Source organism: Sagittula sp. SSi028 (assembly GCF_048553715.1).
Taxonomy (GTDB): Bacteria; Pseudomonadota; Alphaproteobacteria; order Rhodobacterales; family Rhodobacteraceae; genus Sagittula.
Map to the genome: position 1 here is coordinate 165947 of NZ_JBLZNC010000007.1, position 56968 is coordinate 222914.

A 56968-nucleotide genomic window follows, 5' to 3' on the forward strand; every position below is an offset into this window, starting at 1 on the left:
GCCGCGATCATCGAAGCCTACGAAAAGGACGCCGAGGCCTGAGGTTCCGGCCTGATCGCCAGGGGGCGGATCAGGCCGGAACCACCGCCTATGGGAGCAGACGTGTTAACCGATACCATCATCGAAGATGACCGCTGGGAGGCCGTGGGCCTTGCGGCGCTTGCAGAACGTGCCGCGACGGCCACCCTGTCCCATCTGGGGCTGACGGACCCCTTTGAAATCGCGGTGATGGGCTGCGACGACAACCGCATCGCCACGCTGAATGCGGATTTCCGGGGCAAACCCCAACCGACGAACGTGCTGTCATGGCCGTCAGAGGATCTTGCCGCCGAGGATGCCGGCGGCCAACCTTTTGCCCCTGAACCCGATTTCGAGGGGGAACCGCATCATCTGGGCGATCTGGCGCTGGCCTTCGAGACCTTTGAGCGGGAAGCCGCCGAACAAGGCAAGCCCATGGCCGATCATATCACCCATTTGATCGTTCACGGGGTGTTACATCTTCTGGGCTATGACCATATCCGTGATGCGGATGCCACGCTTATGGAGGGGTTAGAGGTCGAGATACTTGGCAATCTCGGTCTAAGTGACCCATATAGGGAGATTGAAGGGCCAAATGGCTCGTGACTGGTATGGATTGATGGGCGACAACGACGATTCGTCTAATGCGGCGCAGAGCGCGCTGACAGAGGTTAACGGCCACGATGATGGTCTTGTAAACGGGCAGGGGGGATTCCTGCGGCGTCTGTTCGGGCGGGCCACGGCCACCGAGGACGTCGAAGTGGATATGCCACCCACGTGGGAAACGCGGACAACGACGCCTTCTTTGGGGCTGTTGAACCTGCGGCGCATGCGGGTCGAGGACGTGTCGACCCCCAAGGCGGATATCATCGCCGTGCCCGACACGATTTCCAAGGATGATCTTGTACAGGTGTTCCGCCGCAGCGGTCTGACCCGTCTGCCGGTGTATGAAAACACGCTCGACACACCGGTCGGCATGGCCCACCTGAAGGATTTCGCACTGGCCTACGGGTTCAATTGCGACAATGACGTCTTTGATCTGCGCAGCATGCTGCGGCCTTTGTTGTATGTGCCGCCCTCCATGCCGATCGGGATCTTGTTGACCAAGATGCAGACAGAGCGGCGGCATATGGCGCTGGTGATCGACGAATACGGCGGCACCGACGGGCTGGTCACCATCGAAGATCTGATTGAACAGGTCATCGGCGAGATCGAGGACGAGCACGACACCGAAGACGCGGACACCTGGGTCAAGGAACGTGCCGGATGCTGGCTGGCCTTGGCCAAGACGCAGCTGGACGAATTCGAAGGCGAGCTTGGCATTGATCTGACCCAGCACGACGAGATCGACGAGGAAGAGATCGACACATTGGGCGGGCTGGTCTTTATGCTGGCCGGCCGCGTGCCTGCGCGCGGCGAAGTGGTGCGCCATCCTGCGGGCATCGACCTAGAGGTGGTGGATGCCGATCCCCGGCGGATCAAGCGGCTGCGCGTTCGCGTGCCGGGCACGGCTTTGGCCGCCGCACGTGTGCAGGCGGCGTCGTCGACGGAGCCCGCCCGTGACACAGCCAGCGACGCAAGCTGAGCCCATGACACAGTCGGGCGTCTTCGCCCTGTCGTCTTGGGCGCGTTTGCCGCTGGCTTTGCTGGCCGGTCTGGCCATGGGTGCCGCTGCGGCCCCGTGGGAGGTCTGGTATCTGGGCTTTGCCGGTCTGGTGGCCAGCGTCTGGCTGTTTCGCATCTCACCTTCGGGTCTGCGCAGCGTCGGCACCGGCTGGATGGTGGGGCTTGGCTATTTCGGCCTGTCCATGGGCTGGATCGTCGAGCCGTTTTTCGTAGATGCCGCCGCAACCGGCTGGATGGCCCCCTTTGGTTTGCTGGGGCTGGCCGGTGGGCTGGCGTTGTTCTGGGCGCTTGCCTTTTGGGGGGCTGCGCAGATGCCGCGCCGACGGGTTGGTGCCTTGGTCCTTACATGGACCGCGGCAGAACTTGCACGTGGCTACATCCTGACCGGCTTTCCATGGGGGCTGATCGGGTATCTTTGGGCGCCCGTGTCCGCGATCCAATGGGTGTCCGTGGTGGGGCCTTACGGGCTGACGTTCCTGACACTTGCGGCGGCGGCCTTTCTGGCCATGAGCCTGCCCGCCCGGCGGGGGGGAGGTGCCTTTGGCCTGCCCGCCGTGTTGGGGGCCACGGTCGTTCTGGTCTTGCTGGGGGGCGGGCAGGCACTGGTGCCTGCGCTGCAGGACACATCCGGGCGACCGGTGGTGCGGCTGGTCCAGCCCAATGCGCCGCAGCATCTGAAGTGGCAGCGCGACATGGTGCCGGTCTACTACCGCCGCCAGATGGACTATACCTCCGCGCGGTCCGAGGGCGCCCCCGCGCCCGATCTGGTGGTCTGGCCGGAAACGGCGCTGCCGATGCTGTTGCATCAGGCGGGCGACGCCTTGGGCGAGTTGAGCCAACGGGCAGGCGATGCGCAGGTCGTCGTCGGGCTGCAGCGCGAGGACATGGGCGATTGGTACAACACTCTGGCCGTCATGGGGCCGGGCGGGCGGCTGCAGCAGATCTACGACAAGCACCATCTTGTGCCGTTTGGCGAATACATGCCTGCGCGGGCCCTGTTCACGCGGTTCAACATTGCAGGTTTGGCCGCACGCGCCGAAGGGGGCTACACCCCCGGCACAGGGCCGGAGCTGCTGGATCTGGGGGCCTTGGGCAAGGCGCTGCCGCTGATCTGCTACGAGGCGGTCTTTCCACAGGATGTGCACGCGGCGCCTGCGCGTCCCGACATGCTGCTGCAGATCACAAATGATGCGTGGTTTGGCGACTATTCCGGCCCCTACCAGCATCTGTCACAGGCGCGTATTCGGGCGATCGAACAGGGGCTGCCGATGCTGCGCGCCGCCAACACCGGCGTCTCTGCGATGATTGACGGGGCAGGGCGCGTTCTGGCTCAGATCCCGCTGAACGAGGCGGGCTTTGTCGATGCGCGGCTGCCCCCGCCACTGCGGGTGACGCTTTACAGCCGCACCGGCGATCTGCCTGTTCTTGTGCTGCTTTTCTTCCTCGGGGGGCTATTGTTGCGCCAAGTGCGCATAGAGCGTTTCGCAAAAGAAGATTGACCGCCAAGGCCGCTTGGCGTAACGCCATTCAATGCCCGAAAACGGGCGACACCTCCGTCACAACGGCTTCCTGGCGTGACGGCAAACCCCAATGGAGCACCCCCATGTCCCGACAGAACTACGTTTTTACCTCTGAATCCGTTTCAGAAGGTCACCCCGACAAGGTTTGCGACCGCATTTCCGATGCGGTGCTGGATGCCTTGCTGGCAGAGGACCCGCTGGCGCGCGTCGCCTGCGAAACCTTTGCGACGACAAACCGCGTGGTTATCGGCGGCGAAGTGGGCCTGACCGATCAGGCCAAATTGTCCGAATACATGGGCAAGATCGACCAGATTGCCCGCGACTGCATCAAGGACATCGGCTACGAGCAGGACAAGTTCCACCACGCGACCTGCGAAGTCACAAACCTGCTGCACGAGCAGTCCGCGCATATCGCGCAGGGTGTGACCGGCGCACGCGGCGATGAGGGCGCAGGCGATCAGGGTATCATGTTCGGCTATGCCACCAATGAAACCGACGCGATGATGCCCGCGCCGATCCAGTTCTCCCACGCCATCCTGAAGCGTTTGGCCGAGGTGCGCAAAGACGGCACCGAACCCACGCTGCGTCCCGATGCGAAATCGCAGCTGTCGGTGCGCTATGAGGGCGGCAAACCCGTTGGCGTCACCTCCATCGTTTTGTCGACCCAGCACGAAAGCGAGAGCCAGAGCTCTGCCGATATTCGTGACATTGTGGAGCCCTACATCCGCGAAGTGCTGCCCGAGGGCTGGATCACCGACGAGACAGAGTGGTGGGTGAACCCCACGGGCGTCTTTGTCATCGGCGGCCCCGATGGCGACGCGGGCCTGACGGGTCGCAAGATCATCGTCGACACCTATGGTGGTGCTGCGCCGCATGGCGGCGGTGCGTTCTCCGGCAAAGACCCGACCAAGGTGGACCGCTCGGCGGCCTATGTGTCGCGCTATCTGGCCAAGAACATTGTCGCAGCCGGCATGGCAGAACGCGCCACGGTCCAGTTGTCCTACGCGATCGGCGTGGCGAAGCCGCTGTCGATCTACGTTGACACGCATGGCACAGGCGAGGTCGACGCCGCCGCAATCGAGCGCGCGATCCCCAAGGTGATCGATCTGACGCCGCGCGGCATTCGGACCCATCTGGATCTGAACAAGCCGATCTACGCCCGCACCGCCGCCTACGGCCACTTTGGTCGCGCGCCGGAGGCGGATGGCGGCTTTAGCTGGGAGCGCACCGATCTGGCCGAGGCGCTGAAAGGCGCGGTCTGAGCCTTTAGGTATTTGATCCAAGGAAAAACCAGGGCGCGCCGCATCATGGCGCGCCTTTCGTTTTTTGCCTGTGTGCTGCGAGATATGTTGAGCCGCGCCGCGCATCGCGGTAAAGCGCGGGCATGACCACGTCGAACAAACACCCCGATGCGCCATGGCGCAATTTCTATGGCCGCGTGAAGGGGAAGACCCTGAAGGCCTCGCAAGAGACATATCTGCAGGAAGATCTGGATGCGCTGTCGCCCGGCGCGGTGGATTGGGATGTAAACCCCGAGCGGGTCGATCTGGATCTGGATGAATTGTTCGGCGGCAAGCCGGTCTGGCTGGAAATCGGTTTCGGCGGGGGCGAGCATTTGGTGCATCAGGCATCGTGCTACCCGGACGTGGGCATCATCGGATGTGAGCCATTCATGAATGGCGTGGCCATGTTGCTAGGCAAGATCCGCAAGGCGGGTGTAACAAACCTCCGGGTGCATCCGGGGGATGTGCGTAACCTTTTCGATGTGCTGCCGGCGCAAAGTCTGGACAAGGCATTTTTGCTGTACCCAGACCCTTGGCCGAAAAAACGGCATCACCGTCGGCGGTTTGTGACACAGGAACATTTGCTTCCTTTGGCGCGGGCGTTGAAGTCTGGCGCCGAATTCCGCGTCGCGACGGACATCCCCGACTATGTGCGGCAGACATTGCTTGAGGTGCCGAAGGCGGGCTTTGAATGGCTTGCCGAAGGGCCGGATGATTGGCGCATCCCTTGGGAGGACTGGACCAGCACACGCTATGAGCAAAAAGCCTTGCGCGAAGGGCGGGTGCCGCACTATCTGACGTTCCGACGGACGTAAGACCGGCGCTCGGGTCGGCTTCGTGGGCGTGGCAAGGGGATGATATTGTCCCGGTGTGCTTTGTGCCGTGGCCTGCGGCGTGAATGCATGCGCAGGGCCAGCGCCGCGCCGCTGATCGACAAGTAGAAGGTCTGCAACACAGCCGTGGCCAGATTGAACTGCGCTGCGAGGGACGTCAGTACGCAAGCGGCTGCGAGTGTGTTCAGGGCGTAAAATCGCGCGGTTTCCGAGGTATGAATCTGGAGCGCGAGCATGGTGTAATTCGTTATATAGGCGCATGCACCCAAGACACCGATGCCGGCGAGCACATCGGTTGGAAACGGGATGTCGAACATGACGATCTCCGAGCTTTGAAATGGTTTGACCCGATGAACGGCGGAAAAATTGCCGAGGGCGCGCGATCTGTAATGCCCCTTGGTTTGCCACCGCTGTACGAACGGCTCAAGTCAGGTATTCCGTAGCCCATCGCGCCCGCGCCGTGCAGTTGCGGTGGACGCGCGGTGATGTGCGCGCTATCAGGCAGCGACGTTTTGACAGGAGTGCCCCGATGTCCGCCCATGGTGACCCGATTCCGATGACTGCCCACCGCTCCGGTCCGCTGACTGGTGAGGCGCACGTGCCCGGCGATAAGTCGATTTCGCACCGGTCCTTGATCCTTGGCGCGATGACTGTGGGCGAGACCAAAGTGACCGGCCTGTTGGAGGGTCAGGATGTTCTGGACACAGCCAAGGCGATGCAGGCCTTTGGCGCGCAGATCGAAAAGCGTGACGACACATGGCATGTGCATGGCGTGGGGGTTGGCGGCTTTCTGGAGCCGGAAAATGTCATCGACTGCGGGAACTCCGGCACGGGTGTGCGCCTGATCATGGGGGCCATGGCGACCTCTGCGATCACTGCGACATTTACGGGCGATGCGTCACTGAACAAACGTCCCATGGCGCGGGTCACAGATCCTTTGGCGCTGTTTGGGGCAAAGGCCTATGGCCGCACTGGGGGGCGTTTGCCGATGACCATCGTGGGGGCACGTGACCCGATGCCGGTGCGCTACACCACCCCTGTGCCGTCGGCACAGGTGAAATCCGCCGTACTGCTGGCGGGGCTGAACGCGCCGGGCGAGACCGTCGTGATTGAGCGCGAGGCAACCCGCGACCATTCCGAACGGATGCTCGCGGGCTTCGGTGCCAATATCCGGACAGAGGACAGCCCCGAAGGACGTGTTATCACGCTGCAGGGCCGCCCCGAGTTCAAACCGCAAACCATTGTCGTGCCGCGTGATCCGTCATCAGCGGCTTTCCCGGTCTGCGCGGCTTTGATCACCGAAGGATCGGATGTTCTGGTCCCCAATATCGGACTAAACCCGACCCGCGCGGGGCTGTTCTTCACGCTGCAGGACATGGGGGCCGATCTGGTTTTCGAAAACATGCGCGAAGAAGGCGGCGAGCCTGTGGCCGATCTGCGCGCGCGGTTCTCGCCCGACCTCAAAGGGATCGAAGTGCCCGCAGAGCGTGCCGCCTCGATGATTGACGAATACCCCATCCTGTCGGTTGTTGCGGCCTTTGGCGAGGGCAAGACCCATATGCCGGGCGTCAAGGAATTGCGCGTCAAGGAATCGGACCGGATCGACGCCATGGCGCGGGGCCTGCGTGGTGCAGGTTTGCTGGTTGACGAGGGCGAGGACTGGTGGACAGTGCACGGCTTGGGTCATGGCAATGTGCCCGGCGGCTTCACCGCACAGACGTTTCTGGATCACCGCATTGCCATGTCCTTCCTGATCCTTGGCATGGCCTCGACCAAGCCGATGTCCGTGGATGATGGCCAACCGATTGCCACGTCCTTCCCGATATTCGAATCGCTCATGGGCGCGTTGGGCGCGCGGATCGAACGGACGTGAACCCGCGCCGCGATCCTGTCCGGTGGATTGCCGGTTTAGGTGCGGCGTGCGTGTTTGCGGTGATGGCGGGGCTTATGTTGTGGCGGATCGAACCGCTGGCCGGGTTTCTGCCACAGGCCAGCTGGCACTACACGACGGCCGATCTTGCGCGCTTTGCCTCTGCCTTGCACGACAGCGGGCAAGGCGCGTTTTACCGCAATGTGCTGCGTCTGGATCTGGTGTTCATGGCGCTTTGGGCCGTTTGGGTCATGCGGGCCTTTGGTGACAGACCAAGGCTGGGCCTTGCGATTGCCGCCTTGCCGCTGGGCTGTGATCTGGCCGAGAACATCATTCTGGAACAGCAACTCGCTTGGGCCTTGGGGCGCAGCGTCCCGACCGACTGGACAGCCTATGCGCCATTGTTTGATCGCGACACCGCCGTGCCCTTCACGCGCGCCAAAACGCTTCTGTTTTCTGCCGTGACCCTGTGGCTGCTTGCGCGGGATTTTCGCCGAAGGACAGGCTGACACTTTTCCTGCGCGCAAAGCGTTGATAAGCATCAGCCCCGAGCACGGAGAACCGCCATGAGCTTTGCAGTTGCGATCGATGGACCCGCCGCCAGCGGCAAAGGGACAATTTCACGCGCGGTCGCGGAACATTTCGACTTTCTGCATCTGGACACGGGCCTGCTCTACCGCGCGGTCGGTCGCCAGATGCTCGACGGTACGCCGGCAATTGACGCGGCAAGGTCCCTGCGCCCGGAGTGGCTGGATGATCCCGCTTTGCGCACGGCCGACGTAGCGCAGGCGGCGTCCAAAGCCGCTGCAATTCCCGACGTGCGGGCGGCCTTGGTTGATTTCCAGCGCGCCTTCGCCCGCCGTGATGGCGGCGCGGTTCTGGACGGGCGCGACATTGGCACGGTGATTTGCCCCGATGCAGAGGCGAAGCTATTTGTCATCGCGGCGCCAGAAGTACGGGCCCGCCGCCGCTGCGCCGAGCTGCGCAGCAAAGGGTTCGACGTAGACGAAGAGCAGGTGCTCGAAGATCTGCGCATCCGCGATGAACGCGATATGAACCGGCCCGACGCGCCGCTACGCCCGGCGGAGGACGCTGTCATGCTTGACACGACGGATATGTCTATCGCGGACGCCGTGGCGCGCGCAATCGCTTTGATCAACGATCTGCGCGCCCGCACCTGACGCCCACATCAAGCCACAGCTTTTGCTTTTTCTTGGTTCAAATACCTAATGTGCAAGGGGCATATCACGCGATCACTGCCATGATACGTTCCGGATCTGGCGATTTAACAGCAAGTCCTGCCTAAAATCTGAACAAATTTTACGTGCCGCCCGCATTCATTGTCATAAATCTTTGACAGATCGCGCGAGGCCGTACACGATCAACCCAACATATTCGGCATTCACGCCCCGTGTCTCGACCTGTCCTTAGCGGACGGGCCCGGACGCGGGGCGTTTTCGTTTCTGGAGCATTGCGTGACCCGCCTTATCGACCTCGGCCTGCTGTTTTCCACCACCGGACCCTACCAGCTGATGGGGCAGGCCAGCCTTGCCGGTGCGATGAAGGCGATCTCGCAGGTGAACGCCGACAACAGTCTGGCGATCCGGTTCAATCCGGTGGCCCGTGATCCGGGTGGCGATGTCGATGCCTATGCCCCCATGTGCGAGGATATCCTGCGCTCCAGCACCGCGCGCCACGTGATCGGATGCACCACCTCATGGAGCCGCAAGGAAGTCATTCCCAGCCTCGAACGCATGGGCGGCGTGCTGTGGTATCCCACCCCTTACGAGGGGTTCGAGGCATCAGATCGCGTGGTCTATGCCCATTCCTGCCCCAACCAGCATCTGCTCCCGCTGCTGGACTACTGTTTTTCCACATTCGGCAAGCGGCTCTACCTCACCGGATCGAATTACATCTGGGGCTGGGAGATGAACCGCATCGCGCGCGAGATCAGCGGGCGCAACGGGGCAGAGGTGTTGGGCGAACGCTATTTGCCCATCGGCTCTACCGATATCGCCCGCATCGTGGACGAGATCACCGTGCTGAAGCCCGATTTTGTCCTCAACCAACTGATCGGCCCGTCGCAATATGCGATGCTGGATGCCATCGCCGCGCTGCGGGCCAATGATGCCCATTTCACAGAGGGCCGCTGCCCCGTTTTGTCGTGCAACATGACAGAGGCAGAGCTGCCGATGTTGGGTGCGTCGGCCGAGGGTGTGATTGCCGCGGGCCCGTGGTTCAAGGACCAGTCCCCCGCACTGCCCGGCAATGAGGGGCGCGAGGATTTCGGGTCCTCCTTCGAGGCGGCGGCCCATGCGTCGGTGATGATGTTGGCGCGGCTTTTGTCACTTGCCCCCGGGGCGGATGATCTGTCCTTGCCCGATCTGCTCGCCCTGCCGGGGGCCGAGGCGGTGGGCATCAGCCCGCGCACCCACCATGTGTCGTTGCCCGTCTCCATTGCGCGGGTCGAAGGGGGCGCGTTCCGTCCCCTGCGGGTCACAGGCCCGATTGAGGGCGACCCCTATCTGACGGCAGCGCGTCAATCCGGCCAGCCGGTCTTGCGGGTGGTGACATGAGACGCAGGCTGTCCATTCCCGAACTGGGCGGGGCGCGCGCGGTGATCCTGCACCGTCCCCATGCCACGGTTGCCGCGCTCACACGCCAGTTGCATGCGGTTGGTCTGCAGGTCGACTGCTGCTGGCCGGATCTTCCGGCATCGGTGCATGGGGCGGATTTTCTGTTTCTCGATGTCGACACGGCCTATGACGACCAGTTCCCGTGGACTGCCGGAGAGGCCCCGCTGCCCACCATCGCCCTGATCGGGTCCGAGGCACCGGGCCGTATCGAATGGCTGATGAACTTCGGCGCCGATGCGCAGATCCTGAAACCTGTGGGGGACAATGGCGTCTATTCGGCGCTGCTGATCGCGCGTGCGACCTTTGACGCGCGGATCGGGCAGGCGGGCGAGATCGACAGCCTGCGCCGCCGCCTTGGGCAGCGCCAGACCGTTGTGCAGGCGGTCACGCTGCTGGCTGCACGCGGCAAGACCGAAGACGAGGCCTATGAACAGCTGCGCGCCATGGCGATGGCCTGGCGCATCAGCTTCGAGGAAGCCGCCGCCCGCATCGTTGCCAAACCGGATGCCTCTGCCACAAAGGAGCGCGACAATGGTTGATGTCAGCCACGGGCCACAGCCAGTCTCGGCCCCCTCGGGCGTGCTGCGCCGCCTGCTGCGTCGCAAGCTCGCGCTGTTCGGCTTGGCCATCATTGCGATAGTGGTGGGCGGGGCCGTCTTTGCGCCATGGATCGCGCCCTTTGCCCCTGATGAGCAACTGTTCGAGGGGCTGACCCTGTTCGGCGAGCCGCTGGCCCCCAATGCGACCTTCTGGATGGGCACCGATCTGCTGGGCCGCGATCTGTTTTCCCGCATGCTCTATGGCGCGCGGACCTCGCTGATCATTGGCGTGGTGGCCAATGGGGTCGCGCTGGTCATCGGCACGCTTGTGGGCGTGCTGGCGGGGTTCCTGCGCGGCTGGTTCGGGGCCGTGCTGATGCGGTTCACCGATCTGATGATGGCCTTTCCGGCGCTGTTGCTGGCGATCTGTCTCGCGGCGATCTTTCAGCCGTCGCTTTGGATCGTCGCCATGGTGATTGCGCTGGTGAACTGGGTCCAGACCGCGCGCGTGGTCTACACCGAAACCACATCTCTGGCGGAGCGGGAATTCATCGCCGCCGAGCGGACGCTGGGTGCCTCGCGCGGGCGCATCCTGTTTCGGCATATCCTGCCGCATCTGGTGCCGACGCTGATCGTCTGGGGCACGCTGGGGATTTCGGTGACCGTGCTGCTAGAGGCAACGCTGTCTTTCCTTGGTGTGGGGGTTCAGCCGCCAACGCCAAGCTGGGGCAACATCATCTTCGAGAACCAGACCTACTTTCAGGCCGCGCCTTGGCTGGTCTTTATCCCGGGGGCTGCGATCTTGTTGCTGGCGCTGGCATTTAATCTGGTCGGCGACGCGCTGCGCGACGTTCTGGACCCGACCCAAAGGGGGAACGACTGATGGCGGGGTATCTGACCAGACGGCTGATCCAATCCGCACTGATCCTGCTGGGGGTGAGCTTTATCACCTTTGTGTTGCTGTTTGTCCTGCCCGCCGATCCGGTGCGCCAGATTGCAGGCCGGTCGGCCACCGCGCAAACCGTGGAAAACATCCGCACGCAGCTGGGATTGGATCAACCCATGCTGGTGCAATACTGGCGCTATCTGACCGGTCTGGTCCAAGGCGACATGGGCCGCAGCTATCTGCAAAAGACCGAAGTCTCGACCCTGATCGCGGCGCGACTGCCTGCGTCGCTGCTGCTGATGGCGGGCGGGATCGCCTGCGAGCTGGTAATTGGTCTGACCCTCGGCGTGGTGGCTGCGGTCTTTCGCGGCAGACCGTTGGATCAGGGGCTGATGGTAACGTCCTTCGTTGCGGTCAGCGCGCCGCAATTCGTGGTGGGGCTGTTGCTGCTTTATGTCTTTGCAGTGCAACTGGGCTGGTTCCCTATCGGTGGATACGGGACAGCGGCGCATCTGGTGCTGCCTGCGGTGACCTTGGGCATTATGGGGTCGGGGTGGTACTCGCGCATGATGCGGTCAAGCATGGTCGATGTGCTGCGGCAGGATTACATCCGCACCGCCCGCGCCAAGGGGCTCACCCGCGCCCGCATCCTGATGCGCCACGCGCTGCCCAACGCCATCCTGCCCATTATCGCCATGATCGGCATCGATATCGGCATTTTCATGGGCGGGATCGTCGTCGTCGAAAGCGTCTTTGGCTGGCCGGGCATCGGACAGCTCGCATGGCAGGCGATCCAGCGCGTCGACATCCCCATCATCATGGGCGTCACCATGGTCTCGGCCACGGCCATCGTGCTGGGCAATCTACTGGCCGACCTTGCGACCCCGCTGATCGATCCGCGCATCAAGCTGCGCTGACCCCGAGATACCAACCGGTGTCGCGGCATCACGGGCCGCGCTGCCTCATAACACACCAAACCGACAGGGAATAATGATATGAAAAAGTTACTTCTTTCCACAGCATTGCTGGCGGCCGGTGCATTTGCCGCACAGGCGCAGGACTACACCCCCGATCCCGACGCGACGCCGGGCGGGATGATCACCGTAACCTACAAGGACGATGTGGCCACGCTGGACCCGGCCATCGGCTATGACTGGCAGAACTGGTCGATGATCAAATCGCTGTTCGACGGCTTGATGGATTATGTCCCCGGCACCACCGAACTGCGCCCCGGTCTGGCCTCTGCCTACGAGATCTCCGAGGACGGGACGGTCTTTACCTTTACCCTGCGCGAGGGGGTGACCTTTCACAACGGGCGCGAGATGACCGCCGAGGATGTGAAATACTCGCTTGACCGCGTCACCACGCCGGAAACGCAATCGCCGGGCGCGGGCTTCTTTGCCTCAATCGCGGGCTTTGACGAAATCTCCAGCGGCGAGGCTGACAGCCTGTCCGGTGTCGAGGTCGTCGATCCCATGACGGTCAAGATCACCCTGTCGCGGCCAGATGCCACCTTCCTGCATGTGATGGCGCTGAACTTTGCCTCGATCGTGCCCAAGGAAGCAGTGGACGAACATGGCACCGATTTCGGCAAGCATCCTGTCGGCACCGGCGCTTTCAAGCTGGATGAATGGTCCATTGGCCAGCGTCTGGTCTTTGCCAAGAACGAAGATTACTGGCGCGACGGTGTGCCGTATCTGGACGGTGTGACCTTCGAGGTCGGTCAAGAGCCCATTGTCGCGCTGCTGCGTCTGCAACAGGGCGAGGTCGATGTGCCCGGTGACGGCATCCCCCCCGCAAAGTTCCAAGAGGTGATGGGTGATCCCGAACAGGCCGCGCGCGTCGTCGAAGGCGGCCAGCTGCACACGGGCTACATCACGCTGAACGTGGGCATCGCGCCGCTCGACAAGCTGCCCGTGCGCGAAGCCATCAACATGGCCATCAACAAGGACCGCATCACCCAGATCATCAACGGGCGCGCGGTGCCTGCAACCCAACCGCTGCCCCCCACCATGCCCGGCTACACCGACGGCTATGACGGCTTTGCCTTTGATGTGGAGGCCGCAAAGGGCAAGCTTGAAGAGGCAGGTGTGGGCAACGGTTTCTCGACCGAGCTTTACGTGATGAACACCGACCCCAACCCGCGCATTGCGCAGGCCATCCAGCAGGATCTCAAGGCGATCGGTGTGGACGTGGACATCCGCAGCCTCGCACAGGCCAATGTGATCGAGGCCGGCGGCGCGGGCGAGGCACCGATGATCTGGTCCGGTGGCATGGCGTGGATTGCAGACTTTCCCGATCCGTCGAACTTTTACGGCCCGATCCTTGGCTGTGCCGGCGTGGGCGAGGGTGGATGGAACTGGTCCAAGTTCTGCGATGAAAGCATCGATGCCATGGCGACAGCGGCCGACAGCATGACCGATCCCTCCGCCCCTGAACGGTTGGAGATGTGGTCCGATGTCTACATGAAGGTGATGGAGCAGGCCCCGTGGGTGCCGGTGTTCAACGAGCAGCGCTACACCATGAAATCCGCGCGGATGGGCGGCGATGATGCGCTCTATGTCGATCCGGTCTCGATCCCGGTGAACTACGACTACGTGTTCGTGACAGAGTGATCCCATGTGCAAGGCCTGTGATTACACGATCCACGGCGCACAGCACCATTTCGGCTGGGACAACTCCGTTGCCCCGGTCGCGACGGTCGCGCCGGGAAGCACGATCTGCTTCAACTGTATGGATTCATCGGCGGGCCAGCTTGGCCCGTCGAGCACCGTCGCCGATGTTGCCGCGCTGGATTTCGGCAAGATCAACCCCGTCAACGGTCCGATCTACATCGACGGGGCCGAGCCGGGCGACGCACTAAAGATCACGCTCGACGGGTTCGCGCCGCGCGAACAAGAGGGCTCTGCCTGGGGCTGGACGGCGAATATTCCCGGCTTTGGTCTGTTGGCGGATCAGTTCACCGATGCCGCGCTGACGATCTGGAAGTATGACGCCGCCACGATGGAACCTGCGCTTTGGGGCGATATGGGCCGCGTGCCTTTGAAACCCTTCACCGGGACCATCGGTGTGGCACAGGCGGAGCCGGGGCTGCATTCCATCGTGCCGCCGCGGCGCACGGGTGGCAATCTGGACATCCGCGATCTGTCCACCGGTACGGAAATCTACCTGCCGGTCGAGGTCGCAGGCGCGCTGTTTTCCGTGGGCGACACCCATGCCGCCCAAGGCGACGGCGAAGTCTGCGGCACCGCCATCGAAAGCCCGATGGACGTGACGCTGACGCTGGATCTGGTCAAGGGGGCAGACCTGAAGATGCCGCGCTTTACCACGCCCGGTCCGGTGACCCGTCATCTTGATGCCAAGGGGTATGAGGTCACTACCGGCATCGGCCCCGATCTGATGAGCGGCGCGCGCGATGCCGTGGCGGGCATGGTGGATCTGTTGTCGGCGCGCTACGGCATGTCGGCGGTGGACGCCTATATGCTGGTGTCCACCTGCGGGGATCTGCGCATTTCCGAAATCGTCGACATGCCCAACTGGGTGGTGTCCTTCTACTTTCCACGGATGGTTCTGGAATGACGCAGGCCCGTAATGCGACCGCCCCCACGGGGGCGCTTGCGCCGCTTTTGTCGGTGCGTGATCTGACCGTGTCGGTCAGGGATCGCGGCGTGGTGCGCCCGCTGGTGGCGGGTCTGTCCTTTGACGTGCAGGCGGGCGAGACTCTGGCCATCGCGGGCGAAAGCGGGTCGGGCAAGTCGATCACCTCGCTCGCGCTGATGGGGCTGTTGCCCAACAACGTGACGGTCAGTTCCGGCACGGCAAAGCTGGGCGGTGTCGATCTGCCACAGCTGCCAGAGGCAGAGATGCGACGCTGGCGCGGCTCACGTGTGGCGATGATCTTTCAAGAGCCGATGACATCGCTTAACCCGGTGCACCGCATCGGCACGCAGATGATCGAGGCCTTGCAGGCCCATGACAGCCTGTCGCGTCCCGCCGCGCGTCAGGCAGCAATCGATGCGCTGACGCGGGTGCGCATATCAGAGCCCGAGCGGCGCATGTCGCAATACCCGCACGAGTTGTCCGGCGGGATGCGGCAGCGCGTTATGATCGCCATGGCGCTCGCGCTGCGCCCCGAATTGTTGATCGCGGACGAGCCGACAACTGCGCTGGATGTCACCGTGCAGCGCGAGGTGCTGGAACTGCTGCGCGACCTGCAGGCGGAGATCGGCACGGCGATCATCCTGATCACCCATGATATGGGTGTGGTCGCGGAATATGCGGACCGCGCGGTGATCATGCGTCAGGGGCGCATGGTCGAATCCGGCACCGTGGCAGAGATCTTTACCGCGCCCGAACACCCCTATACCCGCGATCTGCTGGCCGCTGTGCCGCGCTTGGGCGATGGCGGCAGGCGTGGCAAACCGCAGCCACCGGCCGCGCCCGTTCCCGTGGCGCGTCTTGTCAGCGCCGAGGTCGGTTTCGACATCGGGGCCAATTTCTTTGGTCGCCCGACCCACCGAGTTCACGCTGTGGAAAATATCAGTTTTGACATCCGCCCCGGCGAGACCTTTGGCCTTGTGGGGGAAAGCGGCTGTGGCAAATCCACGGTCGCAAAGGCGCTGACCGGACTGGTGCCGCACAAAGGTCATATAGAGGTCGCCGGTCAGGCGCTGAACGGGCTGACAGAGCAAGGCAGGCGCGACATCTGCCGCGATATCCAGATGGTGTTCCAAGATCCGATGGCCGCGCTGGACCCGCGCATGACCGTCGGGGACGCGGTGGCAGAGCCGCTGTTGATCCACGGCATCGGCAGTGCCGAAGATCGCCATGCCCGCGCGGCAGAGCTGTTCCAGCGCGTCGGTCTGACAAAGGCGCAGATGACCCGCTATCCGCATGAGTTTTCCGGAGGCCAACGCCAGCGTATTTGCGTGGCGCGCGCCTTGGCGCTGCGGCCCAAACTGATCATCTGCGACGAAAGCGTGTCTGCGCTGGATGTATCGGTGCAGGCGCAGGTGCTGGGCTTGCTGGATGAGCTTCAGCGCGAAACCGGTCTGTCCTACCTGTTCATCAGCCACGACATGGCGGTGGTGGAAAACGTGGTCGACCGGCTGGCGGTGATGTATCTGGGCCAGATCGTCGAGGCAGGCACCCGCGATCAGGTCTTTGGCAATCCGCAGCACAGCTACACCCGGCGTCTGCTGGAGGCCGTGCCAGTGCCGGATCCTGCGCAGCGCGGACGCGAGGTTGCGCGGTCTTCGGGGGATATCCCGTCCCCGATTCTGCCGCTTGGCCAAAAGCCCCGGCGGGTGACACTGCGCGACATCGGACAGGGGCATCTGGTGGCAGGCGAAGCCTGACGCCGATTCTGCGCGCGTTTCAATCAGCCGGATGGTGCGCGCGCATCACCTTCGTTCTGCCCAAGGATTGTGCAGCGCTCATCGTCTTCATGCTTATGCAGTGATTAATCGTTTAATTAAGCGTTGACCCACGGTCAGCACCCCGATTAATCGATTTACCAAGGGGAAGCTGAATGACCAGTATCAAAAGCATTGCACAGGATATGGGCGTCTCAACCGCTACGGTATCCAACGCCTTGTCAGGCAAGGGCCGCGTGTCTGTGGCCCTGGCCGACCGGATCAAGGCGCGGGCCGCCGAGCTTGGCTATCAGCCCAGCACCGCCGCACGCGCGCTGAAAACCGGCCATAGCGGAATACTCGGGCTTGTGATGCCGGATATGACAAACCCGCTGTTTCCGCGTATCGCCCAACAGTTGTCGATTGCCGCCGAGGCGCGGGGCCTTGGCATTCTGATCGGCGATTCCCGTGGCAGCGAGGCGCGCCAGACCGAGGCGATCAAGGCGCTGATCGGGCGCGGTGTCGACGGGCTGGTTGTTGTCCCGCAAAAGGGGACCTCTCCGGTCGTGCCCACCTTGCCATCTGTTACCATCAACACAGGGTCGGACCCGCGCAACACCGTGTCGGCGGATCACGCGGGCGGCGGCGCGCTGGTCGGGGCCCATATCCGCGAATTGGGCCACCGTCAGGTTGTGATCCTTGGCGGCGATCCGGTGTCCGATGTGCAGCGCGACCGCGTCTCCGGCATGATTGCAGGTCTGGGGGCAGGGGTCCGGTACGATGTGGTCTGGGGCGAACATGGGCTGGTGCGGCTGCGCGGCCTTGCCCAAGAAGGTGCCAGCGCGGTGCTTGCGACCTCTGATCTTTTGGCGCTCGCGGCGCTGTCGCAATTGCACCGTTCGGGATTTTCGGTCCCCGAGGACATCAGCCTGACAGGGTTTGACGATCTGCCCTTTGCCTCGTTCACCAATCCGCCGTTGACCAGCACGGCGCAGGACATGACGCAGATCGCGGAATGCGCGCTTGCAGCCCTGACCGGGCAGATCAGTGGCCAGCCACGGCCCGAGACCGGAAAACTGGTGCCCATGCGGCTGGTGCCGCGCGGCTCATCGACCACGGCGAAATGCCTGACCACACCAACCCCACAAACCCCAACACCCCAACAGGAGAGACTGACATGAAAGCCCTTCCAATCACCGTACTTGGCCTTGCAGGCGTGCTGGGCTCTGCCGCGCAGGCGGCGGACAAGACGCTGACCATCTCGGTCTATTCCTTTGCCCAAGACGCCTACAAAGAGGCGCTGTACGACCCGTTCGAGGAGATCTGCGGCTGCGATCTGGTGGTGGAAACCGGCAACAGCGTCGAACGTATGGCCAAGATCGAGGCAAACGCCGCCGATCCGGTGGTCGATATGGCCGTCATGTCGACGCAGGACGCGCTGAGCCTGTCGCGCAAGGGGCTGATCCAGCCCATCGATGCGGCCAAGCTCGACAGTTTCGACAGCCTGTATGACAGCGCCAAAGACCCCATCGGGGACAACATGGCGGTGGGCTACACCTATTACGCAAGCTCCATTGTTTACCGGTCCGATCTGGTCGAGGTCACAAGCTGGGCGGATCTGCTGTCCGACGATCTGGCCGGTCAGGTGGCGCTGCCCAACATCACCGGCACCCAAGGGCCGCTGACCGTTATGATGATGGGCAAAGCCATGGGCATGAGCGACGACTATGCCCCTGTGATCAGCGAAATCGGGGCGCACGCGGATGACATCGTGACTTTCTATTCGCGGTCTTCCGAACTGGTGCAGCTGATGAACCAGCAAGAGGTGATCGCAGCGCCGGTGGGTCGTTTTGCATGGGGCAGCTTTGCCAATGCGGGCCTGCCCTTTGCCTGGGCGGAACCTGCCGAAGGTCAGGCCGGTGGCATGAACGTCATGATCCTGACCAAGGACAACGGCAACGAAGAGCTGGCCTATCAATTCATGGACTACTGGCTGTCGGCCGAGGTTCAGGCCAAGATCGGCAACCTGATGATCGACAGCCCCGCCAACCGCGAGGCCGTGCTGACAGACGAAGCCGCCGCCAACATGACCTACGGGGCCGAGCTGATCGAAGCGCTCAATATCATGGCGCCCGAGGCCGTGCTTGAGCAGCGCGAGGCATGGGTCGACCAGTGGAACGCCGAGGTGATCCGCTAATTCGACACGGCGGGGCCAAACGGCCCCGCCTGCCTGCGGCCTCTCCCCCACGCACAAAGGATGTGACATGTTTCGCAACACCCGCGAAGGGCTGGCGCTTGCCTTGCCTGCTGCGATCTTTTCCGCGCTGCTGTTCTTGCTGCCCGTGGGCATTCTGCTGTCCGAGGCCTTTCGCGGCGAAGGCACGGGGTTCTCGATCCGGGGCTACGTGGACTTTTTCGCCGAACCGCTGAACCGCACGGTGTTCTTGCGCACGTTGAAGCTGGGCGTCTTGGTGGCAGGTGTTGCAGCGGTAATCGGCTATGCGGCGGCGTTCTGTATCGTGAACCTTGATGCGAAATCACGCGGCAAGGTCTTTGGCATGGTGGTTTTGCCGCTGATGATCTCGCCGGTGGCGCGCACCTATGCGTGGATCGTGATCCTTGGCCGCACGGGCATCGTCAACCAGACCATCACGGGGCTGGGCCTGTCGGACACGCCCTTGCGGCTGCTTTTCACCGAAACGGCGGTGTTTCTTGGCCTTCTGCAACTGTTCTTGCCGCTGATGATCATCTCGTTGGTCTCGGCCATGGAAAACATCCCCCGCGATGTGATCCCCGCCGCCCGTGTACTGGGCGCAAGCTGGATTGCGGTTTTTTTCAAGGTGATCCTGCCCCTGACCAAGGAGGGTCTGGTGATCGGCGGCACGCTTGTCTTCACCGGGGCGCTGACCGCTTATATCACGCCCGCGATCCTTGGCGGATCCAAAGTGCTGATGCTGGAAACGCTGCTGTATCAGCGGGTTAACGTCTCCAATGATTTCGTCTCCGCCAGCGTGATCGCGATGATCCTGATCGTCATGTCCTTTTCCGCGAACCTTCTGCTGAAGCGTCTCGCCACAGCGCGGAGCTGACCCATGCGCCATTTCGCAAACTGGACCATTCTGGGTCTGACGCTGACCTTTCTGATCGGCCCCTTCGTGATCATCGTGCTCGCCGGTGCGTCTGATACGAGCTATCTGGCCTTCCCGCCGCAGGGCTTTACGCTGGATTGGTATCTTAAGGTGTTCACCATCGACAGCTTTCGCGCGTCGTTTGCGCTGTCGATGGCCTTGGCGGTGTTTGGCACGTTGGCCGCGCTGCTGATGGGGGTGCCGGCGGCCTATGCGCTGAACCGCTACGACCTGCCGGGGGCCGAAACCCTGCGCACCATCGTGGCCGCGCCAATCATCGTGCCGGGGATCATCGTGGGGCTGGCGTTGTTGCGCTATGTGGTGGTGCCCACGGGGGTGACTGTGACGCTGGCGCTGTTCATGGCGCATACGGCGCTGGTTTTGCCCTATGCGGTGCGGGTGGTGTCGTCATCCATGCACAACCTGCGCGCCGATATGGAAGAGGCCGCCGTCCTGTTGGGCTGCACCCGGCTACAGGCCTTTGTCAAAGTTGTGCTGCCAAATATTCGCGGCGGGGTGCTTGCGGCCTTTATCCTCGGGTTTGTGACCTCGTTCAATCAGGTGCCGGTCTCGCTGTTTTTGTCGGGTCCGGGGGTGCGCACGCTGCCGATCGACATGCTCGCCTATATGGAAATCACCTTCGATCCGTCCGTGGCGGCGCTGTCTGCCTTGCTGGCCTTCATGTCGCTGGCCATCGTTTTCACTGCCGAACGTCTGCTGGGGTTCTCTCGCTATGTCTGACACCTTTGTCCAACTTTCCGATCTGACCCTCAGCTATGGCTCCACCGTCGCGGTGCCGAACCTTGATCTGTCGATCCGCGAGGGGGAGCTGATCGCCCTGCTTGGCCCGTCGGGCTGCGGCAAGACCACCACCATGCGCGCCATCGCCGGATTGCTGCAGCCCAGCGGCGGCAGCATCGCCATTGACGGGCGCGACGTGACCCGCGTGCCGGCCAACAAACGCGGTATTGGTCTGGTGTTCCAAAGCTACGCGCTGTTCCCGCACCTCAGCGCTTTCGAGAACGTGGCCTTTGGCCTACGCCTGCAAAAGCTGCCCGCCGCCGAGATTGCCGCCCGCACCGCCGAAGGGCTGGCCACCGTTGGGCTGACCGGATTTGAACGCCGCAAACCTGCCGAGATGTCGGGCGGCCAGCAACAGCGCGTGGCGCTGGCGCGCTCCCTGGTGATGCGCCCCAAAGTGTTGCTGCTGGACGAACCCCTGTCCAACCTCGACGCGCGCCTGCGGTTGGAGATGCGGACCGAATTGCAGCGCGTGCAGAAGGAAACCGGCATCACCATGGTCTTTGTCACCCACGATCAGGCAGAGGCGCTGGCCCTCGCCGATCGTATCGTGTTGATGAAAGACGGCCGTATCGAGCAGCTTGGCACACCTGCGGATCTCTATGCCCGTCCCGACAGCGCCTTTGCGGCGGATTTCATGGGGTTCGAGAACATCTTCGCGCTGGAGGGGGACACGCTGGTCTCCGATCACGGGCGTCTGGCCGTGGGCTACGGATCAGAGGCCCCCTATCTGGCATGGCGTCCCGATGCGATCACGGTGGGCGCGGGGCCGCATGACGGGCGCGTCGCGGCCTGCAGCTTTGCCGGGGGCCACCGCGAATATGTGATCGACAGCCCCTTGGGCCAGATCAAGGCCGATGCGCCGATTGCCGTGCCACAGGTGGCGCTCGGGGAACGTATTGCCTTTGATCTGCCGCAAGAGACCGCGCGCGAGCTGATGCGATGAACCTCTGGGTCGACACGGATTACGGGTTTGACGACCTTTGGGCGCTTTTGCTGCTGCGTCATTACGGGATCAGACCTGCGGGGCTGTCGCTGGTGGCGGGCAATGTGCCCTTGCCGCAAGTGATCGCCAACGCAGGCGGTGCCGCGCAGGCCTATGGGCTGGACATGCCTGTCCATGCAGGCGCTGACCGGCCTCTGGTGCGCACGCCCGAGACGGCGGAACGTATTCTGGGCCCCACCGGCATGCCGACGCGCGGGCGCTGTCTGCCAGAGGTTGCGGGATTTGCCCCGCCCGATGACGGGGTCAGCGCGCTTGGCGCATGGCTGCGGCAGGGCGATGACCCCAAGGTGGTGCTTGCGCTGGGACCTTTGACCAACATTGCAGAGCTGATCGCTCAGCACCCCCAAGCGGCGCGGCGTATCACGCGGCTGGTATGGATGGGCGGCAGCGCGGGGGCGGGCAACCATTCCCCGCTTGCGGAATTCAACGCGCTGGCCGATCCGGAGGCGCTGCACCGCGTCGCCGCCTCTGGCATTGCGATGGACGTTGTCGATCTGGAAATGTGCCGCCAGATCCGGTTTGATCCGCAGGATCTGCCGGACTGCGACCCGTTGTCTGCGGATCTTCTGGGGGGCTATCTGGATATCGCCCTGACCCGTGGCCGCAAAGATATGGCGATCTATGATCCTACGGCCGCCATGGCCGTTGTCCGCCCCGAGGCATTCGAGTTCGCGCCGATGGCGGTGGAGGTGTCCATCACAGCCGATGCCACCTATGGCGCGACCCGGTTCACGCCGGACCCGTCATCGCGCTTGCGTCTTGCGATGCGAGCGCGCGGCAATTTGGCTGCTGACTGCCTCGCGGTGTTTTCAAAAGGGGCTGACAATGGGCTTTCCTGACGACCTGAACGACCCTCAATTGCGGGGGCGGGCTGTGCAGGCCGCGCGAGGCCAGACGCCCTTTGATCTGTTGATCACCGGCGGGATTGTGCTGGACATGGTGACAAGCCAGTTCCGGCGCGCCGATGTGGGGGTTGTCGGGCCGCTGATCGCCAGCGTGCATGAACCCGCAGATGATTTTGCCGCCACCCAGACGCTGGATGCCACGGGGCAGGTGATCGCGCCGGGCTTCATCGACACCCATATGCATGTGGAAAGCTCCATGGTGACAGTGGCCGACTATGCGGAAGCTGTTGTGCCGCGTGGTGTGACAACCGCCCGCTGGGACCCGCACGAGCTGGCCAATGTCGCGGGCACCGCTGGGCTGGACTATGCCGTGGCCGAGGCGCAAAATGTGCCGCTGCGCCTGTTGCCCCTCATGCCGACCTGCGTGCCCTCGGCCCCCGGATATGAACAAAGCGGCGGCGATTTTACCCCTGCCATCGTCGCGCAGTGGCTATCGCGCGATGACATCCACGGCGCAGCCGAGCTGATGACCATGCAGCCGCTGCTGGAAGGCGACAGCCGCGTGCGCGGGATCGTTCAGGCTGGGCTGGACAGTGGCAAGCCGGTCTGCGGCCATGCCCGCGGGCTGGTTGGCGCGGATCTCAACGGCTTTGCTGCCGCCGGTATTGAGACCGACCACGAGCTGACGGGGGCTGCGGACCTACTGGCCAAACTGTCCGCCGGGTTCACCATCGAGCTGCGCGGCTCGCATCCGCATTTGCTGCCAGAGCTGGCGCAGGCATTGGTTGATTTGGGCGAACTGCCGCAAACGGTGACCCTGTGCACCGACGATGTGTTCCCCGATGACCTGCTGACCAAGGGCGGACTGGACGCGGTCATTCGCGTGCTGATCGCCTGCGGCTTGCCGACGGTCTGGGCCTACCGCGCCGCCACGCTGAACGCGGCCACGCGCATCGGGCGGATGGATCTGGGGCTGGTTGCGCCGGGACGGCGGGCCGATCTGGCGCTGCTGGGCGATCTCGATCAGGTTCGCGTCGAGACCACGATCATCGACGGCCAGATCGTGGCGCAGGACGGGCAGCTGTGTCAGGCACCGCCACGCGCCCCCGTGCCAGAGCCATTGCGCCACAGCATGAAAATCGCACCTGTGACGCCGGAGGCTTTCGAGGTTTGGGCGCGCGGTCCCAACGCGCGCATCGCGACCCTGTGCAAACCGCGCTTCCCGCAGTGGGGCGAACGCATTCTACCCGTGCGCGACGGTCGGGTAGACCTGCCAGACGACATGATCCGCATGGCCATTCAGAACCGCCATGGTGCGGGGCTGCCCATGCGGGTGGCGTTTCTCGAAGACTGGGGGACATGGCGCGGGGCCTTTGCCAGCAGCGTTTCCCATGACAGCCACAACCTGACAGTGTTCGGCCGCGACCCTGCGGATATGGCCGCCGCTGCTGACGCGGTGCGCAAGGCCGGTGGCGGGCTTGCGGTGGCGTCGGGTGGCGCGGTGCAAGCGGTGCTGCCCTTGCCCATCGCGGGGCTGATGAGCACGGCCCCCCTGTCCGATCTCGCGCATGATTTTGCCGCGCTGCGCGCAACGCTCGACAGGCTGGTCGATTGGGAGCCGCCGCTGCTGGTGTTCAAGGCGCTTTTTGGCGCGTCGCTGGTCTGCAACGCGGGCCCGCGCCTGAGCGATCTTGGGCTGGTCGACGTGTTCGAGGGGATCTTGCGCGAAAGCTGTGTGCTTGAAGACGGGTTAAGCTGACGCAGAAGTGTCTGCGCGCGCCGAAGAGACGCGCGCAGGGCGTGCTTTTACGACAGAACCGCTGTGATCGCGTTGCGCGCGCCGTGGGTCGTAACAGATTGGTAGGCGGCGCGGATTGCGTCTGCAAAGCCGGGCTTGGCCGCAAGCTCTTGCGGGAAAATCTCGCGCAGGGCCAGCAGCTTGTCGACATAAGCATCGCCTGCTTTTTGCGCGATCCCGGTCAGGGTCGCCGCCATAGGGTCCGCCAAGGTATTCCCCGCATCCACCGTGGTTTTCACATGGGCCATCCAGCCTGCCACGGCGAGTGCCTGCAGCGGGCAATCGCGTCCAGCGTCGATATTCGCCGCCATCGCCGCGAGGATCCGTTGCGGCAGCTTGACTGAAGTGTCCGTGGCAATCTGCGCGGTCTTGTGGTGCAGACGGCTGTTGGCAAAGCGGGCGAGCAAGGCATCGGCATAGGCGGCCAGATCCACCCCTTCGAGCGGCGCAAGGGTGACTGCCTGTTCGTTCATCATCAGCGCGCGGGTGGCCTGCACAAACAGCGGATCATTCATGCAGTCCGCGACCGTGCGATGACCCGCAAGTGACCCCAGCGTTGCCAGAAACGTATGCGCCCCGTTGAGCATGCGCAGCTTCATCTCCTCGAACGGGCGGACATCGCTGACAAGCTGTGCGCCAACGCTGTCCCACGCGGGGCGGCCGGCGGCAAAATTGTCCTCGATCACCCATTGGCGGAAGGGCTCGCAGATGATGCCATTGGGGTCGTCATGCCCTGTCACCTCGGCCAGCAGGCTGGCCCCTGCGCTGTCCAGTGCGGGGACGATCCGGTCGACCATGGTGGCGGGAAAGGTGACGTTTGCCGCGATCCAATCGGCCAGCGCCGCATCCCGCAGGCGGGCAAACTCCAGCACGGCTGCGCGCGCCAATACCCCGTTTTCCGGCAGGTTGTCACAAGACAGCACCGACAGTCCGCCAAGCCCTGCAGCCTGCCGCCGCGCGAGCCCCTCGACGATGATGCCAATGGCGGTTTTCGGGGCTTTTGGTGCGTCCAGATCCGCCTGAATGCCGGGGTGGGCGCGGTCCAATGCGCCGCCCGACAGGCAATAGCCCTTTTCCGTGATGGTCAGCGCGACAATCGACATATGCTCGCCAGCGAACAGGTCCAGCAAGGCATCGCGCCCGTCGCGCAAGGGATGGCACGTGCCGCAGATGACACCGATTTCGCGGGCCGTCATCTGGGTGTCGTCCGCCTCGATCACGGTGAAGCGGTGGTTGGCTGCGTCCAACTCGCTCAAGGCCTCTGCGCCGGAATTCAGGCGCACCGCGACCACACCCCAATCGCCACCCTGTGCGTCCAGCACCTCTTGAAGGTAGACGAATTGATGCGCGCGGGCAAAGGCGCCAAACCCGATATGCAGAATGCGCGGTTTAAGCGCGGCGTGATCCAGCGTGCTGGGCAATTGGGTGATGTTCATGGTCATCCTCCGGAATGGGTGAACCGCCACAGCGGGCGATTACATAACAAGGTTGGGCAGATACATGACCACGCCTGGGAACAGGATCATCAGCACCACCGTGAGCAGAACCGCCGCCACAAAGGGGATCGATTCCACGGTGTAGTCCTTGTACGAGCAGCGCAGAATGCCGCAAACGGTGAACATGGACACTCCCACCGGCGGCGTCATACCCCCGAAGGTCACCAGCGTCATCATGATCAGGCCGAAATGCACAGGATCGATGCCCGCAGCGGTGATCACCGGCACAAGGATCGGCGTCAGCAACATCACCAGAACCGTGGCCTCGATCAGCATGCCCATGGCCAGCAGAAAGCCCGAGACGACAAACAGCAAAACCGTCGGGTTGGAAAACGCGGTCAGCGCGAATTCGGCGATCTCTTGGGGCACCCGTTCAAAGGTGATGACATAGCCAAAAGTGCCCGAGAACATGATGATCACCATGATCATGCCAATGTCGTTGAGCGTGCGGATACAGGCATCGATCACGCCCTTCAGCGTCAGCTCGCGGTAGATGAACATGCCCACGATCAGCGTGTAGGCCACCGCGAATGCGCCTGCCTCGGACGGGGTGAAGATGCCGAAACGAATGCCCAAAAGCAGCCAGATCGGGAAAAGCACGGCCCAAAATCCCGTGCGCAGCGCGCTGCCCACTTCGCGCAAGGTGGGGGCGCTGTCGCGTTCGGGCTTATAGTCGCGGCGCACGGCCACAAAACGGGTGGCCAGCATCAGCGCCACAGTCAGCAGCACGCCCGGCACGATACCGGCAATGAACAGCTTGCCGATGGAAACCTCGCCCAGATAGCCATACAGGATCAGCCCAAGACTGGGCGGAATGGTGGCTGTCACAAGCCCGCCGATGGCAAGGATCGCACCGGTGAAGCCCGGCGAATACCCTTTGGCCACCATGGGCAGACCGATCACGCGCGCCTGCATGGCGGCATCCGCCACGGCCGAGCCCGATACACCGCCCATCATGGCGCTGAGCAGCAGCGATGACTGCGCGAAACCACCGCGCATCCAGCCCGCCAGCGTCGTCGCCAGCGCGATCAGCCGGTGCGTGATGCCCGCGCCATTCATCAGGTTGCCAAGCAGGATAAACAACGGCACGGCCAACAGCGGGAAGGACTGGCTGACGGCGACGATACGTTGCACGGCGGTTGAATCCGGCAGGAAGGTCCCCGGCAGCAAAAAGAATGACGTGCCCGCGATACCGATGGCAAAGCCCACGGGCATGCCGATCACGATCAGCAACAGGGCTGCAACCAGAATAAGTGTGGAAATCACAGCAGCTCCTCCGCGTGGGTGTGACCGGTTTCGTCGGCATCGGGTTCAAACAGGCGCACCAGTCCCGAAGACCAGATGCGCCGCGCAAAGGACACGATCAGCAGCGCCGACCCCACAGGCAGGGCCAGTGTGACCAGACCGTAGCTCAGCCCCGATGCGCCCAACTCGCGCTGCCAGTTATTCATCGCAAGGTGCCAGCCGTGCCAGACGATGAACCCCAGAAACGGCAGCATCAGCAGCATGGAAAACACCGCCAGTGCGGCGCGCGCGCGCGCGGGCAGCAGGTCGACCAGAACCGTCACCCGAATATGTTCACCGGACCGTGTCGCGATATCCGCGCCCAGCATCACGGCCCAGATCAGGCAAAGCTGTGCGTATTGCGGCGCGGCCATCAGCGGCTGCCCGATGCTGCGACCAATCCCCGATGCCAGAACCGCCAGCACGACACCGGCCAGCGCCAGCAGCGCGATTGCCCGCTCGAGCTGGTCGTAAACTCTCCAAAACGCCATGGCCTTGCCTCCCCTTACGAAAGGACCGCCCCGTCAAGCTGAGGGGGCGGTCCGAATGTGGTATTACGCTTATTCCGCCGACAGATAGGGTTCGAGCGCCGCGCGCGCCTCTGTCAGACCGATTTCCGCGTAGACGGGTTCGACGGCCTCGCGGAAGGGGGCGATGTCAACCTCGTTGAATTCCACACCGGCCTCTTCCATCAGGGCCTGCACTTCGGCCAGCTTGCCCACGGTGCCTTGCGTCGCTTCCTCTCCGGCTGCGAACAGCTCTTCGTCGAGGATGGTGCGCAGGTCATCGGGCAGGGACTGGTACCAGCTGTCGGAGGTCACAAGACCGGTGAACAGCTGGATGTGGTTGGTAAAGGCCACGTTGGTGGTGACTTCGTGCAGTTTGATGCCATAGGCGCCGGTCAGCTGGGCTTCGGCTGCGTCAATCGCGTCAAGCTGCAGACCGGAGTAGACCTCGGACCACGGCATGGGGGCAGGGGTCGCACCCATCGCCTTGATTGTGGCGACCCAACCGGGCGCGTCGATGGTGCGCATGCGGATGCCTGCCAGATCTTCCGGCGTCTCGATCTTTTTGCGGGTAAAGGCCTGACGGGTGCCTTGGAACCAGTTGTAGTTCAACAGACGCAGATTGGTGTCTGCGGCCAGCGTATCGACCCAGCCCTGATAGGGCTCGGACGCGGTGATTTTGGCATAACCGGTGTAGTCATCCACCAGATAGGGCGCGGCCAGAATGCCCAGCTCTTTGCGGAAAGGGGCCAGACGTCCGGCGTCGACCAGAACCGCGATCGGCGCGCCATTGCGGATCTGTTCCAGCACGTCGTTGTCACTGCCCAGCTGCGAGCTGGGATAGACGGAAATCTCGATCCGGCCGTCCGAGCGTTCCTCGATCCGCTCTTTGGCGGCTGCCATCGCTTCGGCCATCGGGTCCGAGGCGGGCTGGGATGTGGACAGCGCGAGACGGAAATCCTGCGCCAGTGCCTGTCCGCCGGTCAGGGCAGCGGCTGCGATCAATGCGGATGTCAAAAGGGTCTTCATGTTCTCTCCTCCATGAACAGGTCAGTCTTTAAATCCGAGCCATGGGCTCCTTCAGCGTCCAGGCGCCGGACAGCGCCCCTTCGGTGATGAAAATGGCCATGTGATACAAAACGCGGGTCAGACCGTCGGCCCAGACCACGGCGCCGTTTGCGTCCAACTGGTTGACCCATTCCGCACGCGCATCAGCGGCGAAGTAGTGGCCAAAAATAATGTCCGCGATACGGGTCAGCGCTGCCATATGGGCGTCGTCGTCGGTAAGGCGATACATCATCGCATGAAACTTGCCCGCTTCGGTCAGCGGCCACAGCAGGTGCGTGTCCTCGATCACGGCACCAGAGGTGGCAAAGGCGTCAAAGGGCGCATCTTTGAGCGGGCCATCGCTGCGCAACCCGCAACGGGCGGCAAACGCGGCCAGTTTTTCCGCGTGACGGTCCAGACTTTGATCGCCCGTCAATTGACCGTAGCGCAGGTAAAGCCACGCCCATTCGTACTGGTGGCCCGGCTCGCAGCGCTGGCCAAGCGCGCTGGCCATCGGGGTCAGATCAGGGGCCAGAAATTCGCGCATCCCGCCGTTCAGCGGCTCGATAAAGTAATCGGCACCGATCTCCAGCAGGCGTTTGGCGCGGTCCGCCCAATCCTGCGCGCCGGTCATCTCGAAGCACTGCAGATAGGTTTCCGCCATATGCATATGCGGGTTTTGCGCACGGGTGTCGCCGTCTTTCGGCCCGTCGCGGCCCATGGCATCGTTTTCCCACAAAGCGCCGGTCGAGGGGTCGGTCAGCGCCGCATCGATAAAATCGCGGCAGGCGGCGATCTCGGCATCTGTCACCGCGCTGGCGTCGGCTTTTTGCAAGGTCACCAGCCCAAGCAGGACAAAAGCGAAATCATAGGTGCGGCACAGGTCCTTGTCCGCCGATCCATAGGCGCGTCCATCGCCGCGGATCGCCATGCGGCAGCCGCCTTCGGGGCGGATCAGATGATCCATCATATAGGCTTTGATGCGGGCGGATTGCGCGATCAGCGTCTGGTCCTGTGCGGCAAGGCCAAGATGGGCGAGGGTGAACACCGTGCGCGCCTGCGCCCATGTGGTGATCTCTTCGCGCGGATCGCCCAGCTTTTCGATCACCGGCGCGGGCTCGGTGCCGTCGCTGATGGCGATGGCAAGCCACGCGGGCATGAAATCCGGCACGAAACGCGCCGCAGCCTGTGCGCCTGAGACGGTCATGGGCGGGCCTCCCCGTGGGTGATGGCGGCCATGATGCCGCGCAGTTCGGCCAGCCCCTTCAGGCGACCGATCAGCGGGTAGCCCGGCTGGCCGGTGCGTCCCAGATCGTCAACGATGTCTTGCCCGTGATCGGGGCGCAGCGGGATCGACCAGTCGGCGCGGCCCTCGGCGCGGCGGCGGGTTTCCTCGGCATGTACGGCCTTGAGCAGCGCAACCATATCGGTGCCCCCTCCTAGGTGCTCTGCCTCGTGGAACGAACAGGGCGTGCCTTCGGTCTCGCGGGTGACATTGCGCAGATGCAGGAAATGCACGCGCGGGCCAAGGCGTTCCATCATGCCGGGCAGGTCATTGTCGTCGCGTGCGCCCAGCGATCCCGAACACAGCGTCACGCCATTGGCGATGCTGTCGACGCCGTCGAGGATCGCCTGATAGTCCGCCTCGGTCGAGACGATGCGGGGCAGGCCCAGCAGCGGAAAGGGTGGGTCGTCCGGGTGGCAGCACAGCCGCATGCCAAGGCGCTCTGCCTCGGGGATGACCTCGGACAAAAAGTCGATCATATGGCGGCGCAGTTGATCGGCAGAGATGTCATTGTATTCGGCCAAATGGCGGCGCACATCGGCGAGCGAGAAATTCTCGGCCGCGCCGGGCAAGCCGCAGACGGTGTTATGGGCAAGCGCCGCGCGGCGGTCCGCGTCCATCCCATCGAACCGGGTCTTCGCCTGTTCCGTGATCTGAGCCGGAAAGCTGTCGGCAGCGCCGTCACGTTCCAGAATGTAGATGTCGAAGGCGGCAAAATCGACGATATCAAAGCGCATGGCCGTGCCGCCATGCCCCACGCGCCACGCCAGATCGGTGCGCGTCCAGTCAAGCACCGGCATGAAATTGTAGCAGATCGTCGAGATCCCGGCATCGGCCAGATTGCGCATGCTGTCGCGCCATGTGTCGATATGGGCGCGCCAATCACCGGATTGCTTCTTGATGTCCTCGGACACGGGCAGGCTTTCGACCACATCCCATGCGATCCCCGAGGCGCTGCCATCGCGGCGCGTCGCAATCTCGACCTGTCGCTTGGCAATCTCTTGCGGCGTCCACAACGCCCCTGTCGGCACGTGATGCAGCGCGGATACCACGCCTTGCACACCGGCCTGCAACATATCATCGACGCCCACGAAATCTGCGGGGCCGAACCATCTCCAACACTGCTGCATCGTCTCCTCCACGTTGCTCGGATCATTAACGTGATTCTGGCACGTAATACAAGTATGGTAGTCTGCATGGATTGTGATTTTTTTCACAACAGGCTAAATCTTGCACATGACAGACCCTTTTCGCCTGAATCATGAGCTGCCCATCGGAATGCAGCTAACCGGCTGGCTGCGTGACCAGATCGTCACCGGAAAGATGGCGCCGGGCGTGCGGCTGTCCGAACAGGAAATCGCCAAGGCCACGGGAATGTCCCGCCAGCCTGTGCGCGAGGCCTTTATCAAGCTGTCGGGCGAAAAGCTGGTGGAGATCCGCCCGCAACGTGGCACGTTTGTGTGCAAGATCAGCATGAAGGATGTCATGGTGTCGCGTTTTGTGCGCGAAGCGGTGGAGGCCGATATCGTGACCGCCGCGGCCCAAAACGCCAGCGCGGATCACGTCTCGGAGTTGCAGGCGGCCGTGGCCGAACAGCACGCCAGCCGCGCCATGGGGGGCGCGGTGTTCATGCAGCTGGATGAACAGTTCCACCGCCTGCTGTGTTTGGCGGCGGGGCAGGGCGCGGTCTGGCACCATCTGGAGCCGATCAAGATGCATATGGACCGCGTGCGCTATCTGACAGCGGAGCAGCCCCCCGATCACCTGATTGCCCAGCATGCCGATATTGTAGACGCCATCGCCGCGCAGGACCCCGCCCGCGCCGAAGAGGCGCTGCGCATCCATTTGCGCGGCGTGCTCAAAGACCTGCCGGAGCTGCAAATCAAGGCGGCTGCCTTGTTTCAGGACGACTGACGCGATGTGCAACCTTGGCGTTGCAAAACGAGGCAGCTCATCGGATTGGTCGGAAAAAAGCTGCTGATCGCTTTGGAGGGGGCATGCGCCCGCCGCCATATGCCAATTCTCGGCGCAAGCTATTGAAAATAAGTGACTTACCAATGGTCTTGCGCTTCTCAAACCCGCTCTGAGCCCGCATGGAAACGCCGCCAAAGCCGGCAAACCGGCAGATCACGAAAAGCTGATTTTGGCACTGATCCCTTGTCGCGGGGCGGGTTTCTTTGTCTTCTCCGCTGGGGCATAGACCGTGGTCTGCCCGAGGGACAACAGGAAGGATACCAGATGAGACGAACACTTATTTCCGCGGCCCTTGCAGCGTGCTGCGCGTCGGTGGCCCATGCGGAAGAGTTCAAATGGGCGGTCACCACGGATCCGCAAACGATGGACCCGCATGCGGTGAACTCGACCCCTGTTCTGGGCTTTCTGAACAACGTCTACGAAGGTCTTGTCCGGCGCGGCAAGGACATGACGGTCGAGCCGTCACTGGCCACCGCGTGGGAGCCGATTGGCGAGGGCGAAGGCTGGCGTTTCACGCTGCGCGAAGGCGTGACCTTTCACGACGGCAGCGATTTCACGGCGCAGGATGTGCTGTTTTCGTATGAACGCGCATCCTCCGAGCAATCGGACACCGCAAGCTGGTTCGCGCCCGTGTCCGACGTGGTTGTGGTCGACGACTACACCATCGATTTCATGACCACCGCGCCGAACCCGTTGTTCCCGTCCTCTATCGCGAACTGGATGATCCTTGACAGCGATTGGGCAGAGGCAAACGGCACTGCGCGTCCTGACAAGGAATCCGGTAATTACGCCACCTTGAACACAAACGGCACCGGACCGTTCCGCGTCACCACGCGCGAGCCGGGCCTGCGCACGGTTCTGGAACCCTTTGACGGCTGGTGGGATACGGCCGAACACAACGTGACGCGCGCCGAACTGACGCCGATCCAGAACCCCGCCACGGCCTTGGCGGCGCTTTTGTCGGGGGATGTGGATTTCATCAACCCCGTCCCGATTCAGGATGTGGCGCGTCTGCAAAGCAACCCCGACGTGTCCGTTATTCAGGGCATCGAGGCGCGGGTGATCATGCTGGGCTTCCCGCATGAGGCCGATGCGTTGAAATATTCGTCGGACGTCAGCGACGCCAACCCGTTCAGCGATGTTCGCGTGCGCAAGGCCGTGGCCCATGCCATCAACGTGCCCGCGATTTTGCAAACCATCATGCGCGGCAACGCGGAACAGGTGAACCAGCTGGTCAGCTCTGCGATGAGCGGCTATTCCGAGGCGCTGCCCGATGCGCCCGCCTACGACCCCGAGCAGGCCAAGGCGCTGCTGGCCGAGGCAGGCTACCCAGAGGGGTTCTCCTTTGGTTTGAAATGCCCCAACAACCGTTACCTCAATGACGAGGCCGTCTGTCAGGCGATCACCGGCATGCTGGCGCAGGTCGGGATCAAGGCGACGCTTGATGCCATGCCGGTCAACAACTACTGGCCGGAACTGCGCGCTGACAACTTTGACATGTACCTGCTGGGCTGGTCGCCGGGCACTTTGGATGCCGAGCACCCGCTGCGGTTCCTTGTGGCGACCCCGAACGAGGAAAAGAAGCTGGGCAGCTGGAACTTTGGCGGCTACTCCAACGACCGGATCGACACGCTGTTGCCGATGATCCAGTCGGAACTGGACCCCGAAGCACGTCAGGCCATGCTGGACGAGACCGCCCAGATCATGACGGACGAGCAGGCCTATGTGCCGCTGTATGTCCAGCCGCTGGTCTGGGGCACCCGTGCAAATATCGAAGTGGCGCAGCGCCCCGACGATTTCTTTTTGCTGCGCTGGGTGACAGTGAACTGATCTGACAGGCGAAGATCACGAAAGGCGCGCGCGGGGACGCTGCGCGCCTTTCACACCCGAGGAGAGACCGCATGCTTGCTTTTATCATCCGGCGCGTGGCGCAATCGATCCTTGTTCTGCTGGTGGTGGGGCTGGTGGCCTTTTCAATGTTCACCTTTATCGGTGATCCCATCGACAATATGCTGGGTCAGGAACGCACTGCCGAAGACGTGGCCCGCCTGCGCGAGCAGCTGGGTCTGGACCAGCCCTTTGTCCTGCAATACCTGCGCTTTCTTCAGGAAGCCGTGCAAGGCAATTTCGGCGTCAGCTACCGTCAGGCGCGTCCGGTCGCCGATATTTTGCTGGAACGGGCGCCCGCCACGCTGGAACTGGCACTTGTCAGCAGCATCTTTGCCATCGGTCTTGGCATCGCCTTGGGCGTGTTCACCGCCATCCGGCGCAACGGGGTGCTGAGCAATTTCATCATGTCCGCCTCGCTTGTGGGGGTGTCGCTGCCCACCTTCCTGATCGGGATCTTGCTGATCTATGTGTTCTCGGTCGAGCTGGGATGGCTGCCGAGTTTCGGTCGTGGCGAGGTCGTGGACCTTGGCGGCTGGAAGACCGGTTTCCTGACGGAAAGCGGCCTGCGCGCGCTGATTTTGCCGTCGATCACCCTTGGCCTGTACCAGATGACCCTGATCATGCGGCTGGTGCGCTCCGAGATGCTGGAGGTGCTGCGCCAGGACTATATCCGGTTTGCGCGGGCACGCGGGCTGCGCGAGAGGGCTGTGAATTTTCGCCACGCGCTTAAAAATACGCTGGTGCCGGTGATCACGGTGATCGGGTTGCAACTGGGGGCGGTGATCGCCTTTGCCATCATCACCGAGACGGTGTTCCAGTGGCCCGGTGTGGGGCTGTTGTTCATCAATGCCATCCAGTTCGTCGACATCCCCGTGATGGCCGCCTATCTAATGCTGATCTCGGTGATGTTCGTGGCGATCAACCTGCTGGTGGATATTCTGTATTTCTTCATTGATCCGCGCCTGCGTGCGGACCGTTCAGGAGGCCACTGATGTCCGACGCGCCGACCGATCTGCCCGCCGACAGCCCTGTGACCGTGACGCGGTCCCGCCTGCGCCGGGCGCTGGACAGTGATTTCTTCTACAGTTTCCGCCGCTCGCCCGTGGCGGTGGTGTCCGCCGTGGTGGTCGTGGTTCTGGTGCTTGCGGCCGTTTTCGCGCCATGGATTGCGCCCAGCAACCCGTTTGATCCCGCGCAGTTGAACCTGATGAACGGCTTTACCCCGCCTGCCACGCCCAACGCTTTTACCAATGACACCTTTCTTATGGGGACTGACGATCAGGGCCGCGATGTGTTTTCCACCATTCTTTACGGGATGCGGGTGTCGCTGTTTGTTGGCGCGTCCGCTGTGGGCTTTGCCATGGTGCTGGGGATCACACTGGGCCTGATTGCGGGCTATGTGGGCGGCTGGACCGAAACTATCATCATGCGCATTGCCGATGTGCAATTGACCTTTCCGTCGATCCTTGTGGCGATGCTGATCTTTGGCGTGGCCAAGGGGGTGACGCCAGTGGAATACCGCGATCAGATGGCCATCTGGGTGTTGATCCTTGCCATTGGCCTGTCGGATTGGGTGCAGTTTGCCCGCGTTGTGCGGGGTGCGACACTGGTGGAGAAGAACAAGGAATACGTCGCCGCAGCGCGTCTGATCGGGCGCAAGCCTGCAGCGATCATGCTGCGCCACATCCTGCCCAACGTGCTGTCGCCGGTGCTGGTGATCGCGACCATCTCGCTGGCGCTGGCCATCATTGCCGAGGCCACGCTGTCGTTTCTGGGGGTGGGGGCACCGGCCACGCAGCCGAGCCTCGGGACGTTGATCCGCATCGGGCAGGCGTTCCTGTTTTCTGGCGAATGGTGGATCCTGTTCTTTCCCGCCTGCACGCTTCTGGCGCTGGCACTGGCCGTCAACATGCTGGGCGACTGGCTGCGCGACGCATTGAATCCGAGGCTGCGCTGATGACCCAACCCGTTTTGTCGATCCGCAACCTGTCGGTGGAGATCCCGACCCGTCGCGGTGTGCTGCGTCCCGTGGATCAGGTCAGCTATGACATTGCACCGGGAGAGATCCTTGGCGTTGTCGGGGAATCCGGTGCGGGAAAATCCATGGCCGGCAACGCGGTGATCGGGCTGCTGAACCCGCCCGCCCATATTGCCGGCGGTGAAATCTGGCTGGGTGGCGCGCGCATTGACCAGCTGCGCGGCGAGGCTCTGCGGCGCTTGCGTGGCAAGCAGATCGGCATGGTGTTTCAGGACCCGTTGACCTCGCTCAACCCTTTGCTGCGGATCGGGGACCAGTTGGTGGAAACCATGCTGACGCATCTCGACATCACCCAGGCAGAGGCACGTGACCGCGCCATTCGCGCCCTGCAAGAGGTGGGCATTCCCGGCGCGGCGGAGCGGGTGAACAGCTTCCCGCATGAGTTTTCCGGCGGGATGCGGCAGCGGGTGGTGATCGCGCTGGCGCTATGTGCCGAACCGTCGCTGGTGATCGCCGATGAGCCGACCACCGCGTTGGATGTGTCAGTGCAGGCGCAGATCATCGCGCTGCTGAAACGCTTGTGCCGCGAGCGTGGCACGGCGGTGATGTTGATCACCCACGACATGGGCGTGATCGCCGAAGCCACAGACCGCGTGGCGGTGATGTACGCCGGTCGGCTGGCAGAGCTCGGGCCCGTGCGCGATGTGCTGACGCGCCCGAGCCATCCCTACACCCATGGGCTGATGGCCTCGACGCCTCTGGCCTCTGCGGGGCAGGACAGGCTGCACCAGATCCCCGGTGCGATGCCGCGTCTGGATGCGGTGCCCGACGGCTGCGCCTTTCACCCGCGCTGCCCGCGTGCCACGGATCTCTGCCGTCAGCCGCCCCCGCCGCGCGTCACGCAGGATCAGGCCGCCTGCTGGCACCCGCTGACAGCCGCGCAGGAGGTGCTGTGATGGCCTTGGTCAAGATCTCCCATCTCAGCCGTGTGTTCGATGTCTCGAAACCATGGCTGAACCGCATGATCGAACGGCGGCCGAAGGCTTATCTGACCGCCGTGTCAGATGTGGATTTTGAAGTCCCCGCACGCAGCACCTATGCGCTTGTGGGCGAATCCGGGTCTGGAAAATCCACCATCGGCAAGATGTTGGTGGGGCTGTTGCAGCCATCCGAGGGATCGGTTCTGATTGATGGCGTCGATCTGGCGCAGGAGAAAGATCCGGCCAAGGTCGCAGCAGTGCGCGGCGATATCCAGATGATCTTTCAGGATCCCTATGCCTCGCTCAACCCGCGCTGGCGGGTGCGCGATATTATTGTCGAACCTGTCGCCGCGCGCGGTGGCAAGACGGACGGACTGGCGGAGAAACTGCTGGAGCAGGTCGGGCTGTCGGTACAGGATGTGGGCAAATATCCGCATGAGTTTTCCGGCGGGCAGCGGCAGCGCATCTGTATTGCACGGGCGCTGGCCTCGGACCCGCGTCTGATTGTCTGCGACGAACCCACCTCTGCGCTGGATGTGTCGGTGCAGGCGCAGGTTCTCAACCTGATGAGCGATCTGAAGGATGACCTTGGCCTGACCTATGTGTTCATCAGCCATGATCTGACGGTGGTGCGCCATATGGCGGATCGCATCGGCGTTCTGTATCTTGGCCGTCTGGTCGAGGAAGCCGCGCCTGGTGATCTGTTTGCGGCGCCGAAACATCCCTATACGCAGATGCTGCTGGAGGCCGCGCCGCAGATGGATGGCTTTGGTCGTGAAATAGCCCCGCCCGAAGGCGAGATCCCCGATCCCATCAACCCGCCGTCCGGCTGTGCCTTTCACCCGCGCTGCCCCATTGCGCAGGACATCTGCAAAACCACGCGCCCGCCCATGCGCCAGATCGGTGCGACCCGCACCGCCTGCCATCTGGCGGAGTGACGCGTCAGCTGCGGCGTTGGAACAAAACCAAACTCATCGCCAGCAGCGACGAGGCCAGCATCAACAGCAGCGAGACCGCGTTGAGCAGCGGGGTCGAGCCTTCCTTGAGCCGGTCGAACATGGCGATGGTCAGCGGCGCGTCCGACCCCACCAGCATCAAGGTGGTGTTGAAATTCTCGAAGCTCATAAGAAACGCCACCACAATCGCGCCGATCAATGCAGGGGCAAGGTAGGGCAGGGTGACCGTGCGCACCGCCACCAGCCGTGTCGCACCAAGGTTTAGCGCCGCCTCTTCCAGCGTGCGGTCGAATTTCTGTAGCCGGGCCGAGATCACCAGCGTTGCGATGGTCGTGATAAAGCTGAACTGCCCGAGGATCACCAACAGCAGACCGGGGCGCAGCATCTGCAGGTCGATCTGCGCCACATCCCAGATCCGGTTGGCCATGTTGGACGAAAACACCAGAATGGAGATGCCCAAGACAATGCCCGGAACGACCAGCGGCAGCAGCATCATCACATAAAGGAAGCCCTTGCCCCTGAAATCATAGCGATTGAACAAAAAGGCGTTTGTCGTGCCCACGGTCACCGACAGCACCGCCACGCAGAGTGCGACAAACCCCGAGGTGCCGATGGCCCGCAAAATCCCGCGTTCATGGAACACGCCGATTTGCGGGCGGCTGTCGCCGAAGAACCAGTTCCATGTGAACCCCTCCCACGGGAGCGAGGGGAACTGGCTGTCGTTGAAGGCAAAGATCGCCACAACCCCCAACGGCAGGGCGAGATAGATAAAGAACAGCGCGATATACAGACCGTAGATGACGCGAAAGCGGCGCGGTTGCGGGATCGTCGGTATCATGGCTCAGCCCATCGTTTCTTTAAGTGTGCGACCCGTCAGACGCAGCATGCCCCAGACAATGACCGATGACAGCACCAGCAGCATAAAGCCGAAGGTGGCCCCCAGCTCCCAGTTGGAGCGGACGATGAACTGGTTGTAGATCATCTCGGTGAACCACAGGCTGTCTTTGCCGCCCAGCATCGTGGGCGTCAGATAATTTCCAAGGCTCAGCATGAAGACAACAATGCACCCTGACACTATGCCGGGCATGGCGTGGGGAATGATTATCTCGCGCAGCACGGACAGGCCTGATCCGCCCAGATCATAGCCTGCCTCGATCACACTGTCGTCGAGGCTTTGTAAGGTGGTCACCAAAGGCACCACCATGAACAGCATCGAGGTATAGACCAGCCCGACCATCATGGCGGCATCGTTGTACAGCATCTCGACCGGCTGATCGGCAAGCCCCGCCCATTGCAGCAGGTTCGACACGATACCGGTCTCGCGCAGAAGGATCATCCAACCAAAGGTGCGCACCAGTTCCGAGACATAGAACGGGATCAGGCACATCAGAAACAGCACTTGCTGCAGACGGCCTCGGGCCATTTTTGCGATGTAGTAGGACACCGGGAACGCGATGATCAGGGTGATCGCCGTGGCCAGAATGGACATCACCGCCGTGCGCCAGAAGGTCCGCAGGTACAGCGGCTCTGTCAGCGCCTTTTCGTAATGTGTCAGGCTGGGCTCATAGACGCCAAAGCTGATGCGTTCGCGGATCGAGATCAGGAACATATCGATATGCGGGATTACGATCAGCAGCCCCAGCCACAGTACCAGTGGCGTCAGCAGCAAGATGAAACCGATGCGGGCCTCGACGCGCATCAGCTTGCTCCGAAACAGGCGGTCTGCGCCGCGCCCCAGCCGATATGCACCGGCGCGCCGCGGGTCAGATGGGCGAATTCACCGGATTGCGGCAGGGTGACCTCGACGGTCCGGTTTGCGCCAGTGTCCACCAGCACGCGCGACGCCGCGCCGTTGAACAGGATTTCGCTGACCGTCCCGGCCATCCGGTTGTCGGCACCCTGTAGGGCGGCGGCATCTGTCGCCAGCCGGATGGCCTCTGGCCGGACAAAGACCTCGGCCTGCGCGCCTGTGGTCAATGCGGCGCCCGTGGCCCGCAGTTCCAGCCCGCTGTCGGTGTGCAGCAGGCAGGTATCGCCCTCCGCCCGCGTGATCCGGCCCGACCAGCGGTTTGCGTCCCCGATGAACCCTGCGACAAAGGGTGTCTGCGGCCGGTAGTACAGATCCTGCCCGCTGCCGAGCTGTTCAAACCGGCCTGCATTCATGACGGCGATCTGGTCCGACATCACCAGCGCTTCGGACTGGTCGTGTGTGATATAGACAAACGTGGTGTCGAACGCAGCCTGAAGCGCCTTCAGCTCGACCTTCATATGTTCGCGCAGTTTCAGATCCAGCGCGCCCAAGGGTTCGTCCAGCAGCAGCACGTCCGGTTCCAACACCATGCAGCGGGCAATGGCCACGCGCTGGCGCTGCCCGCCCGACAGCTCGTCCACCTTGCGCCCGCCGATGCCCGGCAGACCGATCCGGTCCAGCGCCTCGTCAACCTTGCGGGCGATCTGGTCCTTGGGCATCTTTTGACGGCGCAGCCCGTAGCCGATGTTTTCGGCGATGGTCATCATGGGAAACAGCGCAAGATGCTGGAACACCATGTTCACGGGGCGTTTGTTCGGCGGGGTGTCCAGAACCGACCCGCCCTTGATGCGGATATCCCCCGATGTGGGGTCCAGAAACCCCGCGATCATGCGCATGATCGTCGTCTTGCCGCAGCCCGATGGCCCAAGGATGGAAAAGAAGCTGCCCGCAGGCACAGAGAAGGACACATTGTCCACGGCAGTGGTGTCGCCGAACTGTTTTACCAGATCAACGCATTCAAGATCGGGGGTCATGGGTATTCCTATACAAGGTGGCACCCGCGTGCGGATGCCACCAGATATCATCAATGAAGGGTCGGATCAGTTCGCGGCCTGAACACGGTCCAGCACGTCGCCTTCGATCTGTTCCAGACCGGCGGGGACGGGCGGATACCATTTGATGTTGTCGATCGCCTCTTGCGGGAAGCTGGCCTGATACTTGGCCTTCAGCGCATCCTCGGCGAATTCATCCGCGCCCGCAGAGGCCGTGAAGTTCCCCGCCGCCGCAGTGATCATGGCCGCCACTTCGGGCTGCATGACAAAGTTGATCCACTCATAGGCGACATCATCGGCCTGACCTTTGGCGGGCAGCACGAAGGTGTCGATCCACCCCAGCGCCCCTGACTCAGGCGCGACAAAGGTGATGTCGGCGTTGTCCTCGTTGAGCTTCCAGCCGCCGGTGTCCCATGCCATCGAGGCTGTGACCTCGCCCGAGCGGACAAGGTTCATCAGCTCGTCACCACCGCCCCAGTAGGCTTTGACGTTGGCTTTGCATTCGATCAGTTTGTCTTCGACCTTGCCCATGATCTCGGCGTATTTCGCCTCGTCCCCGTAGGCGGCAAAGGGGTCTTCACCCATTGCAAAGGCAAAGCCGATCAGCGTCGGGCGTTTCAGGCGGTAGGACACCTTGCCTGCGACGTCCTCGGCACACAGGTCGGTGTAGTCCTTGACCACATCGCCCGCCTCGGCAGTGTTGATGACCAGACCGGAGGTGCCCCAGACATGCGGCACGCCATAGACGTCTCCGTTGACCGTGGTGTTGGCCATGGTCGCCTGCAGCATCGACGGGATGAACAGGTCCTGATCCAGCTTTGAGACGTCGATGGGCTTATAGATGCCGAATTCCATCTGCGGGCCCATGATGCGATCCTGCGACGGCTGCGCCAGATCAAAGCCGCCGCCGCCGGTGGCGCGCAGCTTGGCAATCATCTCTTCGTTGTTGGATTTCGTCACCTCGACGGTGTGGCCGGTCTGTTCCTCGAACATGGCGACAACGTCCTCGGGCGCGTAGCCGCCCCACGTCAAAAGCCGCAGCGTGTCTGCCTGCGCGCCGGTGGCCAGACCTGCAAGCACAGTGCCTGCCAGAAGAATTTGCTTTGTCATGAAAACCTCTCCGAATGGAATGCTGCCGGGAGCATGTAAGCAATTAACCTTTCGGTCAAATTTTTTCTGCCCTCGCGTCATGCCTTTCTGTGTCAGGCCGATTTCTTTGGCAGCCTAGCTGCGGGGCCGTGTCTTTTGCGGATCGTAATGGGGGAAAGGCGTGATCCGCGCCGGATAGCGTTTGATATGCCCGTCAAGCTGGCCGATTTCGACCACGGTGTCAGGGGCGCTATGGGCCACGTCGATCCGCGCAAGGGCGATCCACTGGCCTGTGCGGGGCGAGCGCATGGCCGAACAGATCTCGCCCACCTGTGCGCGTCCGATGCGGATGCAATCGCCATGCGCCACAGGGTTCTGGCCGTCGATCTCGACCCCGACGAATTTGCGCGCGGGCATCTCCTTGCGGCGCAGCAGCGCATCGCGCCCGACAAAATCCGCCGTCTTGGATTTCAGCGGCACGGTAAAGCCGATGCCTGCCTCGAACGGGTCCGTTTGATCCGAGAAATCGTAGCCTGCAAAGACCAGTCCCGCCTCGATGCGCACCAGATCCAGCGCTTCCAGTCCCATGGGGCGCAGGCCCAAGGGCTGTCCGGCCTGCCAGATGGCGTCGAATATCTCGGCCCCCTGTGCGGGATGGCAGAACACCTCATAGCCCAGTTCTCCGGTGTAGCCCGTGCGCGAAATGACAACCGGTACGCCCTCTGGTCCGCCCAGCCGTGCCGAGGTGAAACGGAACCACCCCATATCAGCCAGATCCGGCTGATGCGGCGCGGTCCAGAACAGATCCGTGATCAGCGCGCGCGACTTTGGGCCCTGAACCGCAAGGTTGTGCATCTGATCGGTCGAAGACCGGATCATGACGTTCAGACCCAGCCGCGCGGCCTCCTCCCGCATCCAGACGCCGCCCTCGTCCGAGCCGCCGATCCAGCGGAAATTCTGCGCGCCCAGCCGAAACAGGGTGCCATCGTCGATCATCCCGCCGTGGGGGTAGCACATGGCCGAATAGACCACCTGCCCCACGGCAAGTTTTTCGACATTTCGGGTCAGGATCCAGTTCATCAGGGCCTCGGCATCGGGGCCGGTGATCTCGAACTTGCGCAGCGCTGACAGGTCGGTGACGGTGACATTCTCGCGGCAGGCCCAATAGCTTTCGACCGCATCACATTCGGGAAAACTGTTGGGCAGCCAAAAGCCGTTGTAATCGGCAAAGTCGCGCGTCAAAGCGGCGAATTTTTCGTGAAAAGCAGTCTCGCGCGTCATGATGGGCTCGTCTTCGGGGGTGGGGCGCCATGCTGTGGCGCGGCTGAAACGTTCGGTGTCCGCGTAGGTGCGCACGTGAATGTCGGTGAGCAGCCAGCCATTCGCGGCAGTGGTGTCATCGGGGCAGGCAGAGGATACGCAGACCAGATCGGTCAGCGCGCGCAACAGCACGTAATCGCCGGGGCGCGACCATGGCTCATCCGCGACCATCACCCCATGGGCGTCGATGGCGGTGTTGAAAAAGAAGTTCGCCGCCATCCAGCCGGGACGCTTCGTGATCCCATAGGGTTCGAGCGCCGCGTTGAAGTTGTCAGAGCAGTTCGCATGCCCCGGATAGCCGATATCGTCATAGTATTTCGCGTTACACGCCAGCGCGAAGGCATCGTGCCGCCCGCAAGTGTCTTGCACCACTTCGACCAGCGGTGTCAGGTCGTGGGCAAAATACTTCCCGTGCAAGCCCGGCATCGGATAGGCGTGCCCCTGAATGGTCCGCGTGGTGGTGACATCAAGCGGATGAAAGATGCCGCGATCCACCTTGCGGGCGTCAAAACACTGAAAATCGGTGCACTGGCGGCCATCCACATCCATGATCTGGATGTATTCCCCTTTGGCCACCCGGTAGGCCCGCGCGGTGGCAGAGGCGACACGTAAATCCTGTACCGGATCGGCCAAAGGGTCGGGCAAAGCAAACTGGCCGGACTGTCGCGGTTTGGCGCGGGTGATCGTCAGATCAATCGGTGTTGCGGTGGTCTGGCGGCTGAAATCGGGCTGCGGTGCCGGTGCTGCGACCAGCACCCAGCCATCGGCGCAGGCGGTGAACTCGGCATGGTCCCCCGCCGGGCTGTCGGCGCCGAACAGCCCGATCGTGCGCGCGTGCTCCAGTGATACCCCACGCCGCGCCAGCCCCGCGCGCAGTCGCGCCATACCACTGGCTCCACTGGCCAATGTGGCGCGCAGCCCGGCGCCGTCGCTGCCCGGGGCATTTGGCAAAAGCTGATCCGTCGCCCGCCCGTCCGTGGCGGCGCCAAGACATTCGCAAAGCTGCCCGCCTTCGGTGTTGATGAAAGCGATCCTGTCACCGGCGCGCACCTCCAGCAGCACAGCGCCGCCACCGGCGACGCGGTGACGTTCCTCGCGCGGGCCAAGGGTGAAGGCATCCGGCCTGCGCGCAACAGACGGGCGCGGCGGCCCCGCACGAAACGGCTGGCCAATGTGATCAAACATGATCGCTCTCCAAGAGATGAAAAAACGGGGGGCCGCAGCCCCCCAAGGGGAGGGAAGGTCGCTTGCCTAGTTCGCCAGATAGGTGTCCATGCTGTCGTCCAGCGCATCTTTCCAAGGCGTGTGATGGACAGGGGCCAAGGTGCCGGTGATCACCGAAGTGTAGCAATTGTCGCGGAAGGCCATGATGTCCTTTGCCTTGTGTTTCTTCCATTGCAGAAAGGCCTCGGTGGCGCCGTCCACATTGAAGCTGGGATAGTCCGTCTCGGCGATCAGTTCCTTGATGTAATTGGCCTGATATTCGATGGCGTATTTCGTGTCGTCAGAGGCCTCTTCCAGCGCCTCGCGCGCGGTGACATCTGCCATGAGAACCTGTTTGTCGGCGGGGATTTCGATCCGCCCAAGGATGATGTCGCGCACATACCATGCCTGCGCGTCGAACATGTTGAAGGTGAACCACTGGTCCTGCATGCCGAGGTAGAACATCTTGGGGTTGTGGACGTAGGCCACGCCTTTGTACAAATCCGCGGTCGCAAGACGGTTTGCTGTTTTCAGGCGCAGATCGTCCGGCAGGAACGGGAAATAATGGCGGTATCCGGTGCACAGGATAATGGCATCGACGTCCTTTGTGGTGCCGTCCGAGAAATACACGGTCTTGCCGTCAACCCGTTCCAGCGCGGGTTTTTCTTCCCAATTGTCCGGCCAGGCAAAGCCCATGGGCGCGCTGCGATAGCAACTGGTGACCGTTTTTGCGCCGTATTTCCAGCATTGCGATCCGACGTCTTCAGCGGAATAGGACGAGCCCACCACAAGCACATCCTTGCCTTCGAATTCGCGGGCGTCGCGGAAATCATGGGCATGCACGATCCGGCCATTGAATTGATCGAACCCCGGGTATTCCGGCACATTCGGCGAGGAGAAATGCCCTGACGCACAGATCACATGGTCAAAGCGTTCTTTGTAGACGCGGTCCGCGACCATATCATGCACGGTCACCTCGAAATCGCCGCTGTCAGGCAGGTATTCGACCCAGCGCATAACCGAAGAGAACCGGATCCATTTGCGCACACCGGCTTTTTCGACGCGCCCCTGAATGTAGTCGAACAAAACCGCACGCGGCGGATAAGACGCAATCTGTTTTCCGAAATGTTCCTCAAAGGAATAATCGGCAAATTCCAACCCTTCTTTCGGTCCGTTCGACCACAGGTAGCGATACATCGAACCATGCACAGGCTCTCCGTTTTCATCGACGCCGGTGCGCCATGTGTAATTCCAAAGGCCGCCCCAATTGGATTGCTTTTCAAAGCAGACAATTTCTGGGATCTCGGCTCCTTTTTCAGCCGCGGATTGAAAGGCGCGCAGCTGGGCGAGGCCGGAGGGGCCCGCGCCGATAATGGCAACTCGTTTCGTCATCGTCGTCTCCCGGTTGTTTTTCTGGTATGAACCAAAGTTTCAAATTGGTTCATCTGGTTGATTCCGGTTTGGGCCAAAAATTTTCTTCTGGTCAATTATTTTTCTTTAAGGGAATAATCATTGCCATGGAGAGGCTGGTGAAACGCACAGAATTTACGCAAGAGCCCCGCATATGAGCGGGCCGTCACTGGCCCAGCGATTGATGGTGGCGGGCACTTTGCCGCGACTGGGGGTGCAAGATCGCGCCCCGATCCGGGTGGGGGCACTGGTGCCCTTGTCAGGCCCCGAAGAACACTGGGGCCGTCCGGGCCTGCACGGCTGCCGCATCTGGATCGACTGGATCAATGCGCGGGGTGGCATGATGATCGCCGGCCGTCGCCGCATGGTGGAGCTTATCGAAGCAGACAGCGCCCATGATCCCGAACGCGCCTTGGCTGCGGCCCGCCAGATGGTCGAGACGCAGAATGTGCGCCTGATGATGGTGCTCGGCGGGCGGGATGTGCGTCTGGCGCTGCCCTACCTGATGGAGCGGCAGATGCTGACCGCGACCCTTTTGCCATCGGATCTGTCGCCTGATTTCCCGACGCTGATTGCCCCGGCAGAGGTCCACCCGTTCTTTAACGTGACCGGCGTCGATTGGTTGGCAGAGCATCGCCCCCAAGCGCGGCGCGTGGCTTTGTGTTCGCAGGCTGACGAATTGGGCCTGCCGTCGCTTGCGACCTATCGTGCGGCGTTTCGTGTCGCAGGCCGCGAAATCACGCGCGAGGTGCGCTACGATCCCGACCACGGCGACCCGCAGGCGATTATCGCCGCGATGATGGAAACCACGCCCGACATCCTGTGCTTTTGCTCTTCTGCGCCGCCTTTTGTTGCGGGCCTGACCCGCGCGGCCTATGCGGCTGGCTTTGACGGAGAGATCATTGCCTGCACCTGCGACAACTACCGAAGCCTGATTGCGCAGACCTCTGCCGCGTTTATGGAGCGCTTCACCTTTCAGTTTCCCGATTTCGACGATCCGGGGCTGGAGGGGGCGGAGTTCTTCTTTCGCAACCCGAAGACATTTTATGACACCTATGCCGCGCAATTTCCTGACCAATGGACGGCCGTGAGTTGGGAATATGCCGCCATTCTGGACCGTTGGCATGACGCGGTCGAAACTGCGGACAGCCTCGGGACAAAACAGGTGCTGGCGGCGCTGAAGCGCGGGCGCGTGATGCCCCATACCTTTGGCATGGGGCGCTGGTGGGGCGAGGAGGTGTATGGCACCGACAATGCGCTGGTCGGGGACTGGCCGGTGGTGGCCATCCGTGATGGTCGCGCACGGATACAGGCTTTTGGGTCGGTGCTCGATTGGTTGACCGCCCATGGCGATACACTGGTCGAGGAGCTGGGGGCTGTGGGCCAGTTGTGGCATCAACGCCCCCGGCCTAAGGCCGCGTCAGGCCAGAGTTTGAATGAGGAATGAGGACAGGATTTTGACCAAACCCAAAACGGCGGAAAGGTCCGCGACGGACGCGCTGAAACAAAACCCGCATGCGGTGCGCGAGCATCGTGAAAAGAACCTCGAGGTCGCGATTGGCCGGCAGGTGCGCGAGCTGCGCAAACGTCAGCGCATGACCGGCGCGGATCTGGCGGGCAAGACCGGTCTGTCTGTCGGCATGCTGTCCAAGATCGAAAACGCGGCCATCTCGCCATCGCTGAACACGATATCGGCCTTGGCCAATGCGCTTGGCGTGCCGGTGGTGCAACTGTTTGCCGGCTACGAGGAGCCGCGCGGCTGTATGCATGTCAAAGCGGGCGAGGGGGCAGAGGTCGAACGCGAAGGCACCCGTGCGGGACACCAGTACAATCTGCTGGGCCACATCGGATCGAACAGCTCTGGCGTGGTGGTCGAACCCTATCTGCTGACCCTGACAGACAAATCGGATCGCTTCCCGACCTTCCAGCATGAAGGGATCGAGATGCTGTATATCCTCGACGGGCGCGTGAACTATCGCCACGGCGACAAATTGTACCTGCTGGAGCCGGGAGATTCCCTGCTGTTTGACGCCGACGCCCCCCACGGCCCCGAAGAGATCGTCGAGCTTCCGCTACGCTATCTGTCGGTGATCACCTATCCGCAGGTCTCCTGATGGGCGGGTTTGCCCGCTAATTAGGCAAACACCCAAACGCACCGCTATTTTTCCCAAGGTTCAACAAACTTTCTTGAAAGGAAATACAATTTCTTCGTAGGGATGACCGAGGCGGCGCAGAATCGCGCCGGGTTTGACACGACGGAGGACGCCATGTGTGGCATTGTGGGCCTGTTTTTGAAAAAGGATGACCTGCGCCCGAAACTGGGCGACATGCTGACCGATATGCTGATCACCATGACCGATCGCGGCCCCGACAGTGCGGGCATCGCGATCTATGGCGAGGGGCAGGACGGCACGGTCAAAATCACGCTGCAATCGGACAGCCCTGATGAGGCCTTCGACGGGCTGGCGGACGCGATGGCGCAGGCGCTTGGCATTACGCCCTCGGTAAAGGTCGTCGACACCCATGCCGTGGTGACCCTGCCGGACACGGCAGCCGCCGATGCGATCGCATGGCTGGAGGCGCGCGGCCTGCGCATCATGGGCTCTGGCGCGTCGATGGAGATTTACAAAGAGGTCGGCCTGCCCAAGGATGTCGCGGCACGTTTCGGCCTGCGTGACATGGGTGGCAGCCACGGCATCGGCCACACGCGCATGGCGACAGAATCCGCTGTGACCACGCTGGGCGCACACCCGTTTTCCACCGCCGATGACCAGTGCCTCGTCCACAACGGATCGCTGTCGAACCACAATCAGATGCGCCGCAAGCTTGCCCGCAAGGGGGTCGTGACCCGGTCGGAAAACGACACCGAAGTGGGCGCGGCCTATATCTCGTCGCGCATCGCCGAAGGGGCCACCTTGGGCGAGGCGCTGGAGGGCACGATCAAGGATCTTGACGGGTTCTTTACCTTCGTCACCGGCACAAAGAACGGCTTTGGCGTCGTGCGTGACCCGATCGCCTGCAAACCGGCCGTGATGGCGGAAACCGACGACTACGTGGCCTTTGCCTCGGAATACCGCGCCTTTGCCGACCTGCCGGGGATTGATGCGGCCCGCATCTGGGAACCCGAACCCGCCACCGTCTATTTCTGGGAGCGCTGAGCCATGACCACCACGCTTGATATGACCTCGACCGATTTGCGCGCCGTCAACAGCACGCTTCAGGACGCCGCCCGCGCGCAGGCCAATGAGGCCTATGTTGTCACCAATCCGCGCGGCGCGCATGCGATGGCCTGCGGTCTGGACGGCGCGCTGAGCGTCACCATCAAAGGCCCCACGGGCTATTATTGCGCCGGCATGAACAAAGAGGCCACCGTCACCGTCGAAGGCTCTGCCGGACCGGGGGTGGCAGAGAACATGATGTCCGGCGTCGTCACCATCGAAGGCGATGCCTCGCAATATGCTGGCGCCACCGGACATGGCGGGCTGCTCAATATCAAGGGCAACGCCTCGTCACGCTGCGGGATCTCGATGAAAGGTATCGACATCGTCGTGCACGGCAACATCGGCCATATGTCGGCCTTTATGGCGCAAAAGGGCAATCTTGTTGTGCTTGGGGACGCGGGCGACGCCTTGGGCGACAGTCTCTACGAGGCGCGGCTGTTTGTGCGCGGCAAGGTGAAATCGCTCGGGGCGGATTGCATCGAAAAGGAGATGCGCCCCGAACATCTCGAGACGCTGCGCGCCCTGCTGGCGCAAGCCGGTGCGGATGCCAAGCCCGAAGAGTTCAAGCGCTATGGCTCTGCCCGCACGCTGTACAATTTCAACATCGACAATGCCGACGCCTACTAAGGAGCGCGAGATGGACAAGACACCACAAACGATGCCGCGCCAAAGCTGGACCTTCTCGAACGAGGTGAACGCCGAAATTCGACGGGCGGCGGCCACGGGCATCTATGATATTCGCGGCGGCGGGGCCAAGCGGCGGGTGCCGCATTTCGACGACCTTCTGTTTCTGGGCGCATCGGTCAGCCGCTACCCGCTCGAAGGGTACCGCGAGAAATGCGACACCTCGGTCACGTTGGGCACGCGCTTTGCCAAAAAGCCCATCGAGCTGAAGATCCCCGTGACCATTGCGGGCATGTCGTTCGGCGCCCTGTCCGGTCACGCCAAAGAGGCGTTGGGACGCGGGGCCAGCATGGCGGGCACCTCCACCACAACCGGCGATGGCGGCATGACCGAAGAAGAACGCGGCCATTCCGAAAAGCTGGTCTATCAATATCTGCCATCGCGTTACGGGATGAACCCTGACGATCTGCGACGCGCCGATGCCATCGAAATCGTTGTCGGCCAAGGGGCGAAACCGGGCGGCGGCGGCATGTTGCTGGGCCAGAAGATCACCGAGCGCGTGGCGGGCATGCGCGATCTGCCGGTGGGCATCGACCAGCGGTCCGCCTGCAGGCATCCTGACTGGACAGGCCCCGACGATCTGGAGATCAAGATCCTAGAGATCCGCGAGATCACCGGCTGGGAAAAGCCCATCTACGTCAAGATCGGCGGCGCGCGCCCCTATTACGACACGGCCCTGGCGGTAAAGGCGGGCGCAGATGTGGTGGTTCTGGACGGGATGCAGGGCGGCACCGCCGCCACGCAGGATGTGTTCATCGAACACGTGGGCCAGCCCACGCTGGCCTGTATCCGTCCCGCCGTGCAGGCGCTGCAGGATCTTGGTATGCACCGCGAGGTGCAGCTGGTGGTGTCGGGCGGTATCCGGACCGGCGCGGATGTGGCCAAGGCACTGGCATTGGGCGCGGATGCGGTGGCCATCGGCACGGCGGCCTTGGTCGCGCTGGGGGACAATGACCCCAAGTGGGAGGCCGAGTATCAAAAGCTGGGCACCACCACCGGTGCCTATGACGACTGGCAAGAGGGGCGCGATCCTGCAGGCATCACCACGCAGGACCCCGAGCTGATGAAACGGCTCGACCCGATCGCTGCGGGGCGGCGGCTGCGCAATTACCTCAACGTGTTGACGCTGGAATGTCAGACGCTGGCGCGCGCCTGTGGCCACAACCATGTACACAACCTCGAGCCCGAAGACCTTTGCGCGCTGACGATGGAGGCCGCCGCCATGGCGCAGGTGCCTTTGGCGGGCACCAACTGGTATCCGGGAAAGCCCGGTTTCTGATTGCGACATAACGGGGGCGGGCCAATGCAGCCTGCCTCTTTGACCACTGGCCTGACCAATGGGACGACAACAGGGAAAACAAGATGAGCAAGCTCGCAGATTTCGCCAAGGACACCGGCGTCAAATATTTCATGATCTCCTACACCGATCTGTTCGGAGGGCAGCGGGCCAAGCTGGTCCCCGCGCAGGCCATCGCCGATATGGAAGAGGACGGCGCAGGTTTTGCAGGCTTTGCCACCTGGCTGGACCTGACACCGGCGCATCCCGACATGCTGGCGGTGCCGGATCCTGACGCCGCGATCCAGCTGCCGTGGAAGCCTGAGGTGGCTTGGGTGCCCGCCGATTGCGTCATGGAAGGCGCACCCGTCGAACAAGCCCCGCGCAACGTGTTGAAAAAACTGGTGGCCGAGGCCGCAGAGGCAGGCTTGCGCGTCAAAACCGGCATCGAGGCAGAGTTTTTCTTGTTGACCCCGGAGGGGGACCGTATCTCTGACCCGTTCGATACGGCAGAGAAACCCTGCTACGATCAGCAGGCAGTGATGCGCCGCTACGATGTGGTGGCCGAAGTCTGCGATTACATGCTGGAACTGGGATGGGGTCCCTACCAGAACGATCACGAGGACGCCAACGGCCAGTTCGAGATGAACTGGGAATTCGACGACGCGCTGGTCACGGCGGACCGCCACAGCTTTTTCAAATTCATGGTCAAATCCGTGGCCGAAAAACACGGGCTGCGGGCCACCTTTATGCCCAAGCCCATCGAAGGGCTGACCGGCAACGGCTGTCACGCGCATATTTCGGTCTGGGATCTGGACGGTACGACCAATGCCTTTGCCGGAAACGCGGGCGGCCAGATCGGCGAAGTGGGCCTTTCGGAAAAGGGGGGACATTTCCTTGGCGGGATCATGAAACACGCCGAGGCATTGGCCGCGATCACCAACCCCACGGTCAACAGCTACAAGCGGATCAACGCGCCGCGCACCATGTCCGGCGCCACATGGGCCCCCAACACCGTGACATGGACCGGCAACAACCGCACCCATATGGTGCGCGTGCCGGGGCCGGGGCGCTTTGAGCTGCGCCTGCCTGATGGGGCGGTGAACCCCTATCTGCTGCAGGCGGTGATTATTGCCGCAGGGCTGTCCGGCATCCGCAGCAAAGCCGATCCGGGCAAGCGCTACGACATCGATATGTACGCCGAAGGCCACGCCATCACCGATGCGCCGAAGCTGCCGCTGAACATGCTGGACGCCATCCGCAACTTTGATGCCGATGACGGTTTGAAAGCGATGTTGGGAGCCGATTTCTCAGCCAGCTATATCAAGATGAAACATCAGGAATGGAATTCCTTTGTGACGCATTTCTCCGATTGGGAGCGGCAGAACACCCTTGATATCTGACGCGGCTTTCGCGTGAGTGATGTGCGGGCCCGGTCGCTTGATCGGGCCTGTTTCATGTTTGCGGGGCAGGGGGCGCAGACCTGCGCAAATGCGAGGGCGCATGCCCAAACTGCCGCCGAAAGGCATCGCCGAAATGGGCCTGCGTGGAAAAACCGGTCAGCTGGGCAATCTCTGACAATGGCAGGCGGCTGCGCTGCACAAGGTCTCGGCCGGTGTCCAGACGGATCCGGCGGTATTCCTCCATCACGGAGCGGCCAAGGGCCGCGCGAAACTGTCGCTGCAGTTGCCGCACAGAGCGACCGGTCAGGCTGGCCAGTTGGGTCTGGTCCAGCGGGTCGGCGATGTGGCTTTCCATCAGGGTGATTGCATCCTCGACCATGGGGGGCAAAGGGCCGTAACGGGCGGCGATGGATTTGCGCTGCGGGGCGTCGGCCCCGCGCACATCGGTCTGAATGAACCAATCCGAAATCCGTTGGGCGAACCCGCTGCCAAAGTCGCGCGCGATCAGCGCGTGCATCATATCCAGCGGCGCCGATCCCCCCGCACAGGTGTAGCGGTCACGGTCGATGACAAACAGGCGCCGCTCCAACAGCCATGTGCCGCCCATGGCGTCGAAATCATCGTAATGGTGCCAATGCACGGTAAAGCGGCGATCTGCCAGCAGCCCTGCCTTGGCCAGAATCACCGCGCCGCCCGATATCCCGCCAAGCGCCACGCCATTGCGGTCCGCCTGCCGCAGCCACGCCATCAGGCCCGCATCATTGTGGCGCGCGGGATCGCCCCCTGCGACCACAAAAACCAGATCGAACAGGGGCTGCGCCTTGGTGAAATGTCGCGCTTCGAACCCCGCCCCGACAGAGGAGCGCGCCCCCTCGGCCGAGGTCGACAATAGCGTGATGTCATAGGCGTGGGTCGGCGCAAACATATTCGCCGCGCGCAAGGGTTCCAGCGCCGCAGCGGTCGACATCAGCGCAAAACCGTCCACCAGAAGAAAAGCGATTCTGCGCATTCTGCGGGCCCTGTCCGAATTTCGACACTACGTCCTGTATCCGACAAAATACGACCCGTAACAAGAAGATCCTCTGCATTTCCCGCCCCTATAAACAGGGAAGGAAACGGAGCAGACGCATGACTTTCTCGGGCTTCAAAGTGATCAAAGAGGCGCTGACCGGCCACAAGGGCTGGGGGCCGCTTTGGCGCAACCCCACGCCGAAGGCGCAGTATGACATCGTCATCATCGGCGGGGGCGGTCACGGGTTGGCCACCGCCTATTACCTGTCAAAAGTGTACGGGCAGGCCAATATTGCCGTTCTGGAAAAGGGCTGGATCGGGTCAGGGAACGTGGGCCGCAACACCACGATCATCCGGTCGAACTATCTGCTGCCGGGCAACCAGCCGTTCTACGAATTCTCGATGAAGCTGTGGGAGGGGCTGGAGCAGGACACCAATTTCAACTCCATGGTCAGCCAGCGCGGCATCATCAACCTGATCCACAGCGACGGCCAGCGCGATGCCTACCGTCGTCGTGGCAATGCGATGATGCTGTCGGGCGCAGGCGCACGGCTGCTGAGCACTGAGCAGTTGCGCGACATGGTGCCGTTTTTGAACTTTGACAACGCCCGCTTTCCGATCAAGGGCGGATTGATGCAGGAACGGGCCGGTACGGCGCGCCATGACGGTGTGGCCTGGGGCTATGCGCGCGGGGCGGACAGTCGCGGCGTCGACATTATCCAGAACTGCGAGGTCACCGGTTTTCGCATCACTGACGGGCAGGTCGAAGGCGTTGAAACCTCTCGCGGGTATATCGGCGCGGGCAAGGTCGGCGTCTGCGTCGCGGGCAATTCCAGCCGAGTGATGGCGATGGCGGGGCGACGCTTGCCGATCGAGAGCCATGTTTTGCAGGCCTTCGTCTCCGAAGGGTTAAAGCCGGTCATCCCCGGTGTGATCACCTTTGGTGCGGGCCATTTCTATATCTCGCAGTCGGACAAAGGCGGGCTGGTCTTTGGCGGCGATCCGGACGGCTACAATTCCTACGCCCAGCGGGGTGGCTTGCCCGTGGTCGAGGATGTGCTCGAAGGCGGTATGGCGCTGATGCCGATGCTGGGGCGCGCGCGGCTTTTGCGCAACTGGGGCGGCATTGTCGATATGTCCATGGACGGCTCGCCGATCATCGACCGGACCGATATTGCGGGCCTGTATTTCAACGGCGGCTGGAACTACGGCGGGTTCAAGGCGACGCCTGCCTCCGGCTACGCTTTTGCCCATCTGCTGGCCCGTGACGTCCCGCACGATACCGCCAAGGCCTTTCGGTTCGACCGTTTCGCCCGTGGCTATGTCATCGATGAAAAGGGCGTCGGCGCCCAACCCAACCTGCATTGATAGGCGCTTTGATATGTTGATCCCCCATCCCCTGCTCGGGCTGCGTGATGCCCAGGAGTTCACCTACTTGGGTGACGCGGCCCTGATGGACCGCCCCGACCCTACGGGCGAGACCGCCGAGGAAGCCTTTTGTGACTACGTTTTCCTGCGCGACAACCCTGCCGGGGTCCACCGCGAATTGTGGTTCCACGAACAAGGAGACCGGTCGTGGCTGGTCGTCACGCGCAACACCGTCACCCATGAGATCCTTGGCGCTGAACTGGCCTCCGACGTCAAGCGAGCAGCACGATGACCCGTTTGTCCGGCGGTTTGATTGACCGCACAACCCCGATGACCTTTACCTTCAACGGTCGCAGCTACACCGGGTTCTCTGGGGATACGCTGGCGTCTGCGCTGATGGCCAATGGCGTGCAACTGGTGGGACGCAGCTTCAAATACCACCGGCCGCGCGGCATCTTTTCCGCAGGGTCAGAGGAGCCCAACGCGCTGGTGGAACTGCGCGAGGGTGCCGCACAAGAGCCGAATACGCGCGCCACTGTGACAGAGCTGTTCGATGGCCTTGTTGCGCGGTCGCAAAACCACCTTGGTCCGCTGGGGCGCGATCTGCTGGCGGTAAACGACGTGATGGCGCCTTTTTTGACGGCGGGCTTCTACTACAAGACCTTCATGTGGCCGCGCGCGTTTTGGGAAAAGATCTACGAGCCGGTCATCCGCAATGCTGCCGGTCTGGGGCGGCTGTCGATGCAGCCGGACCCCGACAGCTATGACAAGGGGTTTTTGCACTGCGATCTGTTGGTGATCGGTGGCGGGGCCGCAGGTCTGACTGCGGCGCTGACGGCGGGCCGTGCGGGGGCCAAGGTGATCCTCGCGGATGAGGATTTCCGCCTTGGCGGCAGGTTGCTGATGGAAAGCGATCTGTTGGACGGCGCAGCGGCCAGCGCTTGGGTGGCGCGGGTTCGCGCCGAGCTCGACAGCTTGCCGAACGTGCGTATTCTGACGCGGACAACGGTTTTTGGCACTTATGACCACGGCGTCTATGGCGCGGTCGAACGGGTGTCCGATCACCTTGCCACGTCAGGTGAGACAGTCCGCCAGACCCTGTGGCGCATCACCTCGCGGGCTTGCGTTCTGGCCGCTGGCGCAACAGAGCGGCACATTCCCTTTGCCAACAATGACCGCCCGGGCATCCTGCTGGCAGGCGCCCTGCGCGCCTATGCCAACCGCTGGGCCGCCAGCCCTGTGCGGCAGGACACCGACGCCATTGCCGTGTTTACCAACGGCGACGATGGCCACCGCACCGCGCTGGATATTCTCAAACAGGGTGGCAAGCTTCTGGGCGTGATCGACACGCGCAAAGGGGCGCGGGCGTTTGGCGACTACCAAGTGTTTGACGGTGCCTGTGTGACAAACACCAAAGGCCGCCATGGGCTAACGGCCATCGAGATCACGCAAAACGGCCAAAGCCACTGGCACGCGGCGGGGGCGCTTGGCGTGGCGGGGGGGTGGAACCCCAACCTGCATCTGGCCTCGCATCATCGTGGGCGTCCGCAGTGGGACGCCGGTCTGCTGAGCTTTGTGCCTGGCTCCGATGGGCCCACAGGCCAGTTTCCCGCCGGTGCTGCGGCAGGTCACGGCGGCACAGCGCAAGCCTTGCGCTCCGGCACCGAGGTGACCGTGGCCGCGCTGGACAGCATCGGCATCACCAGCGCCGCGATTGCCCTTCCCGATGCGCAGGACACACCGGCGGCGCAAGAGGCCTTTTGGCAGGTGCCGGGCAAGGGACGGGCCTGGGTCGATTTCCAGAACGATGTCACGGTGAAAGACATCGCTCTGGCGCATCAGGAAAACATGCGGCCGGTCGAACACCTCAAACGTTGGACCACGCTGGGCATGGCGACCGATCAGGGCAAAACCGCCAATGTCACCGCGCTGGCGGTGATGGCAGAGCTGACCGGCAAGACCATCGCCGACACCGGCACCACGATCTTTCGCCCTCCTTACACCGGCGTATCGCTGGGCGTTCTGGGCGGCGGCGACACCGGCCTGCAGTTCCGCCCCAAACGCCTGACCCCGACCCATCATTGGGCCACGGGCCAGAACGCCACCTTTGTCGAGGTGGGCCCGTGGATGCGCGCCCAGTATTTCCCCCGCCCCACAGAGACGACTTGGCGCGCCACCGTCGACCGAGAGGTTCTGGCCGTGCGCTCCGCTGTCGGGATTTGCGATGTCACAACCTTGGGCAAGATCGACGTTCAAGGCGCGGATGCGGGCGAATTCCTCAATCGCATTTACGCCAACATGATGGGCACGCTGAAGGTGGGCATGGTCCGTTACGGGCTGATGCTGCGCGAGGACGGGCATTTGTTCGACGATGGCACCTGCGCGCGCATGGGTGAGCATCACTTCGTGGTCACGACCACCACGGCCAATGCAGGCGCGGTCTATCGCAACATGGAATTTGCGCATCAATGCCTGTGGCCGGAACTGGATGTGCAGTTGATATCCACCACCGATGCTTGGGCGCAGATTGCCGTGGCCGGACCGAAGGCGCGCACGCTTTTGTCGCGTATCGTCGACGGTTTTGACCTGTCGAACGACAGCTTCCCCTTCATGGCGTGTGCGGAATTGACGATCTGCGGCGG

52 protein-coding genes and 1 riboswitch (2 of these 53 cut by a window edge) are annotated in these 56968 nt (G+C 62.7%); of the genes, 38 read left to right on the forward strand and 14 right to left on the reverse strand.

Translation table 11 applies throughout. The features are described 5' to 3' along the window. The 6 genes from ACN5AZ_RS14630 to trmB all read left to right on the forward strand — a co-directional run. Window positions 1-42, forward strand: the final stretch of a protein-coding gene (locus tag ACN5AZ_RS14630) for a PhoH family protein (RefSeq protein WP_419429629.1). The gene continues 930 nt to the left of window position 1, outside the view; only the last 42 of its 972 coding nucleotides appear in the window; its start codon lies off the left edge, out of view; the stop codon is at window positions 40-42. A gap of 60 nt (window positions 43-102) precedes the next feature. Continuing rightward, complete coding sequence (gene ybeY, locus ACN5AZ_RS14635) at window positions 103-624, forward strand: rRNA maturation RNase YbeY (RefSeq protein ID WP_419429630.1); 522 nt, start codon at window positions 103-105, stop codon at window positions 622-624. Between the two features lie 13 nt (window positions 625-637). Continuing rightward, window positions 638-1603 (forward strand): hemolysin family protein, encoded by a 966-nt coding sequence (locus ACN5AZ_RS14640; RefSeq protein ID WP_419429691.1) that lies wholly within the window; start codon window positions 638-640, stop codon window positions 1601-1603. Next, window positions 1578-3143: an apolipoprotein N-acyltransferase gene (lnt, locus tag ACN5AZ_RS14645; RefSeq protein WP_419429631.1), complete on the forward strand. Its 1566-nt coding sequence runs from the start codon at window positions 1578-1580 to the stop codon at window positions 3141-3143. The genes ACN5AZ_RS14640 and lnt overlap by 26 nt, the downstream gene beginning before the upstream one ends. A 51-nt stretch (window positions 3144-3194) precedes the next feature. After that, window positions 3195-3242, forward strand: a riboswitch (SAM-SAH riboswitch). A gap of 5 nt (window positions 3243-3247) precedes the next feature. Further along, a complete protein-coding gene (gene metK, locus ACN5AZ_RS14650; RefSeq protein ID WP_419429632.1) occupies window positions 3248-4426 on the forward strand; it encodes a methionine adenosyltransferase in 1179 nt (392 codons plus the stop codon). 122 nt (window positions 4427-4548) lie between these two features. Beyond that, entirely contained in the window at window positions 4549-5262 is a 714-nt protein-coding gene (gene trmB / locus ACN5AZ_RS14655; RefSeq protein ID WP_419429633.1) for a tRNA (guanine(46)-N(7))-methyltransferase TrmB, read from the forward strand. Here trmB and ACN5AZ_RS14660 read toward each other — a convergent pair. Beyond that, on the reverse strand, window positions 5238-5597 hold the full coding sequence (locus ACN5AZ_RS14660; RefSeq protein WP_419429634.1) for a CBU_0592 family membrane protein: 360 nt from the start codon (window positions 5595-5597) through the stop codon (window positions 5238-5240). The genes trmB and ACN5AZ_RS14660 overlap by 25 nt on opposite strands. A 212-nt stretch (window positions 5598-5809) precedes the next feature. On the opposite strand from ACN5AZ_RS14660, the gene aroA reads away from it, so the two are divergent. From aroA to ACN5AZ_RS14745, 17 genes are all read left to right on the forward strand, one after another. Further along, window positions 5810-7153: a 3-phosphoshikimate 1-carboxyvinyltransferase gene (aroA, locus tag ACN5AZ_RS14665; RefSeq protein ID WP_419429635.1), complete on the forward strand. Its 1344-nt coding sequence runs from the start codon at window positions 5810-5812 to the stop codon at window positions 7151-7153. 62 nt (window positions 7154-7215) lie between these two features. Next, complete coding sequence (locus ACN5AZ_RS14670) at window positions 7216-7659, forward strand: hypothetical protein (protein ID WP_419429636.1); 444 nt, start codon at window positions 7216-7218, stop codon at window positions 7657-7659. 57 nt (window positions 7660-7716) lie between these two features. Beyond that, complete coding sequence (locus ACN5AZ_RS14675) at window positions 7717-8331, forward strand: (d)CMP kinase (RefSeq protein ID WP_419429637.1); 615 nt, start codon at window positions 7717-7719, stop codon at window positions 8329-8331. Between the two features lie 294 nt (window positions 8332-8625). Then, window positions 8626-9726, forward strand: coding sequence for a transporter substrate-binding protein (locus tag ACN5AZ_RS14680; RefSeq protein ID WP_419429638.1), 1101 nt, complete (start codon window positions 8626-8628; stop codon window positions 9724-9726). After that, window positions 9723-10325, forward strand: a complete 603-nt coding sequence (locus tag ACN5AZ_RS14685; protein ID WP_419429639.1) for an ANTAR domain-containing response regulator — start codon at window positions 9723-9725, stop codon at window positions 10323-10325. The genes ACN5AZ_RS14680 and ACN5AZ_RS14685 overlap by 4 nt, the downstream gene beginning before the upstream one ends. Next, window positions 10318-11208 (forward strand): ABC transporter permease, encoded by an 891-nt coding sequence (locus tag ACN5AZ_RS14690; protein WP_419429640.1) that lies wholly within the window; start codon window positions 10318-10320, stop codon window positions 11206-11208. Before ACN5AZ_RS14685 ends, ACN5AZ_RS14690 begins: the two co-directional genes overlap by 8 nt. Then, window positions 11208-12128 carry an ABC transporter permease gene (locus ACN5AZ_RS14695; RefSeq protein ID WP_419429641.1) on the forward strand — a complete coding sequence of 307 codons (921 nt, stop codon included), beginning with the start codon at window positions 11208-11210 and terminating at the stop codon, window positions 12126-12128. Before ACN5AZ_RS14690 ends, ACN5AZ_RS14695 begins: the two co-directional genes overlap by 1 nt. 78 nt (window positions 12129-12206) lie before the next feature. Then, window positions 12207-13826, forward strand: coding sequence for an ABC transporter substrate-binding protein (locus ACN5AZ_RS14700; protein WP_419429642.1), 1620 nt, complete (start codon window positions 12207-12209; stop codon window positions 13824-13826). Window positions 13827-13830: 4 nt separating this feature from the next. Then, a complete protein-coding gene (locus ACN5AZ_RS14705; protein WP_419429643.1) occupies window positions 13831-14790 on the forward strand; it encodes an acetamidase/formamidase family protein in 960 nt (319 codons plus the stop codon). Further along, window positions 14787-16568: a dipeptide ABC transporter ATP-binding protein gene (locus ACN5AZ_RS14710; RefSeq protein WP_419429644.1), complete on the forward strand. Its 1782-nt coding sequence runs from the start codon at window positions 14787-14789 to the stop codon at window positions 16566-16568. The genes ACN5AZ_RS14705 and ACN5AZ_RS14710 overlap by 4 nt, the downstream gene beginning before the upstream one ends. Window positions 16569-16741: 173 nt before the next feature. Beyond that, window positions 16742-17746: a LacI family DNA-binding transcriptional regulator gene (locus ACN5AZ_RS14715; protein WP_419429645.1), complete on the forward strand. Its 1005-nt coding sequence runs from the start codon at window positions 16742-16744 to the stop codon at window positions 17744-17746. Continuing rightward, entirely contained in the window at window positions 17743-18762 is a 1020-nt protein-coding gene (locus ACN5AZ_RS14720) for an extracellular solute-binding protein (RefSeq protein WP_419429646.1), read from the forward strand. The genes ACN5AZ_RS14715 and ACN5AZ_RS14720 overlap by 4 nt, the downstream gene beginning before the upstream one ends. A gap of 67 nt (window positions 18763-18829) precedes the next feature. Continuing rightward, on the forward strand, window positions 18830-19654 hold the full coding sequence (locus ACN5AZ_RS14725; protein WP_419429647.1) for an ABC transporter permease: 825 nt from the start codon (window positions 18830-18832) through the stop codon (window positions 19652-19654). 3 nt (window positions 19655-19657) lie between these two features. Next, a complete protein-coding gene (locus ACN5AZ_RS14730) occupies window positions 19658-20434 on the forward strand; it encodes an ABC transporter permease (RefSeq protein WP_419429648.1) in 777 nt (258 codons plus the stop codon). Then, window positions 20427-21440: an ABC transporter ATP-binding protein gene (locus ACN5AZ_RS14735; RefSeq protein WP_419429649.1), complete on the forward strand. Its 1014-nt coding sequence runs from the start codon at window positions 20427-20429 to the stop codon at window positions 21438-21440. Before ACN5AZ_RS14730 ends, ACN5AZ_RS14735 begins: the two co-directional genes overlap by 8 nt. Then, window positions 21437-22339 carry a nucleoside hydrolase gene (locus tag ACN5AZ_RS14740; protein ID WP_419429650.1) on the forward strand — a complete coding sequence of 301 codons (903 nt, stop codon included), beginning with the start codon at window positions 21437-21439 and terminating at the stop codon, window positions 22337-22339. The genes ACN5AZ_RS14735 and ACN5AZ_RS14740 overlap by 4 nt, the downstream gene beginning before the upstream one ends. After that, a complete protein-coding gene (locus ACN5AZ_RS14745; RefSeq protein WP_419429651.1) occupies window positions 22326-24104 on the forward strand; it encodes an adenine deaminase in 1779 nt (592 codons plus the stop codon). Before ACN5AZ_RS14740 ends, ACN5AZ_RS14745 begins: the two co-directional genes overlap by 14 nt. 47 nt (window positions 24105-24151) lie before the next feature. On the opposite strand, the gene ACN5AZ_RS14750 is transcribed toward ACN5AZ_RS14745, so the two are convergent. The 6 genes from ACN5AZ_RS14750 to uxuA form a co-directional block, all read right to left on the reverse strand. After that, window positions 24152-25579 carry a mannitol dehydrogenase family protein gene (locus ACN5AZ_RS14750; RefSeq protein WP_419429652.1) on the reverse strand — a complete coding sequence of 476 codons (1428 nt, stop codon included), beginning with the start codon at window positions 25577-25579 and terminating at the stop codon, window positions 24152-24154. 39 nt (window positions 25580-25618) lie between these two features. Beyond that, window positions 25619-26905: a TRAP transporter large permease gene (locus ACN5AZ_RS14755; RefSeq protein WP_419429653.1), complete on the reverse strand. Its 1287-nt coding sequence runs from the start codon at window positions 26903-26905 to the stop codon at window positions 25619-25621. Continuing rightward, window positions 26902-27414 carry a TRAP transporter small permease gene (locus tag ACN5AZ_RS14760; RefSeq protein WP_419429654.1) on the reverse strand — a complete coding sequence of 171 codons (513 nt, stop codon included), beginning with the start codon at window positions 27412-27414 and terminating at the stop codon, window positions 26902-26904. The genes ACN5AZ_RS14755 and ACN5AZ_RS14760 overlap by 4 nt, the downstream gene beginning before the upstream one ends. Window positions 27415-27483: 69 nt before the next feature. Beyond that, window positions 27484-28458 carry a C4-dicarboxylate TRAP transporter substrate-binding protein gene (locus ACN5AZ_RS14765; RefSeq protein ID WP_419429655.1) on the reverse strand — a complete coding sequence of 325 codons (975 nt, stop codon included), beginning with the start codon at window positions 28456-28458 and terminating at the stop codon, window positions 27484-27486. 28 nt (window positions 28459-28486) lie between these two features. Further along, a complete protein-coding gene (locus ACN5AZ_RS14770) occupies window positions 28487-29683 on the reverse strand; it encodes an AGE family epimerase/isomerase (protein ID WP_419429656.1) in 1197 nt (398 codons plus the stop codon). After that, complete coding sequence (gene uxuA / locus ACN5AZ_RS14775; protein WP_419429657.1) at window positions 29680-30891, reverse strand: mannonate dehydratase; 1212 nt, start codon at window positions 30889-30891, stop codon at window positions 29680-29682. The genes ACN5AZ_RS14770 and uxuA overlap by 4 nt, the downstream gene beginning before the upstream one ends. 106 nt (window positions 30892-30997) lie before the next feature. Here uxuA and ACN5AZ_RS14780 point away from each other — a divergent pair, with 106 nt between their 5' ends. The 6 genes from ACN5AZ_RS14780 to ACN5AZ_RS14805 all read left to right on the forward strand — a co-directional run bounded on the left by ACN5AZ_RS14780 (window position 30998) and on the right by ACN5AZ_RS14805 (window position 37521). Further along, on the forward strand, window positions 30998-31675 hold the full coding sequence (locus ACN5AZ_RS14780) for a GntR family transcriptional regulator (RefSeq protein ID WP_419429658.1): 678 nt from the start codon (window positions 30998-31000) through the stop codon (window positions 31673-31675). A gap of 324 nt (window positions 31676-31999) precedes the next feature. Then, window positions 32000-33565 (forward strand): ABC transporter substrate-binding protein, encoded by a 1566-nt coding sequence (locus ACN5AZ_RS14785; protein ID WP_419429659.1) that lies wholly within the window; start codon window positions 32000-32002, stop codon window positions 33563-33565. A 71-nt stretch (window positions 33566-33636) separates the two neighbouring features. Further along, a complete protein-coding gene (locus ACN5AZ_RS14790; protein WP_419429660.1) occupies window positions 33637-34617 on the forward strand; it encodes an ABC transporter permease in 981 nt (326 codons plus the stop codon). Further along, window positions 34617-35582: an ABC transporter permease gene (locus ACN5AZ_RS14795; protein ID WP_419429661.1), complete on the forward strand. Its 966-nt coding sequence runs from the start codon at window positions 34617-34619 to the stop codon at window positions 35580-35582. The genes ACN5AZ_RS14790 and ACN5AZ_RS14795 overlap by 1 nt, the downstream gene beginning before the upstream one ends. After that, window positions 35582-36559: an ABC transporter ATP-binding protein gene (locus tag ACN5AZ_RS14800; RefSeq protein WP_419429662.1), complete on the forward strand. Its 978-nt coding sequence runs from the start codon at window positions 35582-35584 to the stop codon at window positions 36557-36559. Before ACN5AZ_RS14795 ends, ACN5AZ_RS14800 begins: the two co-directional genes overlap by 1 nt. Next, on the forward strand, window positions 36559-37521 hold the full coding sequence (locus ACN5AZ_RS14805) for an ABC transporter ATP-binding protein (RefSeq protein WP_419429663.1): 963 nt from the start codon (window positions 36559-36561) through the stop codon (window positions 37519-37521). The genes ACN5AZ_RS14800 and ACN5AZ_RS14805 overlap by 1 nt, the downstream gene beginning before the upstream one ends. 4 nt (window positions 37522-37525) lie before the next feature. On the opposite strand, the gene ACN5AZ_RS14810 is transcribed toward ACN5AZ_RS14805, so the two are convergent. The 6 genes from ACN5AZ_RS14810 to ACN5AZ_RS14835 all read right to left on the reverse strand — a co-directional run bounded on the left by ACN5AZ_RS14810 (window position 37526) and on the right by ACN5AZ_RS14835 (window position 45345). Further along, a complete protein-coding gene (locus ACN5AZ_RS14810) occupies window positions 37526-38377 on the reverse strand; it encodes an ABC transporter permease (protein ID WP_419429664.1) in 852 nt (283 codons plus the stop codon). Window positions 38378-38380: 3 nt separating this feature from the next. Continuing rightward, window positions 38381-39238, reverse strand: coding sequence for an ABC transporter permease (locus ACN5AZ_RS14815; RefSeq protein WP_419429665.1), 858 nt, complete (start codon window positions 39236-39238; stop codon window positions 38381-38383). After that, complete coding sequence (locus ACN5AZ_RS14820) at window positions 39238-40323, reverse strand: ABC transporter ATP-binding protein (protein ID WP_419429666.1); 1086 nt, start codon at window positions 40321-40323, stop codon at window positions 39238-39240. The genes ACN5AZ_RS14815 and ACN5AZ_RS14820 overlap by 1 nt, the downstream gene beginning before the upstream one ends. Window positions 40324-40389: 66 nt before the next feature. Continuing rightward, window positions 40390-41451, reverse strand: a complete 1062-nt coding sequence (locus ACN5AZ_RS14825; protein WP_419429667.1) for an extracellular solute-binding protein — start codon at window positions 41449-41451, stop codon at window positions 40390-40392. A gap of 114 nt (window positions 41452-41565) precedes the next feature. Continuing rightward, window positions 41566-43935, reverse strand: coding sequence for a DUF1989 domain-containing protein (locus ACN5AZ_RS14830; protein WP_419429668.1), 2370 nt, complete (start codon window positions 43933-43935; stop codon window positions 41566-41568). Between the two features lie 66 nt (window positions 43936-44001). Next, window positions 44002-45345, reverse strand: coding sequence for an NAD(P)-binding domain-containing protein (locus ACN5AZ_RS14835; protein ID WP_419429669.1), 1344 nt, complete (start codon window positions 45343-45345; stop codon window positions 44002-44004). Between the two features lie 172 nt (window positions 45346-45517). Between ACN5AZ_RS14835 and ACN5AZ_RS14840 the strand changes: the two genes are divergently transcribed. The 6 genes from ACN5AZ_RS14840 to glnT all read left to right on the forward strand — a co-directional run bounded on the left by ACN5AZ_RS14840 (window position 45518) and on the right by glnT (window position 51947). Next, window positions 45518-46810 (forward strand): ABC transporter substrate-binding protein, encoded by a 1293-nt coding sequence (locus tag ACN5AZ_RS14840; RefSeq protein ID WP_419429670.1) that lies wholly within the window; start codon window positions 45518-45520, stop codon window positions 46808-46810. Next, window positions 46800-47477, forward strand: a complete 678-nt coding sequence (locus tag ACN5AZ_RS14845; protein ID WP_419429671.1) for a helix-turn-helix domain-containing protein — start codon at window positions 46800-46802, stop codon at window positions 47475-47477. The genes ACN5AZ_RS14840 and ACN5AZ_RS14845 overlap by 11 nt, the downstream gene beginning before the upstream one ends. 153 nt (window positions 47478-47630) lie before the next feature. Then, window positions 47631-48521 carry a class II glutamine amidotransferase gene (locus tag ACN5AZ_RS14850; RefSeq protein WP_419429692.1) on the forward strand — a complete coding sequence of 297 codons (891 nt, stop codon included), beginning with the start codon at window positions 47631-47633 and terminating at the stop codon, window positions 48519-48521. 3 nt (window positions 48522-48524) lie between these two features. Next, window positions 48525-49211, forward strand: a complete 687-nt coding sequence (locus ACN5AZ_RS14855; protein WP_419429672.1) for a protein GlxC — start codon at window positions 48525-48527, stop codon at window positions 49209-49211. A gap of 10 nt (window positions 49212-49221) precedes the next feature. Beyond that, the gene (locus ACN5AZ_RS14860; RefSeq protein WP_419429673.1) at window positions 49222-50547 is read left to right on the forward strand and encodes an FMN-binding glutamate synthase family protein; all 1326 of its coding nucleotides are present in this window, start codon (window positions 49222-49224) and stop codon (window positions 50545-50547) included. A gap of 83 nt (window positions 50548-50630) precedes the next feature. Continuing rightward, the gene (gene glnT, locus ACN5AZ_RS14865) at window positions 50631-51947 is read left to right on the forward strand and encodes a type III glutamate--ammonia ligase (RefSeq protein ID WP_419429674.1); all 1317 of its coding nucleotides are present in this window, start codon (window positions 50631-50633) and stop codon (window positions 51945-51947) included. A 52-nt stretch (window positions 51948-51999) separates the two neighbouring features. Here glnT and ACN5AZ_RS14870 read toward each other — a convergent pair whose 3' ends face one another. Next, the gene (locus ACN5AZ_RS14870) at window positions 52000-52956 is read right to left on the reverse strand and encodes a GlxA family transcriptional regulator (protein WP_419429675.1); all 957 of its coding nucleotides are present in this window, start codon (window positions 52954-52956) and stop codon (window positions 52000-52002) included. A gap of 119 nt (window positions 52957-53075) precedes the next feature. On the opposite strand from ACN5AZ_RS14870, the gene ACN5AZ_RS14875 reads away from it, so the two are divergent. The 3 genes in view from ACN5AZ_RS14875 to ACN5AZ_RS14885 are tightly spaced (at most 13 nt apart) and all read left to right on the forward strand, a layout consistent with a single transcriptional unit that may run on beyond the window. Continuing rightward, on the forward strand, window positions 53076-54326 hold the full coding sequence (locus tag ACN5AZ_RS14875; RefSeq protein WP_419429676.1) for a sarcosine oxidase subunit beta family protein: 1251 nt from the start codon (window positions 53076-53078) through the stop codon (window positions 54324-54326). A gap of 13 nt (window positions 54327-54339) precedes the next feature. After that, on the forward strand, window positions 54340-54618 hold the full coding sequence (locus ACN5AZ_RS14880; protein ID WP_419429677.1) for a sarcosine oxidase subunit delta: 279 nt from the start codon (window positions 54340-54342) through the stop codon (window positions 54616-54618). Next, on the forward strand, window positions 54615-56968 hold the 5' portion of the coding sequence (locus ACN5AZ_RS14885) for a sarcosine oxidase subunit alpha family protein (RefSeq protein ID WP_419429678.1). The gene runs 592 nt beyond the window's last position; 2354 of the gene's 2946 nt are visible here — the first part of the coding sequence; its start codon is at window positions 54615-54617; its stop codon lies beyond the right edge, outside the window. Before ACN5AZ_RS14880 ends, ACN5AZ_RS14885 begins: the two co-directional genes overlap by 4 nt.

What these genes read in the sequence shown, in the direction of transcription:
- ACN5AZ_RS14725 (WP_419429647.1), top strand. Translation starts at nt 18,830, where the DNA reads ATGTTTCGCAACACCCGCGAAGGGCTGGCGCTTGCCTTGCCTGCTGCG.
- metK (WP_419429632.1), top strand. Translation starts at nt 3,248, where the DNA reads ATGTCCCGACAGAACTACGTTTTTACCTCTGAATCCGTTTCAGAAGGT.
- ACN5AZ_RS14695 (WP_419429641.1), top strand. Translation starts at nt 11,208, where the DNA reads ATGGCGGGGTATCTGACCAGACGGCTGATCCAATCCGCACTGATCCTG.
- ACN5AZ_RS14670 (WP_419429636.1), top strand. Translation starts at nt 7,216, where the DNA reads ATGGCGGGGCTTATGTTGTGGCGGATCGAACCGCTGGCCGGGTTTCTG.
- ACN5AZ_RS14850 (WP_419429692.1), top strand. Translation starts at nt 47,631, where the DNA reads ATGTGTGGCATTGTGGGCCTGTTTTTGAAAAAGGATGACCTGCGCCCG.
- ACN5AZ_RS14740 (WP_419429650.1), top strand. Translation starts at nt 21,437, where the DNA reads ATGAACCTCTGGGTCGACACGGATTACGGGTTTGACGACCTTTGGGCG.
- ACN5AZ_RS14710 (WP_419429644.1), top strand. Translation starts at nt 14,787, where the DNA reads ATGACGCAGGCCCGTAATGCGACCGCCCCCACGGGGGCGCTTGCGCCG.
- ACN5AZ_RS14830 (WP_419429668.1), bottom strand. Translation starts at nt 43,935, where the DNA reads ATGTTTGATCACATTGGCCAGCCGTTTCGTGCGGGGCCGCCGCGCCCG.
- ACN5AZ_RS14855 (WP_419429672.1), top strand. Translation starts at nt 48,525, where the DNA reads ATGACCACCACGCTTGATATGACCTCGACCGATTTGCGCGCCGTCAAC.
- ACN5AZ_RS14690 (WP_419429640.1), top strand. Translation starts at nt 10,318, where the DNA reads ATGGTTGATGTCAGCCACGGGCCACAGCCAGTCTCGGCCCCCTCGGGC.
- ACN5AZ_RS14640 (WP_419429691.1), top strand. Translation starts at nt 638, where the DNA reads ATGGGCGACAACGACGATTCGTCTAATGCGGCGCAGAGCGCGCTGACA.
- ACN5AZ_RS14845 (WP_419429671.1), top strand. Translation starts at nt 46,800, where the DNA reads ATGAGGAATGAGGACAGGATTTTGACCAAACCCAAAACGGCGGAAAGG.
- trmB (WP_419429633.1), top strand. Translation starts at nt 4,549, where the DNA reads ATGACCACGTCGAACAAACACCCCGATGCGCCATGGCGCAATTTCTAT.
- ACN5AZ_RS14835 (WP_419429669.1), bottom strand. Translation starts at nt 45,345, where the DNA reads ATGACGAAACGAGTTGCCATTATCGGCGCGGGCCCCTCCGGCCTCGCC.
- glnT (WP_419429674.1), top strand. Translation starts at nt 50,631, where the DNA reads ATGAGCAAGCTCGCAGATTTCGCCAAGGACACCGGCGTCAAATATTTC.
- ACN5AZ_RS14840 (WP_419429670.1), top strand. Translation starts at nt 45,518, where the DNA reads ATGAGCGGGCCGTCACTGGCCCAGCGATTGATGGTGGCGGGCACTTTG.
- ACN5AZ_RS14825 (WP_419429667.1), bottom strand. Translation starts at nt 41,451, where the DNA reads ATGACAAAGCAAATTCTTCTGGCAGGCACTGTGCTTGCAGGTCTGGCC.
- ACN5AZ_RS14795 (WP_419429661.1), top strand. Translation starts at nt 34,617, where the DNA reads ATGTCCGACGCGCCGACCGATCTGCCCGCCGACAGCCCTGTGACCGTG.
- ACN5AZ_RS14765 (WP_419429655.1), bottom strand. Translation starts at nt 28,458, where the DNA reads ATGAAGACCCTTTTGACATCCGCATTGATCGCAGCCGCTGCCCTGACC.
- ACN5AZ_RS14785 (WP_419429659.1), top strand. Translation starts at nt 32,000, where the DNA reads ATGAGACGAACACTTATTTCCGCGGCCCTTGCAGCGTGCTGCGCGTCG.
- ACN5AZ_RS14860 (WP_419429673.1), top strand. Translation starts at nt 49,222, where the DNA reads ATGGACAAGACACCACAAACGATGCCGCGCCAAAGCTGGACCTTCTCG.
- ACN5AZ_RS14660 (WP_419429634.1), bottom strand. Translation starts at nt 5,597, where the DNA reads ATGTTCGACATCCCGTTTCCAACCGATGTGCTCGCCGGCATCGGTGTC.
- ACN5AZ_RS14870 (WP_419429675.1), bottom strand. Translation starts at nt 52,956, where the DNA reads ATGCGCAGAATCGCTTTTCTTCTGGTGGACGGTTTTGCGCTGATGTCG.
- ACN5AZ_RS14875 (WP_419429676.1), top strand. Translation starts at nt 53,076, where the DNA reads ATGACTTTCTCGGGCTTCAAAGTGATCAAAGAGGCGCTGACCGGCCAC.
- aroA (WP_419429635.1), top strand. Translation starts at nt 5,810, where the DNA reads ATGTCCGCCCATGGTGACCCGATTCCGATGACTGCCCACCGCTCCGGT.
- ACN5AZ_RS14685 (WP_419429639.1), top strand. Translation starts at nt 9,723, where the DNA reads ATGAGACGCAGGCTGTCCATTCCCGAACTGGGCGGGGCGCGCGCGGTG.
- ACN5AZ_RS14735 (WP_419429649.1), top strand. Translation starts at nt 20,427, where the DNA reads ATGTCTGACACCTTTGTCCAACTTTCCGATCTGACCCTCAGCTATGGC.
- ACN5AZ_RS14780 (WP_419429658.1), top strand. Translation starts at nt 30,998, where the DNA reads ATGACAGACCCTTTTCGCCTGAATCATGAGCTGCCCATCGGAATGCAG.
- ACN5AZ_RS14705 (WP_419429643.1), top strand. Translation starts at nt 13,831, where the DNA reads ATGTGCAAGGCCTGTGATTACACGATCCACGGCGCACAGCACCATTTC.
- ACN5AZ_RS14675 (WP_419429637.1), top strand. Translation starts at nt 7,717, where the DNA reads ATGAGCTTTGCAGTTGCGATCGATGGACCCGCCGCCAGCGGCAAAGGG.
- uxuA (WP_419429657.1), bottom strand. Translation starts at nt 30,891, where the DNA reads ATGCAGCAGTGTTGGAGATGGTTCGGCCCCGCAGATTTCGTGGGCGTC.
- ACN5AZ_RS14770 (WP_419429656.1), bottom strand. Translation starts at nt 29,683, where the DNA reads ATGACCGTCTCAGGCGCACAGGCTGCGGCGCGTTTCGTGCCGGATTTC.
- ACN5AZ_RS14700 (WP_419429642.1), top strand. Translation starts at nt 12,207, where the DNA reads ATGAAAAAGTTACTTCTTTCCACAGCATTGCTGGCGGCCGGTGCATTT.
- ACN5AZ_RS14815 (WP_419429665.1), bottom strand. Translation starts at nt 39,238, where the DNA reads ATGCGCGTCGAGGCCCGCATCGGTTTCATCTTGCTGCTGACGCCACTG.
- ACN5AZ_RS14790 (WP_419429660.1), top strand. Translation starts at nt 33,637, where the DNA reads ATGCTTGCTTTTATCATCCGGCGCGTGGCGCAATCGATCCTTGTTCTG.
- ACN5AZ_RS14750 (WP_419429652.1), bottom strand. Translation starts at nt 25,579, where the DNA reads ATGAACATCACCCAATTGCCCAGCACGCTGGATCACGCCGCGCTTAAA.
- ACN5AZ_RS14810 (WP_419429664.1), bottom strand. Translation starts at nt 38,377, where the DNA reads ATGATACCGACGATCCCGCAACCGCGCCGCTTTCGCGTCATCTACGGT.
- ACN5AZ_RS14880 (WP_419429677.1), top strand. Translation starts at nt 54,340, where the DNA reads ATGTTGATCCCCCATCCCCTGCTCGGGCTGCGTGATGCCCAGGAGTTC.
- ACN5AZ_RS14730 (WP_419429648.1), top strand. Translation starts at nt 19,658, where the DNA reads ATGCGCCATTTCGCAAACTGGACCATTCTGGGTCTGACGCTGACCTTT.
- ACN5AZ_RS14820 (WP_419429666.1), bottom strand. Translation starts at nt 40,323, where the DNA reads ATGACCCCCGATCTTGAATGCGTTGATCTGGTAAAACAGTTCGGCGAC.
- ACN5AZ_RS14745 (WP_419429651.1), top strand. Translation starts at nt 22,326, where the DNA reads ATGGGCTTTCCTGACGACCTGAACGACCCTCAATTGCGGGGGCGGGCT.
- ACN5AZ_RS14760 (WP_419429654.1), bottom strand. Translation starts at nt 27,414, where the DNA reads ATGGCGTTTTGGAGAGTTTACGACCAGCTCGAGCGGGCAATCGCGCTG.
- ACN5AZ_RS14805 (WP_419429663.1), top strand. Translation starts at nt 36,559, where the DNA reads ATGGCCTTGGTCAAGATCTCCCATCTCAGCCGTGTGTTCGATGTCTCG.
- ACN5AZ_RS14800 (WP_419429662.1), top strand. Translation starts at nt 35,582, where the DNA reads ATGACCCAACCCGTTTTGTCGATCCGCAACCTGTCGGTGGAGATCCCG.
- ACN5AZ_RS14720 (WP_419429646.1), top strand. Translation starts at nt 17,743, where the DNA reads ATGAAAGCCCTTCCAATCACCGTACTTGGCCTTGCAGGCGTGCTGGGC.
- ACN5AZ_RS14715 (WP_419429645.1), top strand. Translation starts at nt 16,742, where the DNA reads ATGACCAGTATCAAAAGCATTGCACAGGATATGGGCGTCTCAACCGCT.